Annotated in this window: 48 protein-coding genes, 1 other RNA gene and 1 riboswitch (1 of these 50 running past the window's edge); of the genes, 29 read left to right on the top strand and 20 right to left on the bottom strand. The window is 65.4% G+C overall.

What is annotated here, in order from left to right:
* Both OZ10_RS09120 and OZ10_RS09115 read left to right on the top strand, forming a co-directional pair.
* A protein-coding gene (locus tag OZ10_RS09120; RefSeq protein ID WP_039564602.1) for a flagella protein crosses the window boundary here: on the top strand, positions 1-275 show its 3' portion. It extends 58 nt beyond the left edge of the window; 275 of the gene's 333 nt are visible here — the last part of the coding sequence; its start codon lies off the left edge, out of view; its stop codon occupies positions 273-275.
* A gap of 369 nt (positions 276-644) precedes the next feature.
* Positions 645-1,871, top strand: coding sequence for an ATP-binding protein (locus tag OZ10_RS09115; protein WP_039403900.1), 1,227 nt, complete (start codon positions 645-647; stop codon positions 1,869-1,871).
* A 193-nt stretch (positions 1,872-2,064) separates the two neighbouring features.
* On the opposite strand, the gene OZ10_RS09110 is transcribed toward OZ10_RS09115, so the two are convergent.
* Together OZ10_RS09110 and OZ10_RS09105 are read right to left on the bottom strand one after the other, a co-directional pair.
* Complete coding sequence (locus OZ10_RS09110) at positions 2,065-3,786, bottom strand: EAL domain-containing protein (protein WP_039403898.1); 1,722 nt, start codon at positions 3,784-3,786, stop codon at positions 2,065-2,067.
* Between the two features lie 3 nt (positions 3,787-3,789).
* Positions 3,790-5,922, bottom strand: coding sequence for a sensor histidine kinase (locus OZ10_RS09105; RefSeq protein ID WP_039403896.1), 2,133 nt, complete (start codon positions 5,920-5,922; stop codon positions 3,790-3,792).
* Positions 5,923-6,041: 119 nt separating this feature from the next.
* Here OZ10_RS09105 and OZ10_RS09100 point away from each other — a divergent pair, with 119 nt between their 5' ends.
* On the top strand, positions 6,042-8,828 hold the full coding sequence (locus OZ10_RS09100; protein ID WP_068873836.1) for a bifunctional diguanylate cyclase/phosphodiesterase: 2,787 nt from the start codon (positions 6,042-6,044) through the stop codon (positions 8,826-8,828).
* Between the two features lie 859 nt (positions 8,829-9,687).
* Here OZ10_RS09100 and OZ10_RS09095 read toward each other — a convergent pair.
* From OZ10_RS09095 to OZ10_RS22500, 6 genes are all read right to left on the bottom strand, one after another.
* On the bottom strand, positions 9,688-9,975 hold the full coding sequence (locus tag OZ10_RS09095) for a hypothetical protein (protein WP_039564600.1): 288 nt from the start codon (positions 9,973-9,975) through the stop codon (positions 9,688-9,690).
* An 86-nt stretch (positions 9,976-10,061) separates the two neighbouring features.
* A complete protein-coding gene (locus OZ10_RS09090) occupies positions 10,062-11,252 on the bottom strand; it encodes a methyl-accepting chemotaxis protein (protein ID WP_039403891.1) in 1,191 nt (396 codons plus the stop codon).
* Between the two features lie 146 nt (positions 11,253-11,398).
* Positions 11,399-12,013: a high frequency lysogenization protein HflD gene (gene hflD, locus OZ10_RS09085; RefSeq protein WP_039564599.1), complete on the bottom strand. Its 615-nt coding sequence runs from the start codon at positions 12,011-12,013 to the stop codon at positions 11,399-11,401.
* The gene (mnmA, locus tag OZ10_RS09080; protein WP_039564598.1) at positions 12,013-13,149 is read right to left on the bottom strand and encodes a tRNA 2-thiouridine(34) synthase MnmA; all 1,137 of its coding nucleotides are present in this window, start codon (positions 13,147-13,149) and stop codon (positions 12,013-12,015) included. The genes hflD and mnmA overlap by 1 nt, the downstream gene beginning before the upstream one ends.
* Positions 13,146-13,604 (bottom strand): NUDIX hydrolase, encoded by a 459-nt coding sequence (locus OZ10_RS09075; protein ID WP_039564596.1) that lies wholly within the window; start codon positions 13,602-13,604, stop codon positions 13,146-13,148. Before OZ10_RS09075 ends, mnmA begins: the two co-directional genes overlap by 4 nt.
* On the bottom strand, positions 13,601-13,765 hold the full coding sequence (locus OZ10_RS22500; protein ID WP_158002166.1) for a hypothetical protein: 165 nt from the start codon (positions 13,763-13,765) through the stop codon (positions 13,601-13,603). Before OZ10_RS22500 ends, OZ10_RS09075 begins: the two co-directional genes overlap by 4 nt.
* Before the next feature lie 89 nt (positions 13,766-13,854).
* Here OZ10_RS22500 and clpS point away from each other — a divergent pair, with 89 nt between their 5' ends.
* Together clpS and clpA are read left to right on the top strand one after the other, a co-directional pair.
* The gene (gene clpS / locus OZ10_RS09070; RefSeq protein ID WP_016901748.1) at positions 13,855-14,175 is read left to right on the top strand and encodes an ATP-dependent Clp protease adapter ClpS; all 321 of its coding nucleotides are present in this window, start codon (positions 13,855-13,857) and stop codon (positions 14,173-14,175) included.
* A 142-nt stretch (positions 14,176-14,317) separates the two neighbouring features.
* Positions 14,318-16,600 carry an ATP-dependent Clp protease ATP-binding subunit ClpA gene (gene clpA, locus OZ10_RS09065; RefSeq protein WP_039403881.1) on the top strand — a complete coding sequence of 761 codons (2,283 nt, stop codon included), beginning with the start codon at positions 14,318-14,320 and terminating at the stop codon, positions 16,598-16,600.
* A 169-nt stretch (positions 16,601-16,769) separates the two neighbouring features.
* Here clpA and infA read toward each other — a convergent pair whose 3' ends face one another.
* From infA to trxB, 4 genes are all read right to left on the bottom strand, one after another.
* Positions 16,770-16,988 carry a translation initiation factor IF-1 gene (gene infA / locus OZ10_RS09060; protein WP_002813418.1) on the bottom strand — a complete coding sequence of 73 codons (219 nt, stop codon included), beginning with the start codon at positions 16,986-16,988 and terminating at the stop codon, positions 16,770-16,772.
* Positions 16,989-17,068: 80 nt separating this feature from the next.
* Positions 17,069-17,818 carry a leucyl/phenylalanyl-tRNA--protein transferase gene (gene aat, locus OZ10_RS09055; protein WP_039564595.1) on the bottom strand — a complete coding sequence of 250 codons (750 nt, stop codon included), beginning with the start codon at positions 17,816-17,818 and terminating at the stop codon, positions 17,069-17,071.
* 232 nt (positions 17,819-18,050) lie between these two features.
* A complete protein-coding gene (locus OZ10_RS09050; protein WP_039403876.1) occupies positions 18,051-19,169 on the bottom strand; it encodes a GNAT family N-acetyltransferase in 1,119 nt (372 codons plus the stop codon).
* Positions 19,170-19,226: 57 nt separating this feature from the next.
* Positions 19,227-20,195: a thioredoxin-disulfide reductase gene (trxB, locus tag OZ10_RS09045; RefSeq protein WP_039403874.1), complete on the bottom strand. Its 969-nt coding sequence runs from the start codon at positions 20,193-20,195 to the stop codon at positions 19,227-19,229.
* A gap of 284 nt (positions 20,196-20,479) precedes the next feature.
* Here trxB and OZ10_RS09040 point away from each other — a divergent pair, with 284 nt between their 5' ends.
* The 5 genes from OZ10_RS09040 (at position 20,480) to crcB (ending at position 27,860) form a co-directional block, all read left to right on the top strand.
* Positions 20,480-22,837, top strand: a complete 2,358-nt coding sequence (locus tag OZ10_RS09040; protein ID WP_039564594.1) for a DNA translocase FtsK — start codon at positions 20,480-20,482, stop codon at positions 22,835-22,837.
* A 258-nt stretch (positions 22,838-23,095) separates the two neighbouring features.
* Positions 23,096-25,012, top strand: coding sequence for a DUF3857 domain-containing transglutaminase family protein (locus OZ10_RS09035; RefSeq protein ID WP_039564593.1), 1,917 nt, complete (start codon positions 23,096-23,098; stop codon positions 25,010-25,012).
* Positions 25,013-25,110: 98 nt separating this feature from the next.
* Positions 25,111-25,740, top strand: a complete 630-nt coding sequence (lolA, locus tag OZ10_RS09030; RefSeq protein WP_039564591.1) for an outer membrane lipoprotein periplasmic chaperone LolA — start codon at positions 25,111-25,113, stop codon at positions 25,738-25,740.
* Positions 25,741-25,984: 244 nt separating this feature from the next.
* Positions 25,985-27,274 (top strand): replication-associated recombination protein A, encoded by a 1,290-nt coding sequence (locus tag OZ10_RS09025; RefSeq protein ID WP_425598939.1) that lies wholly within the window; start codon positions 25,985-25,987, stop codon positions 27,272-27,274.
* 1 nt (position 27,275) lies between these two features.
* Positions 27,276-27,344: riboswitch (Fluoride riboswitch) on the top strand.
* 114 nt (positions 27,345-27,458) lie between these two features.
* Positions 27,459-27,860, top strand: coding sequence for a fluoride efflux transporter CrcB (gene crcB / locus OZ10_RS09020; RefSeq protein WP_039564608.1), 402 nt, complete (start codon positions 27,459-27,461; stop codon positions 27,858-27,860).
* 158 nt (positions 27,861-28,018) lie between these two features.
* On the opposite strand, the gene OZ10_RS09015 is transcribed toward crcB, so the two are convergent.
* The 3 genes from OZ10_RS09015 to OZ10_RS09005 all read right to left on the bottom strand — a co-directional run bounded on the left by OZ10_RS09015 (position 28,019) and on the right by OZ10_RS09005 (position 32,416).
* The gene (locus tag OZ10_RS09015) at positions 28,019-29,224 is read right to left on the bottom strand and encodes an acetyl-CoA C-acyltransferase (protein WP_039564588.1); all 1,206 of its coding nucleotides are present in this window, start codon (positions 29,222-29,224) and stop codon (positions 28,019-28,021) included.
* Positions 29,225-29,386: 162 nt separating this feature from the next.
* Positions 29,387-31,759 (bottom strand): 3-hydroxyacyl-CoA dehydrogenase/enoyl-CoA hydratase family protein, encoded by a 2,373-nt coding sequence (locus OZ10_RS09010; RefSeq protein WP_039564587.1) that lies wholly within the window; start codon positions 31,757-31,759, stop codon positions 29,387-29,389.
* 24 nt (positions 31,760-31,783) lie between these two features.
* Positions 31,784-32,416 (bottom strand): TetR/AcrR family transcriptional regulator, encoded by a 633-nt coding sequence (locus tag OZ10_RS09005; protein WP_039403856.1) that lies wholly within the window; start codon positions 32,414-32,416, stop codon positions 31,784-31,786.
* Between the two features lie 218 nt (positions 32,417-32,634).
* Between OZ10_RS09005 and ndk the strand changes: the two genes are divergently transcribed.
* The 8 genes from ndk (at position 32,635) to OZ10_RS08965 (ending at position 40,800) form a co-directional block, all read left to right on the top strand.
* On the top strand, positions 32,635-33,060 hold the full coding sequence (gene ndk, locus OZ10_RS09000) for a nucleoside-diphosphate kinase (RefSeq protein WP_002812972.1): 426 nt from the start codon (positions 32,635-32,637) through the stop codon (positions 33,058-33,060).
* 18 nt (positions 33,061-33,078) lie between these two features.
* Entirely contained in the window at positions 33,079-34,284 is a 1,206-nt protein-coding gene (gene rlmN, locus OZ10_RS08995) for a dual-specificity RNA methyltransferase RlmN (protein WP_039403811.1), read from the top strand.
* Between the two features lie 10 nt (positions 34,285-34,294).
* A complete protein-coding gene (pilW, locus tag OZ10_RS08990) occupies positions 34,295-35,083 on the top strand; it encodes a type IV pilus biogenesis/stability protein PilW (protein WP_039564585.1) in 789 nt (262 codons plus the stop codon).
* On the top strand, positions 35,080-35,931 hold the full coding sequence (locus tag OZ10_RS08985; RefSeq protein WP_039564584.1) for a helix-turn-helix domain-containing protein: 852 nt from the start codon (positions 35,080-35,082) through the stop codon (positions 35,929-35,931). Before pilW ends, OZ10_RS08985 begins: the two co-directional genes overlap by 4 nt.
* A gap of 69 nt (positions 35,932-36,000) precedes the next feature.
* Positions 36,001-36,639, top strand: coding sequence for a YfgM family protein (locus OZ10_RS08980; RefSeq protein ID WP_039564583.1), 639 nt, complete (start codon positions 36,001-36,003; stop codon positions 36,637-36,639).
* Entirely contained in the window at positions 36,639-37,856 is a 1,218-nt protein-coding gene (gene bamB / locus OZ10_RS08975) for an outer membrane protein assembly factor BamB (protein ID WP_039564582.1), read from the top strand. The genes OZ10_RS08980 and bamB overlap by 1 nt, the downstream gene beginning before the upstream one ends.
* A gap of 10 nt (positions 37,857-37,866) precedes the next feature.
* Positions 37,867-39,264 carry a ribosome biogenesis GTPase Der gene (der, locus tag OZ10_RS08970; RefSeq protein WP_039564581.1) on the top strand — a complete coding sequence of 466 codons (1,398 nt, stop codon included), beginning with the start codon at positions 37,867-37,869 and terminating at the stop codon, positions 39,262-39,264.
* A 315-nt stretch (positions 39,265-39,579) separates the two neighbouring features.
* A complete protein-coding gene (locus tag OZ10_RS08965) occupies positions 39,580-40,800 on the top strand; it encodes a molybdopterin molybdotransferase MoeA (RefSeq protein ID WP_039403794.1) in 1,221 nt (406 codons plus the stop codon).
* A gap of 344 nt (positions 40,801-41,144) precedes the next feature.
* Here OZ10_RS08965 and moeB read toward each other — a convergent pair whose 3' ends face one another.
* Positions 41,145-42,287, bottom strand: coding sequence for a molybdopterin-synthase adenylyltransferase MoeB (gene moeB / locus OZ10_RS08960; protein ID WP_039403916.1), 1,143 nt, complete (start codon positions 42,285-42,287; stop codon positions 41,145-41,147).
* Positions 42,288-42,536: 249 nt separating this feature from the next.
* Between moeB and OZ10_RS08955 the strand changes: the two genes are divergently transcribed.
* From OZ10_RS08955 to OZ10_RS08940, 5 genes are all read left to right on the top strand, one after another.
* On the top strand, positions 42,537-45,191 hold the full coding sequence (locus tag OZ10_RS08955; protein WP_039564579.1) for a TonB-dependent receptor: 2,655 nt from the start codon (positions 42,537-42,539) through the stop codon (positions 45,189-45,191).
* Positions 45,192-45,365: 174 nt separating this feature from the next.
* Positions 45,366-45,581, top strand: a complete 216-nt coding sequence (locus OZ10_RS08950; RefSeq protein ID WP_039564606.1) for a hypothetical protein — start codon at positions 45,366-45,368, stop codon at positions 45,579-45,581.
* A gap of 367 nt (positions 45,582-45,948) precedes the next feature.
* Positions 45,949-46,671: a cytochrome P450 family protein gene (locus OZ10_RS22850; RefSeq protein ID WP_236726965.1), complete on the top strand. Its 723-nt coding sequence runs from the start codon at positions 45,949-45,951 to the stop codon at positions 46,669-46,671.
* Positions 46,672-46,687: 16 nt separating this feature from the next.
* Positions 46,688-47,287 carry a cytochrome P450 gene (locus OZ10_RS22845; RefSeq protein WP_236726964.1) on the top strand — a complete coding sequence of 200 codons (600 nt, stop codon included), beginning with the start codon at positions 46,688-46,690 and terminating at the stop codon, positions 47,285-47,287.
* 276 nt (positions 47,288-47,563) lie between these two features.
* Entirely contained in the window at positions 47,564-48,700 is a 1,137-nt protein-coding gene (locus OZ10_RS08940; protein ID WP_039564578.1) for a zinc-dependent alcohol dehydrogenase, read from the top strand.
* A gap of 67 nt (positions 48,701-48,767) precedes the next feature.
* Here OZ10_RS08940 and OZ10_RS08935 read toward each other — a convergent pair whose 3' ends face one another.
* Positions 48,768-49,523, bottom strand: a complete 756-nt coding sequence (locus tag OZ10_RS08935) for an OBAP family protein (protein ID WP_068873835.1) — start codon at positions 49,521-49,523, stop codon at positions 48,768-48,770.
* A 166-nt stretch (positions 49,524-49,689) separates the two neighbouring features.
* Here OZ10_RS08935 and xth point away from each other — a divergent pair, with 166 nt between their 5' ends.
* The gene (gene xth, locus OZ10_RS08930) at positions 49,690-50,745 is read left to right on the top strand and encodes an exodeoxyribonuclease III (RefSeq protein ID WP_039564576.1); all 1,056 of its coding nucleotides are present in this window, start codon (positions 49,690-49,692) and stop codon (positions 50,743-50,745) included.
* A gap of 273 nt (positions 50,746-51,018) precedes the next feature.
* Here the strand turns inward: xth and OZ10_RS08925 are convergent, their stop codons facing one another.
* Entirely contained in the window at positions 51,019-51,294 is a 276-nt protein-coding gene (locus OZ10_RS08925; RefSeq protein ID WP_039403771.1) for a membrane protein, read from the bottom strand.
* Between the two features lie 194 nt (positions 51,295-51,488).
* Here OZ10_RS08925 and OZ10_RS08920 point away from each other — a divergent pair, with 194 nt between their 5' ends.
* The 3 genes from OZ10_RS08920 to OZ10_RS08910 are packed head-to-tail and all read left to right on the top strand — an operon-like array spanning position 51,489 to position 53,695.
* Positions 51,489-52,742 (top strand): molybdopterin molybdotransferase MoeA, encoded by a 1,254-nt coding sequence (locus OZ10_RS08920; RefSeq protein WP_039564575.1) that lies wholly within the window; start codon positions 51,489-51,491, stop codon positions 52,740-52,742.
* A 37-nt stretch (positions 52,743-52,779) separates the two neighbouring features.
* Positions 52,780-53,349: a molybdenum cofactor guanylyltransferase gene (locus tag OZ10_RS08915; RefSeq protein WP_039564574.1), complete on the top strand. Its 570-nt coding sequence runs from the start codon at positions 52,780-52,782 to the stop codon at positions 53,347-53,349.
* The gene (locus OZ10_RS08910; RefSeq protein WP_039403761.1) at positions 53,333-53,695 is read left to right on the top strand and encodes a hypothetical protein; all 363 of its coding nucleotides are present in this window, start codon (positions 53,333-53,335) and stop codon (positions 53,693-53,695) included. The genes OZ10_RS08915 and OZ10_RS08910 overlap by 17 nt, the downstream gene beginning before the upstream one ends.
* Before the next feature lie 100 nt (positions 53,696-53,795).
* On the opposite strand, the gene OZ10_RS20605 is transcribed toward OZ10_RS08910, so the two are convergent.
* Both OZ10_RS20605 and OZ10_RS08905 read right to left on the bottom strand, forming a co-directional pair.
* A non-coding RNA gene (locus OZ10_RS20605) (sX9 sRNA) lies at positions 53,796-53,868 on the bottom strand.
* A 92-nt stretch (positions 53,869-53,960) separates the two neighbouring features.
* The gene (locus tag OZ10_RS08905; RefSeq protein WP_039564573.1) at positions 53,961-54,965 is read right to left on the bottom strand and encodes an NAD(P)-dependent oxidoreductase; all 1,005 of its coding nucleotides are present in this window, start codon (positions 54,963-54,965) and stop codon (positions 53,961-53,963) included.
* An 84-nt stretch (positions 54,966-55,049) separates the two neighbouring features.
* Between OZ10_RS08905 and OZ10_RS08900 the strand changes: the two genes are divergently transcribed.
* The gene (locus OZ10_RS08900) at positions 55,050-55,622 is read left to right on the top strand and encodes an ANTAR domain-containing response regulator (protein ID WP_039403910.1); all 573 of its coding nucleotides are present in this window, start codon (positions 55,050-55,052) and stop codon (positions 55,620-55,622) included.
* Positions 55,623-55,626: 4 nt separating this feature from the next.
* On the top strand, positions 55,627-56,706 hold the full coding sequence (locus tag OZ10_RS08895; protein ID WP_039564571.1) for a CmpA/NrtA family ABC transporter substrate-binding protein: 1,080 nt from the start codon (positions 55,627-55,629) through the stop codon (positions 56,704-56,706).
* Positions 56,707-57,671 lie beyond the last annotated feature (965 nt).

Below are 57,671 nucleotides of genomic sequence, written 5' to 3'. Positions count from 1 at the left end.
CATTACTCGAGAACGACATCGATGGCTTGATGCGACACACGCAGGACAAGCTGTCGGCACTGCGCTCGCTGGAAGCGGCAATGCCCGAAGGCGAAGAAGAGCGCCTGCGTGAGCTGGCCGAAGCCAACCGCGCCAATGGCGCGCTGCTGGCACGCCGGCGCCGTGAAGTGAACTGGGCACTGCGTCACCTGGGCCGCACTGAAAGTGCGCCGTCGTATGACGCAAAGGGCCAATCCAACGTGCTGCGCGGCGGACGTTCGCTGGCCGTTGCCTGAGTTGCCCGCGCTGCGCCAACCGCGCGCCGGCCGCTGCTGATGGTCCGCCGCAGGCCAGGGTGCGTGCACGCACTGCAGGCCTGCCGCCGGTAACACCGCACATCGGCCGTGCACGCTTGCCAACTTCGCAACCCGCGACGTGTGCTCACCGCCGCCCAAGTGCGTTGATCTTTATGGCACGCATCGCATGCCTGCCTGTCGCCAGGCAGCGCCATCCGGATCGCATCTCGAGCACGCCGGATGACGCCTCGCACCCATCCGCATGACCACCGCGCTCCCCTGTGTTGGTCGCCCCTCTAAGACCAAGCGACGATATGGCGTGCCAAGGGTTCGGCGTATATTGAGGTGTCCCTGCTGCCGCCTCGTCCCGTGACCGCCAAGTTCTTTCTCAATCAAGCATTGTTGCCGTCCCCGACCACGCTGCGCGCCTTCGGCGATCAGATGCTCGAGGGCGTGTTGCTGTTCCGCGCTGACGGGCAGCTGATCCTGGCCAACGCCATCGCGCGTCAGAGCCTGTGCAAGGAAGACCCGGCTGACGATCGCAATCTCGGCGAGCGGATTTCGCAGGTATTGCCGTCGGATGCGCTCAACCAGGCGCGCAGCAAGGGCAGCTGGACCGGCAGCCTGCCGGTGGCCGAGCGCGTGGTCATTGCGCATCTGTATTACAACGAAGAGCAGGGCGTCGGCCACTTTCTTGCGTTGTTCCATAACATCGAAGGCCAGCAGGACTACGAGCGCGAGCTGCAACAACGCCATGCCGAACTGCGCCAGGCCTATATGCGCTTGAACGGTGCGCAGGACAAACTGCTGCAGTCCGAAAAAATGGCCTCCATCGGTCAGCTGGCGGCCGGCGTGGCGCACGAGATCAACAATCCGATCGGCTACGTGCACTCCAATCTCGGCAGCCTGCAGGAATACCTGCGCAGCCTGTTCACCCTCATCGAAGCCTACGAGCGCGCGCTGCAGGCGCCGGACCCGAAAGCGCTGATCCCGGAAATCGACGAGATCCGCAACCGTGCCGACATCGACTTCATCAGCCGCGATCTGCCGCAGCTGATGGCCGAGTCGCGCGAAGGCATCGAGCGGGTGACCCGCATCGTGCGCGACCTCAAGGACTTCTCGTACTCGGACCGGTCCGAGTCGTGGAAGATGGTGGACCTGCACGCCGGCCTCGAATCCACGATCAACATCATCTGGAACGAGCTCAAGTACAAGGTCACCCTGGAGCGCAATTACGCCGAGCTGCCGCTGGTGGAATGCCTGCCGTCCGAGCTCAACCAGGTGTACATGAACATGCTGCTCAACGCCGGCCAGGCCATCGTCGAGCGCGGCACGATCACCGTCACCACCGGGCGCGACGAAGCGGAAAACGTCTGGATCCAGTTCCAGGACAGTGGCGCCGGTATTGCACCGGATCTGCTGCAGCGCATCTTCGACCCGTTCTTCACCACCAAACCGGTGGGCAGCGGCACCGGCCTGGGGTTGTCGATTTCCTACGGCATCATCAACAAGCACCACGGTCGCATCGACGTGGAAAGCACGCCGGGGCAGGGCGCCAGTTTCCGGATCGTGTTGCCGATCCGGCAGCCGAAGTAGCGGGGAATCGGGATTCGGGAATGGGGAATCGTTGGAGCCGGTTGCTGCGCTCCGGTTGATTCCTGCAACGAACGATGCCGATGCGTTTGCGTCGTCACTGGAAGGTAAGGAGCACGATGCGGCGGCTCAAAACTCGCCCAGGCTGCTTTCTGCTTTAACGATTCCCCGCTCCCGATTCCCCACTCCCGATTCCCTATTCCCGGCCGTTCCGCAGCTCGTCATGGGTGCGGAACGCCTGGCGGATGTGCTCGCGCAGTTCGTCGTCGTTCCAGGGTTTGGTCAGGAAGCGGTAGATCGCGCCGCGGTTGATCGCCTCGGTCACCGTGGCCAGGTCGGTGTAGCCGGACAGTACCAGGCGCACGGTGTCGGGGTAGAGCATCTTGACCCGGCCCAGGAACTCGGTGCCGCTCATGTCGCTCATGCGCTGGTCGGACAGGATCACCTGCACGTCGTTGGTGGCGAGCAGGTCGAAGGCGTCGCGTACGTTGCCGGCGGCCAGGATGCGGTAGCCGTCGCGGCGGAACAGCCGCACCAGCGAACGCAGGACGTTTTCTTCGTCGTCCAGCAGCAGCAAGGTGCGGTCCGGGCGGCTTTCGGCAAACGATTCCGGGCGGAGATAACGGCGCCGCAGCGCCATGCCTGCAGACTCGGCCGACATCGGCTCGCCGAACAGATAGCCCTGGAAGATGTCGCAGTCGTTGCGGCGCAAGAAGCCCAGCTGCGCCTGCGACTCCACGCCATTGGCGATCACCGTCATGCCCAGCTGGTGGCCCATCGCAATGATCGCGCGTGCAATCGCCGCCTCGCGGCTGCCGGCCGGCGCGCTCTTGATGAAGCTGCGGTCGATCTTCAGTCGGTCCACCGGGTAGCGCACCAGCGCGCTCAGGCTGGAATCGCCGGTGCCGAAGTTGTCCAGGCTCAGGCTGATGCCTTCGTTGCGCAGGTTGGCCATCGTCTCGTGGACGAAGTTGACGTTGTTGGTCAACGCGCTTTCGTTGATCTCCAGCGTCACGAACTGCGCCGGCACGCCGGCGGTCTGCAGCATGGCCATCACCTCGTTGAAGAAGCCCGGGCGCAGCAGCTGCAGCGTGGAGACGTTGACCGCGATGCTGAAATCGTCAAAGCCCTGGTCGCGCCACAGCCGCGCCTGGCGCACTGCGTTCTGCAGTACCCATTCGCCGATCTGCACGATCACGCCTAGGCGCTCTGCGGTGCGCATGAAGCGCTCCGGCACCAGCATGCCCAGGGTCGGGGATTGCCAACGCAGCAGCGCCTCCATGCCCACGATGCGGCCATCGCGTGCGCTGACCAGCGGCTGGTAGCGTAGCCGCAACTCGCCGTGCGGGATGGCATCGACGATCTGCCGCGCGATGATGCTTTCGCTATGCGCGTTGGTGGCCGAATTGCGCGTATACAGCCGCACCGTGTTGCCGCCTTCGCGCGCGGCCTGATAACTGGCTTCCTCGGCGTAGTCGAGCAGGGTGGACAGCGAGGTCGAATGTTCCGGACACAGGCTGATCCCGACCTTGCCGGTCATGAACAAGGTGTACGGCAATACCGACAACGGCAGCTCCAGCTGCTGACGGATCTCTTCGGCAAAATCTTCCGGCAACGGCGTGTCGTCGCGGCGTACCGCCACGATGACCATCTCGTCGCTACCGTGCCGCCACAGCTTGCCGCGGCTGCCGAGGAACTCCTGCAGCCGGCGCGCGGCCAGCGTCAGCGCCTGATCGCCGACCTCGCCACTCATGTTCTCGTTGATCGACGCGAAGTGATCGATATCGACGTGGAAGATCATCAACGGCTGGCCACCGGAAGCGGCAGCGTCGACCAGGTGCAGTAGTTCGGGATTGCCTGCGCCCAGGCGTGTCGGTTTGACGATTTCCAATCCGGGCGGGATTACAGGGCTCCACATGACTCAACGTCCACCATCTTCGTGGACGGACTCGCCGGCCGGGTGATAGGGCAGGCGCAACGTCACGCGCGTGCCTGCTCCGGGAGCCGATTCTATCGCGAGCACACCGCCAACGGTTTGCGCACGCTCACGCATCACGATCAGCCCCAGCCCGCGCGGACCTTCTGGCTCGAAGCCATCGCCGTCATCGACCACCTCCAGACGAAAACCCTCGCTGTCGATCGACTGCAGGCTCATGCGCACCTCGCCCGCGCAGGCATGCCGCAGCGCATTGGTCAGGCTTTCCTGCGCAATGCGGAAGCAGGCCTGTTCGATCTCGTTGCCCGGGCGCACGTCCAGCGCCTGGATGTCCAGCTCCAGCCGCACCTGCGAGGCGCGGAACAACATTGAGGCCTGCCAGCGCAAGGCCGCTTCCAGCCCCAGTGCATCGAGTTGTGGCGGACGCAACAACATCGACAGATTGCGCAGCTTGGTCACCGTGGTGTCGGCCAGCGACACCACCTCCAGCAGGTCCTCGCGGCGCGCCTGCGCATCGGGCTCGTCCAGCGCCGCGTGTGCAGACAGCTTCATCGCGGTGATCGCCTGGCCGATATCGTCGTGCAGATCGCGCGAGATGGCGCGGCGTTCGTCCTCCTGCAGCGAGAACAATCGCTTGGCCATCGCCTGCAATTCGGCATTGCTTTCGGCCAGCGCATCGCGCATGCGCTCGGGTTCGCTCAGGTCGCGTACCACCAGCAACTTGCAACTGCGCCCGCCATAGCGGATGTCGCCGGCCGACAGACCGGCATAGAACGTGCTGCCGTCGCGACGGCGCATGGCGCGCGCACTGGACACCGGCTCGTTGCGGTCGCTGCCAGCACGCAGGTACTCGCGCACCATCGGCAGGTCAGAGTCGCCGACCAGGGTCTGCAACGGCTCGCCCAGGATCGTTTCGCCCTGGAAGCCAAACTGCGCGGAGCCGGCGGCATTGGCGTACATCACATGCTCGTCGGCCAGGATCAGCACGCCGTCCGGCAGCACCCGCACCAGTTCCTTGAATTGTTCTTCGCGCTCGCGCAGCAGCCGCCGCGACTGCTCGCGTTCGCTCACGTCCTGCAAGGTGCCATGCACATGGCGGGCGCCGCTGGGCAGGGTCACGCTCTCTGCGCGCAGGTGCACGGTGCGTGGCTGCGAATCGCCGCCGGTCAGCGGCAGCAGCACATCGATCTGCACCTCGCCGCCGGTGCACATGTCTTCGATCATGCGTTCGATGCGGGTCTGGGTGGCGCTGTCGGAGGCGGTCAGCAGCTCTTCCAGCCGATGTTCGCGGCGGTGCATGGGTACGCTGCGCCCCAGGATGCGGTACACCGCCGACGAATAGCGGCCCAGACCGGTGGCCCGATCCAGCTGCCACGAGCCCAGCCGCGCGATACCTTGCGCTTCTTCCAGTCGCTCCAGCGCCTCGTCGCGCAGATGCTGCGCCTGGCGTTCTTCGCTGCGGTCCACCGTCACCACCAGGCGGGCAGGGCCGCTGGCAAGATGCAGCTGGTTGCTACGGACTTCGACATGGCGCAGCCCGCTGCGGGTCAGCAGGTCTTCGTTCAAGACGCAGGTGACCTCGCCCTTGCTGCGGATCTGCGTGATGATCTCTTCCAGCCGCTCGCCATCGGCATTGGGCCAGATCGCCTGCAGCGTCTGCTGCAGGAATTCGTCGCGCTCCCAGCCAAAGAATTCCAGCGCCGCCGGGTTGGCATCGAGAATCCGCATGGTCGCCAGGTCATAGATGAAGGCCGGGCTGGGCAGCGCCATGAACTTGGCCCGCAGCACGGCCTCCGACTGCGCCAGCTGCGCATGCTCGTCCACGATCAGTGCCACGAAGCGGCGCAGCACCAGGTGGATGACGATGCTGGACAGCAGCAGGAAGCTGGCGTCCGACCAGCGTTCCGGCGCCGCCGCACCGGCCAGGTTGAGCAACCGGTTGCCCAGCAGCAGCCACACCACACCGATCAGCAGGTACAGACCGGTCAGGGTCCACAAGCCCTGCTGCAGGCGCTCGGCGAGGCGAAGTCGGGACACGGGAGGGGACGAAAACGCGGGCACGGCGACAGGTTGGTGCATGGGTCCGCGGACGACCTTTGGAGCTGGCGATGGGGCCATCTTAGCCGTAACTCGGTCCGGTTCGGTCGCGCTGGAAACAGGTGCCTCAACTAATCCGCCGAACGGCCGTTATCCATTGCGACTCCGAGGCAGGGGTCGATCCTTCGGAGTGTTCCAGAGTGGACTCAGGCGTCATTGCAAGCGTGCTGCAGCACCCGCTGACCTCGGCGGTGGTGTTGTTGGATGCGCATGGCCAGCCCCTGGCGGCCAACCGCGTTGCGCAGTCCCTTGGGCTGCCGGCGACCCTTGGTGCGTATGCCGAAGTGCTGGAAAGCAGTCGCGCCCAGGTGGCCGACAGCGGTGGCATGGCGGCCTGCGTGCTGCCGGGAACCGGCGGCGGACGTCTGGAAGGCTGGCTGCGTGCGGTCTGCGACGAGCACGGCCAGGTCATGGCCTTCACCTTGAGCATTCCCGAGCCGATGGGGGCCGATGGCACCAGCCGCTGGGAAATGGGCCTGGACAGTGCCGACCACGGTTTGTGGGACTGGGACATCCCGGCCGACGTGGTGTACCGCTCCGAACGCTGGACGCGCATGCTCGGCTATTCCGAGCAGCCACTGCCGAACAATCTCACCGCGTTGTCGGGGTTGATCCATCCCGATGACCACGCGCACGTCAGCGCGGCGGTGCAGGCGCACCTGGACGGGCGCACCGAGACCTACGTGGCCGAGTTCCGCCTGCGCCAGCACGACGGGCAGTGGCGCTGGATCCTGGACCGTGGCCGCGTGGTCTCGCGCACCGCCGACGGCCGCCCCTTGCGCATGGTCGGCACGCACACCGACGTGCATCACCACAAATTACTCGAGCAGCAGCTGCGCGAGCAGCAGGCCCAGCTCGAAGACGCCCAGCGCATTGCCAGCATGGGCAGCTGGAGCTGGGATTCGACCAAGGACGCGTTGTGGGTCTCACAGGATTTCCTGCAGCAGCTCGGCATGGCCCAGCTGCGCCTGCACGGCGTCCGCGATCTGCTGCGCCTGCTCGCCCGGTCCTCGCTGGCGCAACTGCGCAGCGCCTGGCGCAAGATCAAGCACGAAGGCTTGCCGGTCCATTTCGAGCTGGAAATCAACGGCCTGCCCGGCGTCAATCCGCATCATCTGCGGGTATGGGCGCAGCCGGTATTCGATGGCGACGGCAGCATGGTGCGCGTGCTTGGCCAGCTGCAGAACGTCACCGAACAGCGGCAGACCGATGCGTTGATCCGCTGGCGCACCGAGCTGCTCAACCGCGTGTCCGCGCTGGGCAAGATCGGCGGCTGCGAAATCGAGGTCGATACCCGTCGCATGCAGTGGACCGAGGAGTGCTACCGCATCCACGGCCTGCGCAAGGAAAACATCACCCTGGAGCAGGCGCTTGCGCTGTACACCCAGGATTCGCGCGACGCATTCGAGGCGGCATTGCTGCGCATTTCCGATGGTGGCCTGCCCGAGCAGCTGGAGCTGTGTTTCTACCGCAACTCCGGTCAGCGCATCTGGGTGCAGGTCCTGATCGAACTGGACCGCCGCGAAGGTCTGCCGCCGCGCTATGTCGCCCTGTTTCGCGATGTCACCCGCGAGCGCGAGGCCAATGAGCGTATCGAGCTGCTGGCGCATTACGACCGCCTGACCGGCCTGCCGAACCGCTTCCTGCTGCGCGAGCAGGCCGAAAACGCGATCCGCGAAGCGCATGAGCGCGGCCAGGTGCTGGCCATGCTGTTGATCGATCTGGACGGGTTCAAGAGCATCAATGATTCGTTCGGTCATGCAGCCGGCGACAACCTGCTCAAGCTCGCCTCGGCGCGCCTGCATCAGCATCTGCGCAACAGCGACCTGTTCGGGCGCTTCAGCGACGACGAATTCATCGTGCTGCTGCGCGACTTGTCCGAGCCGGAAGATGCCGGCCACGTGGCGCGCAAGCTGATCAGCGCGCTGGGCGAACCGCTGCGCAAGGATCATGTCACCCTCAAGCTCGGCGCCAGCATCGGCATCGCGCTGCAGGGCGAGGGGCTGTCGGACTTCGACAGCCTGCTGCGTGCCGCCGATGCGGCGATGTACGCGGCCAAGGAATCGGGCCGCAACACCTTCCATTACTACAGCCAGGACGTGCTCATGCGAGCGCAGCGCCGGCTGGAGCTCGAACACGCCCTGCAAGGCGCGCTCGAGCGCGAAGAATTCACCCTAGTCTATCAACCGCTGGTCAACACCGTGGGCGATGCCTCGCCGGCGATCGAAGCACTGATGCGCTGGAACCGCCCGGGCCATGGCCCCTGCAGCCCCGCTGAATTCATCCCGATTGCCGAAGAATGCGGCGAGATCGTGCGGCTGGGCGAATGGGTCATCGGTGAAGCCTGCCGTCAGGCCGTGGTCTGGGACCGTGCCGGGCTCAATTTCAGCCGTATCGCGGTCAACGTCTCGGCCGTGCAGCTACGCGAGCGCGGCTTTGCCGAGCGCGTGCTGGAGATCTGCCGCGACAACAGCTGGTCACCGTCGCGTCTGGAGCTGGAGCTCACCGAATCGGCCCTGATTCGCGATTCGGATTCGCTGCGGCGCTGTTTCGAACTGTTCGAACAGAACGGCGTGCTGCTGGCGGTGGATGACTTCGGCACCGGCTTTTCCAACCTGCATTACCTCAACCGCTTCCCGGTGCAGCGTCTGAAGATCGACCGCAGCTTCGTGCAGGGCATGCTCGGCGACGCCAACACCGCCGAGGTGACCCAGGCCATCGTGCATCTGGGCCACGCGCTGGGCATGCAGGTCGTCGCCGAAGGCGTGGAGACCGTGCAGGAAGATGCCCTGCTGCGCCAGCAGGGCTGCGACGAAATCCAGGGCTATTTCTACTCACGCCCGCTGTCGCCGCGCGACATGGCGCAGTGGCTGCGCGAGGCCGAAGCCGGCATGCGGCTGGGCGCGCGGCTGGTGATTGCCAGCTGACGCCCAGGCCAGGCCAGCGCCGTCATCCTGATGCCGCGCAGCCCCCTGCAGACGTTTCATCCGCTTGCTGCCGCAGGATGGCGGCCTATCGTCGTGCGGTGGGGTGGGCCTCCCGCTCCGGCACCACGAACCAAAGCCGCGGACTTGAACGCCAGTTTCCGATCATGCTCGCGTTGACCGCCCCAACGGGTGCTGGAGCGGCAAGGTGCGCGTAACGCCTTGATGCCGCCCTTGTCAGCAACGTCGAACCAATCCGCTGACGCTGCATCCTGCACTCGAATCGTTGGAATATGTCTTCACGGGTGCGAGCGCGTCGTCAGGTTGTTTCCAGCTGCGAGGTGCCTGTTGCAGATGCAGTTCGTCGGCAACGCTGGTCGCGACGCGGGCTTGGTGATTGCGCTGGGCATCGCTCGGGAACTGGCGGATTGGCTGGCGAGCAGGCGAATGCGCGGGGCGGGCGTCCCATCGAAATTCGATAGATAGCTCATCGTCTGCCGCATCTGACGCGCGCGCGAGTGCTGCCGCGGCAGTGACCCAGACAAGCGTTCTTCATGGCATCTGTGACGCTCACCCTGAGAACCAAAGCGAGTTCGCCGCTTTGACTGACTGACACCCAGCCTCAGGATTCGGAACGAATCATCCCCAGATGATCCAGGTGATCGCCGGGGCCACCCGGCCATGCGCGACGATCCGGTCGGGCAGGGCAGGATGGTCGGCGCACGCGCGCGCCAGCGAGAGTGGCGGCGATTCGGCCAGGCCGACGACAGGGAACGCTTAGATGACGACAGGCAACCCTTGGAATCAGGCAGTTCCACAACACCGCGGGGCGCCTGCCGAGGCACGCCCCGCCGTCACTGCATCAGCGTCCCGATGCGCCCACTGCGGCCCCGTCCAGCCCGAGATCCCAGGCCACCGTGGCAAACAGCAGCTCCTCTTCGCTGCAATCGCGGCGCGGGTTGATCAGCGCCTTGACTTCGGCGAGGGCGGCCAGCTCCAGTCGTTCCAATGCGGCCGGCATCCGGACACGCCGCAGTCCCGGCTTGGCGGCTGCGCTTTGCGCGATGCGCTCGGCATGTGCGGCGGCCAGTGCCGCTGCCTGCAGCGCGGTGGTGGGAGCGTCATCGAGTGGCGGGGCGAGAAGCGTCATGAGCGAAACACCAGGTCGTTGCGGAACGACAAATCCCCGGAAGGCCGGGGAATGTCGGAATCAGAAGCTGCGCGGCGGCACTGGTCTCAGAACAGCTCGACCGTGCCGGCACCCATGCCCTGCTGTGCCACCGGCTTGTGCGGCGGGCGTTCCCACTCCACACGCATGTCGCGCAGACGGTTGGAGACCTTGGCGAGCGAGGCGACCAGATCGCTGTCGTACACGCCACCATTGCGATGCAGCAGTTCCTGCAGCGCCACCGCTTCGCGGTTGATCGCGGTGAGGCGATCCAGGTGGGTGTGGATGCCGCTGAGCGTCTGCGTGGCGATGTCCTCGAACTGCAGGGCACGCACCGCTTCGGCCACGCTGCCATCGATGGAGCGTGCACATTCGGAGATTTCGCGCATGCCATCGCCCAACGAGGCGTTGATCTGGGCGACGTTCTCCAGCATGGCGGCCGACTCATGGCGCGCCTCGCGGGAGCGGTCCATGTGGCGCGATGCCAGCTGCGAGACCGTTTCACGCACCTTGGCGATCGATTCCTTGGAGCTGTGTGCCAGCTTGCGGATCTGCTCGTTGAAGGTGGTGGAACGTTCGGACAGGTTGCGCACCTCGTCGGCGACCACCGCAAACCCGCGACCGGCTTCACCGGCACGTGCTGCTTCGATGGCGGCGTTCAAGGCCAGCAGGTTGGTCTGGTCGGCGATCGACTTGACGTCTTCCAATAGCGCGAAGATGCCATCCAGATGCTGCGCCATCTCATCGATGTGATGGACGGTGTTGGTGCTTTGGCCGCTCACCTGTTCCAGCGCTTCCACCAACTGCTCCATGCGGGAGCTGGCGTGCTGGGCGAAGCGGGCGACGTCGACGCCGGCACTGCCATCGTCACCGGCGCGGTCGACGATGCGGGCCAGTGCCTGGCTTTGCTGGCGCGACTTGCGGTTCATCGCTTCGAAGCTGCCACCCAGACCGGACACGGCCTGGCGGATCAGTTCGCGGGCACGCTCGACTTCCGAGCGCGAACCGTCGACTTCGTTGCTGACGAACGTGCGCAGTTCGTTGAGCAGTTGGTCCTGCTCGCGCAGGATGCGGGTCTGGTCCGGATTACGCCGGAACTGGGAATACGTCACCCAGGCAGCGAAACCCAACCAACTGAGGGTCATGGTCGCCAGGATCGCCCAGCGCACCGAAGCGGGCCAGTCGAATCCGACAGCGAAGGGAAACAGCAAGGTCAGGGCCAAAGGGGCGGCCAGACGGATGAGTGGACGTGAATACATGGGCGTTCTCGGCAGAGTCACGGTTGCTGTATCGGCACTGCCCCCATTGTCTTTAGCGACGATCGCCACATCGTCTCGCCCGCGTTGCCGTCAGCGGCTCACGCCAGCGCCCGTTGCGGGCGCTTGAAACCGTCTTCTGCGTCCTCTCACCGCAAGGCGCGATCGACTGCCTCGCTCATCGCGCGCTTGGCAAACAGGAAGTCCCACAGGCTGCCGCCCATCTGCCGCCACAGCACCGCAGAGCGCACTGCTGCCAGCAACAGCGCGCGGATTTCGGCGACCACCCCGGCCTGGCCCAGGTAGTGCGGGTTGCCCTGCACCATGACCTTGGGGCGCAGGTGGCTGATGGTCTGCGCGTACAGCCCGCCCAGCGAGCTGAGCACATCCGGGTGCGCGCTGTCGTTCAGCTGTTGCGCCTGGCGTGCAGCGGCGTCGATCCCGCTGGACACCGTGGCCACGGTTGCGGTGTCGCGGACGAACCGGCGCTCCAGCTGCAGCACGGCCAGCGCCAGGCGTGGCAGTACATCGTCCTGGCCCTGGTTGCGGAAATAGTTGTGCAGCAAGCGCAGACCCGGCGCCACCGCAGCGGCCGAGCCATATACGGCCTCCGGTGACGCTGCGTCCACCCGGAACACGCTGTCCATGGCGGTACGCACCGTCGCGGCCTCCGAATGCCCGGTCTCGGCGATCCGCCGCACCTGCTGCAGGGCCTGGGCGACGCCGGCAAGCGCCAGCACACGGTGATCCATGGAAACACTCATCAAGCCACACCCTCGGGGGAGAAAGAAGATCCTGCCAATTGACGTTCCAGCGGTGCGTCGGTGGCGGCAATGACCGCGCCGCCGAGGCATTCCTGCCCGTCGTACAGCACCAGCGATTGCCCGGGCGTCACCGCCCGCTGCGGCCGCTCGAAGCGCACCTGCACGCTGCCATCGTCCTGGACGTCCACCGTGCACGGCTCATCCGGCTGGCGGTAACGCGTCTGTGCGGTGCAGTCGAAGCGGCGTGCCGGCGGCGCGCCGGTTACCCAGTGGGCCTGCTCGGACTGCAGCCAGCGCGACTGCAGCAGCGGGCTGTCGCGGTCCTGATCCACATACAGCACGTTGCTGGCCACATCCTTGCCGACCACGTACCACGGCGCCGCGGCCCGGCCGCGCACGCCGCCGATGTTCAGGCCCTCGCGCTGGCCCAGGGTGAAATAGAACACCCCCGGATGCTCGGCAATGCGCTGTCCCTGCGGGTCACGGATCTCGCCGGTGCGGGCGGGCAGGTAGCGCCCCAGAAACTCGCGGAAATCGCGCTCGCCGATGAAGCAGATGCCGGTCGAATCCTTCTTGGCATGTGTCGGCAGGCCGGCATCCTGGGCGATGCGGCGCAGCGTGCTCTTTTCCAGGTCGCCGATCGGGAACAAGGTGGCTGCCAGTTGGGTCTGCCCCAGCTGATGCAGGAAATAGCTCTGGTCCTTGCCGCGATCGGCACCGCGCAGCAGTCGCCAGCGTCCGCCGCTGTGGGCCACCCGGGCGTAATGCCCGGTGGCGATACGCTCGGCGCCCAACGCCTGGGCGGCGTCCAGAAAGTGCTTGAACTTCACTTCGCGGTTGCACAGCACATCCGGGTTGGGCGTGCGCCCGGCCGCGTACTCGGCCAGAAAATGCTCGAACACGCCGCTCCAGTATTCGCCGGAGAAATCGCGGAAGTGAAACGGAATACCCAACACACCGCACACCGCCACCGCATCGCGACGATCGTCTTCGGCGCGGCAATCGCCGCTGCCGTCATCGGCCCAGTTCTGCATGAACAGCCCGGCAATCGGCTCGCCCTGGCTGGCCAGTTTCCACGCGGCCACTGACGAATCCACCCCGCCGGACACGCCCACTACGATGCCCGGCGTGCTCATGCGACGTGCTGCACCAATGCCAATGGATGGCGCTGCCCTGCCAGGTAATCCGCCACGACCTCCCACACCAGTGGGCTACGCAGCCGCTCGGTCGCATCGCGCAATTCCTCAGGTGTCATCCACAGCGCACGCACCACACCGGTGTCCAGGCTGCGCTCGGGATGATGGGTCACCGGCTCGGCTGCGAAGGCGAAGCGCAGAAAACATTGGCCGTTGGGCGCTTCCCACTGATAGGTGCCGATGAAGTGGGTGAGCCGCACGTCCCAGCCGGTTTCTTCCAGGGTCTCGCGCACCGCCGCGTCCTGCAGGCTTTCGTTTGGCTCCAGGTGGCCGGCAGGCTGGTTCAGCAACAGGCGGCCGCCGATGGTCTCTTCCACCTGCAGCAGGCGGCCATCGCGCACCAACACGGTGGCCACGGTGACGTCCGGGTGCCAACGCGGATCGGTGGTGCTCATCGGTGACGCTCCTGTGCGAACGTAAGGTCGGCCAGCACATCCGTCGCCGCCATGGCGTCGGCGCGCGGTGCGGGGCCTTGCACCGCATGCAGTGCCGGAGCCACGTGCCGGGGGGCAGTGAGCGACGGCGCCGGTCGCAGCGCGGTCAGGGTGTCAGTCATCGAGGGCCAGTCGGGGAGTCGGAGACAAATTGTGCGGGGCGCAGCGTAAATCGTCCAATGCGCACGGCGATGAACCGTATAATGGCCCGATGCCTCGGAAGACCTCCCACGAACACGATCACGGCCTCACCGTCGAAGCCAGCAAGCCTGAAGTGGCGCCACCGCCGCGCTATCAGGTGCTCCTGCTGAACGATGACTACACCCCGATGGACTTCGTAGTGACGGTGCTGCAGCAATTCTTCAACCTCGACCTGGAGCGGGCCACCCAGGTCATGCTGCATGTCCATACCCGCGGGCGCGGCGTCTGTGGGGTCTATAGCCGTGAGGTGGCCGAGTCCAAGGTCGCCCAGGTCAACGAGTTTTCGCGCATGAACCAGCACCCGCTGCTGTGCACGATGGAACAGACCTGAGGAACTCGCCAGATCATTCCAGTAGCGCAACAGTGTGGCTGCAATCACGTGCTAACGCCGTCTGAACATGCCTATCCGATAGGGTTGTGGAAAATCCCAACAAAAGCCGCATATTGTTGGCAACAGCCGTTCGGAGTGACCAATGTTCAGCAAAGACCTAGAGCAAACCATCGGCCAGTGCTACAAGCGAGCACGCGAGGCGCGTCATGAGTTCATGACCGTCGAGCACCTGCTGCTCTCGCTGCTGGACAACCCTTCCGCGCAAGCCGTGCTCAAGGCCTGCGGCGCGGACCAACTGCGCCTGCACAACGATCTGGAGCAGGCCATCGAGGCCTCGGTCTCGCGCCTGGCCGAGGACGATGGTCGCGACACGCAGCCCACACTGGGCTTCCAGCGTGTGCTGCAACGCGCCGTGTATCACGTGCAGTCCTCCGGCAAGAAGGAAGTCACCGGCGCCAATGTGCTGGTCGCGATCTTCGGCGAGAAGGACTCGCATGCGGTGTATTTCCTGAATCAGCAGGACATCACCCGCCTGGATATCGTCAACTACCTGTCCCACGGCATCGCCAAGCTGGGCGAGGACGGCGAACAGCCGTCGGCGGCCGATGGCGAGCCCAAGAGCGAGGGTGGGGAAGGGGAGGCCAAGAGCGATGCGCTGGCCGAGTACGCCACCAACCTCAACGAGTTGGCCCGCAACGGCAAGATCGACCCGCTTGTCGGGCGCGGTGACGAGATCGAGCGCACCATCCAGGTCCTGTGCCGCCGCCGTAAGAACAACCCGCTGTACGTTGGCGAGGCGGGCGTGGGCAAGACCGCAATTGCGGAGGGCCTGGCCAAGCGCATCGTCGACAACGACGTTCCCGAAGTGCTGGCCGACGCGGTGATCTTTTCGCTCGACCTGGGCGCACTGGTCGCCGGCACCAAGTACCGTGGCGATTTCGAGAAGCGCCTCAAGGGCGTGTTGAGCGCGCTCAAGAAGGTCCCCAACGCGGTCCTGTTCATCGACGAGATCCACACCATCATCGGTGCCGGTTCGGCGTCCGGCGGCACCATGGATGCGTCCAACCTGATCAAGCCGGCGCTGTCGTCGGGCGAATTGCGCTGCATCGGCTCGACCACGTTCCAGGAGTATCGCGGCATCTTCGAAAAGGACCGTGCCTTGGCACGTCGCTTCCAGAAGATCGACATCGTCGAGCCGACCGTGGGCGAAACATTCGAGATCCTGCAGGGCCTCAAGCCCAAGTATGAGGCGCACCACGGCGTGACCTATGCCGATGATGCGCTGCAGGCGGCGGTGGATCTGTCGGTCAAGCACATCGGCGACCGGCTGTTGCCGGACAAGGCCATCGACGTGATCGACGAGGCCGGTGCGCGTCAGCGCCTGCTGCCGGAAGGCAAGCGCAAGGAGCTGATCGATATCGAAGAAATCGAGACCATCGTCGCCAAGATGGCGCGCATCCCGGCCAAGCAGGTCAGCGCGACCGACAAGGACGTGTTGCAGCACCTGGAGCGCAATTTGAAGATGGTGATCTTCGGGCAGAACCCGGCGATCGAAACCCTGGCCGGCTCCATCAAGCTGGCACGCTCGGGTCTGGCCAATCCGGAAAAGCCGATCGGCAACTTCCTGTTCGCCGGCCCGACCGGCGTGGGCAAGACCGAGGTCACCAAGCAGCTGGCGCTGCAATTGGGTATCGAACTGGTGCGTTTCGACATGTCCGAGTACATGGAAGCGCATTCGATCAGTCGCCTGATCGGTGCACCTCCGGGCTATGTCGGCTTCGATCAGGGGGGGCTGCTGACCGAAAAGATCGTCAAGACCCCGCACTGCGTGTTGTTGCTGGACGAGGTGGAAAAGGCGCATCCGGACATCTTCAACATTCTGCTGCAGGTCATGGATCGCGGCATCCTCACCGACACCAATGGGCGCGAGGCGAACTTCAAGAACGTGATCCTGGTGATGACCACCAATGCCGGTGCCACCCAGGCGTCGCGTCGGTCGATCGGTTTCACCAAGCAGGATCATTCCACCGATGCGATGGAGTCGATCCGCCGCGGGTTCACGCCTGAGTTCCGCAACCGTCTGGATGCGATCGTGCAGTTCCAGCCGCTGGGCTTCGACCACATCCTGCGCGTGGTGGACAAGTTCATCATCGAGCTGGAAATGCTGCTGCAGGAAAAGCACGTCTCGCTGTCGGCCACACCCACCGCGCGCGATTGGCTGGCGCAACACGGCTTCGACCCGTTGATGGGTGCGCGCCCGATGTCGCGCGTCATCCAGGAGAAGATCAAGCGTCCGCTGGCCGACGAGTTGTTGTTCGGCAAGCTGGTGGAAGGCGGGCGGGTCAACATCGACGTCAAGGACGGCGAGCTGGTCGTGGAAGCGCATCCAGAGCCGGAGCGTTTGCTGCCTGCCACAGTCGACTGATCGCAGCGATTGCTGTCAAAAAAGCCGCTCGAACGAGCGGCTTTTTTTTTTGTGCGTATACCCTAGGCGTCAACGCCCCACCAGCGATAGCAGCTTCGATCCGAATCAAAAATCTCAGCCACGACAAAAAGCGGCCATGGGCCGCCTCGCGTCTCAGCACCCAAACCGCTTACTTCATGCGGTAGGTAATACGGCCTTTGGTCAGGTCGTACGGGGTCATCTCGACCTTGACCCGGTCACCGGTCAGGATGCGGATGTAGTTCTTGCGCATACGGCCGGAGATGTGGGCGATGATCTCATGCCCGTTTTCCAGCTTGACCCGGAACGTGGTGTTGGGAAGCGTCTCGCTGACGCTGCCTTCGAATTCAATGGAGTCGTCTTTCGACATGTAATCCTGTGCAATCACGGCTGGCCCGGCAGGGCCGTAAGGGACGGCATTTTACGCCCCATCTCCCCGGCGCGCAAATTTTATGTTAAGCGGACTTCACCCAAGGCGCTTGCGGGGCGCTCGCCGTAGCGCTCGGACCAGCTGGCTGCCGGCTCTGCCTGGGCCACCTGATGCTGCACCAACTGCAGGAACTGCGAGCGCGGCACGCGTTGCGCACCCAGGCTCAGCAGGTGCGGGTTTTCCACTTGCGCGTCCAGCAGCGGCCAGCCGCGCGACTGCAGATCGGCGGCCAACGCTGCCAGCGCTACCTTGGAGCCGCCGCTTTCTGCACTGAACATGCTCTCGCCGAAAAACATCCGGCCGATTGCCACGCCGTAGATGCCGCCGACCAGGCGTTGGCCATCGAATACCTCCACCGAGTGCGCATGGCCCAGCCGATGCAGGCCGATATAGGCGCGCTGCATCGGTGAGGTGATCCAGGTGCCATCCTGGCCGGCACGTGGAATCGCCGCGCAGGCAGCGATCACCTGCGCAAAGGCGGTATCGGCGCGCACGGTCCAGCTGCTGTTGCGCAGCTGGCGTTTGAAGCGCGAGGACAGGCGCACGCCATCGGTGCTGAACACCATGCGCGGGTCCGGGCTCCACCACAGGATCGGCTGCCCGTCGGAAAACCACGGGAATACGCCATGTGCGTAGGCGTTGAGCAGCCGCTGCGGCGACAGGTCGCCACCGATGGCCAGCAGGCCGTCCGGCTCGCGCAATGCCTGGTCGGCCGGCGGAAACGGTGCGGCCGGATCGGCGGGAAGCAGAAAGGGAAGGGGGCGCGACATCGCGGCAGTTTAGAGCGTGGCGTGTGGCGCGCGGTATGCCATGCAACTCGGCCACAAGCAGCAGGGCCCGGGCGAGCACGGGCCGAACGCCGGCCAATTGACGGCTGCGCGCCACATTGGTTGCCATGCGCTGACGACGAGCCCCATCCACCTTGCGCGGGCCACTTATGTGGCATGGGGCGAGTCCTCGCGCGGCAATGGCTGGCGCGATCCATGTCGCGATCACCGCGCGTCAGTCGCGAAACGGACTGTGCTCGGCCAGCTCAAGCGCGTGCCGGGCGACAGCCTGGCGCTCATCGGCGCACCACTGCGCCAGCGGCTCGCGGAAACCGGCGTCGGCAATCCAGTGCCGGCTGCGCACCAGGGTCGGCAGGAATCCGCGCGCAATCTTGTGCTCGCCCTGCGCGCCCGGCTCGAAGCGGCTCAGGCCTTCGCGCAGGCAGTATTCGATGCCCTGGTAGTAGCAGGTTTCAAAATGCAAGCCGGGCAGCGCCTCGCCGCCCCAGTAACGCCCGTACAGGGTGTCGCGTCCGCGCAGGCACAGCGCGCCGGCAATGGGCTGCCCATCCAGGTCGGCCAGGAACATCACCAGCTGGCGCGGCAGATACTGCGCAAGATGGCGCAGGAATTGCGGCGTCAACGCCGGCGAGTTGCCGTATTCGTTGAAGGTCTTGAGATAGAAGCCGTACATCGCGTCCAGATCGGCGTCGCTGGCTTCGTCGCCATGCACGGCGCGTAGCTGTACGTCGGCGCGCTGCACCTTGGCGCGCTCCTGGCGGATGTTCTTGCGTCGCTTGTGATCCATTGCTGCCAGGAACGACTCGAAGTCGCTCCAGCCGCTGGCGTTGTGCCAGTGGTACTGCAGATCGTTGCGTTCCAGCCAGTCGTCAGCGAATGCGGAATCCTCGTCGGCCGGATGGAAATTCACATGCGCCGAGGACAGCCCGCTGCGCTCGACCAATGCCTGCATCGCAGCAAGCAACTGTCCGCGCCACCGGGCTGCGCCCAACAGGCGCGGGCCGGTCACCGGCGAGTAGGGCACCCCGCACAACCACTTGGGGAAGTACTCCTGCCCATAGCGCGCATACGCATGCGCCCAGGCGTGGTCGAACACAAACTCGCCGTGCGAGTTGTTCTTCAGATACCCCGGTGCCGCCGCAACCAGGGTGTCGCCTTCCCACAGCGTCAGGTGCAGCGGATTCCAGCCCCAGTCCGGGCGCAGGCACCCTTCGCGCTCGAGACCCTGCAGGAACGCGTGGCTGATGAAGGGGTGCGTCCCATCGTGCAGCGCGTCCCAGGCACCGGCCGGCAGCTCATCCAGTCGACGCAACCAGCGGGCGGTCACGCGCATGTGCGCGGCCTGCCGTTGGCGCTGGCCGCACGGCGCGGCCGGCGGTCAGCGGGCACCTCAGGCGCTCTTGTCGAGATAGCGCTCGGCATCCAGCGCGGCCATGCAGCCGAAACCGGCCGAGGTGATCGCCTGACGGTAGTGCTGGTCGGCGACGTCGCCGGCGGCGAACACGCCGGCCACCGAGGTTTCCGTCGCCGCGCCGTTCAGGCCGGAGCGGATCTCCAGGTAGCCGTTGTTCATGGCCAGCTGGCCATCGAACAGCTGCGTGTTGGGATGGTGGCCGATGGCGACGAAGAAGCCATGCGCGTCGATGTCGCGCGTGCTGCCGTCGATGGTGGACTTGACCCGCACCCCGGTCACGCCCGCATCGTTGCCCAGCACCTCGTCGATAGCGTGGTGCCAGACGGTTTCGATCTTGCCGGCGGCAACCTTGGCAAACAGCTTGTCCTGCATGATCTTTTCCGCGCGCAAGGTATCGCGGCGGTGCACCAGGTAGACCTTGCGGGCGATGTTGGACAGGTACAGCGCTTCTTCGACCGCAGTGTTGCCGCCGCCGACCACCACCACGTCCTGATCCTTGTAGAAGAACCCGTCGCAGGTGGCGCACGCCGAAACGCCGCGGCCCTTGAAGGCCTCTTCGGTCGGAATGCCCAGGTATTTGGCGGTGGCGCCGGTGGCGATGATCAGCGCGTCGCAGGTGTACTCGGCGCTGTCGCCGACCAGGCGGAACGGCCGCTGCGACAGGTCCGCCGTGTGGATGTGGTCGAAGATCACCTCGGTGTCGAAGCGCTCGGCGTGCATCTGCATGCGGTTCATCAGGTCCGGGCCCATCAGGCCGTGGGGGTCGCCGGGCCAGTTGTCCACCTCGGTGGTGGTCATCAGCTGACCGCCTTGCTGCAGCCCGGTGATGACCACCGGCTTGAGATTGGCGCGCGCGGCATACACCGCGGCGGTCCAGCCGGCCGGGCCGGAGCCGAGGATCAGCAGGCGGGAATGCTTGGCAGGACTGGCAGAAGAGGCGCTCATGTATACTCGCGATCTAGGAATTGATGGGGATGGCGCAGGTCAATCGCGCCCCCGTGGCGGCATAGAGTGGCGGTCCCCACCCGGTGAATCAAGGCGGCGCGATGGAACTGCTTGAGCCGCAGATGGCATGGTCCGCCCGCCGTGCATGTCCGACGCCGCCTCGTGCGGCGTTTTTCGTTGACCCGCACGCGGCGAGGCAACCGGTGGTCATACAACAGCTGTCAGCGTGGCCTCGGTCGTTTATTATCAACCACTAACAGCATTTTTCTAAGGTCTGGCTACAGGTGGCAAAGCAGGTTCCCGAACGCAGCAAGCCCGCAGAGGGCAAGTCGTCGTCGCGCAAGCCGGCGGTGGCCGACAATCCGCGTCGGCAAAAGCTCTGGCGCGATCTGGCCTTGATTGCGGTAGCGCCATTGCTGCTGTATCTGCTGGCCAGCCTGTTCACCTATTCGGCCGCCGACCCGGGCTGGTCGCAGACCGGCAGCGTGGTCGCGCCGGTGCACAATATGGGCGGCCGGGTCGGTGCCTGGATTGCCGACGTGTTGCTGCAGCTGTTCGGTTACGTGGCCTTCCTGCTGCCGGTGGTGCTGGGCGCGGTGGCCTGGATCGCCTTGTTCGGCATGGACAAGGAAGGGCAGGCCGAGGCCGACCTGGGGCCAGCGTTGCGCCTGGTCGGCATGGTCGGCTTCCTGATCTCCTCGACCGGCTTTCTGCACCTGCGCCTGTTCAATGGCGACGTCGCGGGGGCGGGCGGCATCCTTGGGCGATTGGTGAGCAACTCGCTGAGCGCCGGTTTCGGCGCGCTGGGCGCGAACCTGTTCGTGTTGGTGCTGCTGCTGGTGTCGATCACCCTGGCCACCGGCCTGTCGTGGTTTGCGGTGATGGAGCGCATCGGCAGGTGGGTGCTGGCGCTGGGGCCGCTGATGCAGCGCAAGACCCACCAGGCCAGCGAGTGGCAGCAGACCCGGGTGATGCGCGAGGAGCGCGAGGAAGTGCGCAAGGTCGATGCGGTCAAGCAGGCCAAACGCGAGCCGGTGAAGATCGAGCCGCCGCCGGCACCGGTGGTGGAAAAAAGCGAACGCGCCAAGCGCGACACCCAGCTTCCGATGTTCCAGGGCGTCAGTACCGACGGCTCGGACCTGCCGCCGCTGGCGCTGCTGGACGACCCCAAGCCGCAGGCCAAGGGCTATTCGGAAGAAACGCTGGAAACGCTGTCGCGGCAGATCGAGTTCAAGCTCAAGGACTTCCGCATCGAGGCGCAGGTGGTCGGGGCCTATCCGGGCCCGGTGATCACCCGCTTCGAAATCGAGCCGGCGCCAGGCATCAAGGTCAGCCAGATCAGTTCGCTGGACAAGGACATCGCGCGCGGGCTGTCGGTGAAGTCGGTGCGTGTGGTGGACGTGATTCCGGGCAAGTCGGTGATCGGCCTGGAAATTCCCAATGTCACCCGCGAGATGATCTTCCTGTCGGAGCTTCTGCGCTCCAAGGAATACGACAAGTCGGCCAGCCCACTGACGCTTGCGCTGGGCAAGGACATCGCCGGACGCCCGACCGTGGCCGATCTGGCGCGCATGCCGCACTTGCTGGTGGCCGGTACCACCGGCTCGGGTAAGTCGGTGGCGGTCAATGCGATGGTGCTGAGCCTGTTGTTCAAGGCCTCGCACAAGGAACTGCGCATGCTGATGATCGACCCGAAGATGCTTGAACTGAGCGTCTACCAGGGCATCCCGCATCTGCTGGCGCCGGTGGTCACCGACATGAAGGAAGCCGCCAACGGCCTGCGCTGGTGCGTGGCCGAAATGGAGCGGCGCTACAAGCTGATGAGCGCCGTGGGCGTGCGCAACCTGGCCGGCTTCAACAAGAAGGTCAAGGACGCCGAGGATGCCGGCCAGCCGCTGATGGACCCCCTCTTCAAGCCGAATCCGGAACTGGGCGAAGCGCCGCGGCCACTGGAAACGCTGCCGTTCATCGTCATCTTCATCGACGAATTCGCCGACATGATGATGATCGTCGGTAAAAAGGTCGAAGAGCTCATCGCGCGTCTGGCACAGAAGGCACGTGCGGCCGGTATCCACTTGATCCTGGCCACGCAGCGGCCGTCGGTGGACGTGATCACCGGGTTGATCAAGGCCAATATCCCGACCCGCGTGGCATTCCAGGTCAGCTCCAAGATCGACTCGCGCACCATCCTGGACCAGTCCGGCGCCGAGGCGCTGCTGGGCAATGGCGACATGCTGTACCTGCCGCCGGGCACCGCGCTGCCGGACCGCGTGCACGGCGCCTTCGTCAGCGACGAAGAAGTGCATCGCGTGGTCGAGCACCTCAAGGCCAGCGGGCCGGTGTCGTATGTGGACGGCGTACTGGACGAAGTGCAGACCATGGGCGATGGCACGGTGGTCGGTGCCACCGGCCTGCCGGAAAGCAGTGGCGGTGGCGGCGACGAGTCCGACCCGTTGTACGACGAAGCCTTGCGCATCGTCACCGAAACCCGACGCGCCTCGATTTCCGGCGTGCAGCGTCGCCTGAAGATCGGCTACAACCGCGCTGCGCGGCTGATCGAGGCAATGGAAGCCGCTGGCGTGGTCAGCCCGCCCGAACACAACGGCGACCGCACGGTGCTGGCACCGCCGCCGCCCAAGTGAGTGCGGCGGCGATACGGGACGTGCAGATTGCGGCCCGCCGCCACGCCTGACGCCTGCGCCTTGGGTCATTCTGGTTTGGCGTTGGCAGCTCACTGAGGCGGCCTGCCCAGGCCGCCGCGGCCCACCGCGTGCAGCGCAGTGGCGAGCGCAACCGGACGCGGCAATACGGCAATGTTGGAAGTCGGTGCCTGTCATCGCGCGGCACACCGGCTACCCTGTCTGACGAAGGGCCGCTCCGGCCCGCCGCGATCGAGACCCATGCTGCGTCGTCCGTTGTTGTTGTTTGTGCTGATCGTCTCCGCTCCGCTGCTTGCCCAGGCGCAACAGCCGGCCGCGCCTGCACCGCGCACGCAGGCCGATACCAACTACAGTTTCGTGCGCTATCGCGCCGACTACGAAGTGCGCGCCGACGCCAGCAGCGTGGAGACCGACGAGTACGAGATCCTGCTGAAGACCAAGTCGGCGGTGGAGCAGTTCAGCCAGGTGCGGCTGAGCTATAGCGAGAAGATGGAAACCCTCGAGGTACTGGCGGCCTATACCGTTACCGCCGAAGGCCTGCGCCAGGATGTGGCGACCGACAAGATCTATACCCAGGAGAGCTACTCCAGCGCCTCGGCGGCGATGTACGCCGATCGCAAGGTCAAGGTAGTGGTGTTCCCGAATCTGGCGCCGGGCGCGCGCATCGTCTACCGCGTGCGTCGGGCGCAGAACACCCCGTATTTCCCCGGCTATTTCAGCCTGTGGGAGACCTTCAGCGTGTTTGCGCAGTACGACGATGCGGTGGTTACCCTGGTGGCGCCCAAGGCGCTGCCGATGCATTTGTCCGTGCGCGGCCTGCAGGGCGGCAGCAAGCCGGTGGTCCGCGGCGATCAGGCACGTTGGGAGTGGCGGTATCAACGCGCCGTGCCGATGAAGAACCAGAACTGGAGCGCGGCGACCTGGGAGTTCAGCCCCACCTTGATGGCCAGCACCTTCGACAGCTGGTCGCAGATGGGCCTGGCCTATCACGTCAAGGGTGGGCGCGCGGCGGCGGTCACGCCGGCGATCCAGGCAGTGGCCGACCAGGTCACCCAAGGCATCGACGACCCGCGCGCGCAGGCGGCGGCACTGTACGCCTGGGTGGCGCGCAACATCCGCTATGTCGCGGTGTATCTGGGCAACGGCGGGCTGGAACCCAATAGCGCCGACAGCATTCTGGCCAACCATTACGGCGACTGCAAGGACCACACCGTCATCCTCGAAGCGCTGCTGGCCGCCAAGGGCATCGCCAGCACGCCGGTGCTGATCGGCGCCGAGGGCGGGCCGACGCTGCCGCCGATCCCGGTGCTGGGGCGCTTCAATCACGCCATCACCTACATCCCGGCGTTCGATCTGTATGTCGATTCAACCAACCCGTACGCACGCTTCGGGCAGTTGCCGGCCGGCGATCTCGGTGCGCCGGTAGTGCACACGCGCGACGGCAAGGTCACGCACACGCCGCCGAACGACCGCAAGGTCAATCGCTATGTCGCGCGCACCGAGTACCGGTTCACGCCGCAGGGCGGCCTGCAGGGCCTGACCACACTGGATAGCGGGCAAACCGGCGAGGTGGGCCTGCGCGCGATGTTCGTGCAGCTCAATGCGCAAAACCGCAACCGCATCGAAGAGTCGATCATTGCCCAGTCCGGCTTCGACGGCACCGGCGATCTGTTGATCCAGGGCGACCCGCTGGATCTGGACGCGCCGTTCAACTATCGCTATCGCTTCCAGGCCGACGACGCGGTGGATTTCTCGGTGGTCGGCGGCATGACCTTGCCCGACATGCCGGGGGCCGAATCCACGCGCGGCATCTACACCACCACCTCGGCCGAAGACAATCTGACCCCGTTCTACTGCAATGACAGCGTGCGCGAGGAAACCTACGTGGTGACCTTCCCGGAGACGGTGCCGATCATCGCCATTCCGCGCAGCAGCAGGTTTCGCAATGCCGCGGGCGAGTACGCGGTGGACTGGACGCGGCAGGGGCAGACCGTCACGGCGGTGCATCGCCTGCAGCGTGCTGCCGTGCGTGGGCCGCAGGCGCTGTGCCAGCCGCAGGACTATCGCGCGTTTCGCGAGCTCTACCAGCAGGTGCGACGCGGTTTTCGCGGGCAGATCGTGTATGGCGATCTCGCCAAGGTGCAGACCGCGCCATGACGGCGGGCGAGTGCGCCGCATGAACAGGTCGATGCGATAGCGCTCGCCCATTCATCTACGAAGCTTCAGAATTGACGCACTCCTTCAGGAAGACCGCGATGCATCGCCAGCTCCGTTATGCCGTCCTCGCCACCGCCCTGTTCGCCGGTACCGCGTTTGCCGGTGCGCGCCAGGAGCTGGATACGTTCACGCACGGCCTGAAAGGCTTGGACGGGCAGTTTAACCAGCAGGTCACCGATGGCAATGGCCGGGTCAAGGAACGCTCGAGCGGGCGGGTGGCCTTATCGGCACCGCGCCTGTTCCGTTGGGAATACGCCAAGCCCTACAAGCAATTGATCGTGGCCGACGGCAGGAAGGTGTGGGTATTTGACCCCGACCTGGAGCAGGTGACGGTGCGTGCGCAGGGCAGCGAAGAGCAGAACAGCCCGCTGGTGGCCCTGATCGACCCGGCGCGCCTGGACAAGCAGTACGACGTCAGCGAAGAAGCCGCACCGCGCGACGGGCTGCAGTGGTTGTCGCTGACGCCCAAGGTCGACACCGAAGCCAGCTTCCAGATGGCCTCGCTCGGGTTCGGCAAGGACGGCCTGGCCAGGATGGAAGTCGTCGATGCGGTCGGCCAGCGCACCGCGATCAGCTTCAGCGGGTGGAAACGCAACCCTGCATTTGCCGCCGACACCTTCCGCTACACCCCGGCCAAGGGTGTGGATGTGGTAGGCGACGCGCAGTAACGGGGCGCTTGCACTGCACGTGCAGATGTCTTTCTTTGGGAAGGCGTCTGCCGCCACATCGTCGTTCGCATTCAAGACCCATGCGTGGCCGGCACGGTGCATGCCGCCAACGCGCACCGTCACCGCAATGCCCTAACGCGATGGCGCGATAGAATGGGGCGTGGCACGAACCAGATCCCCCATTGAAGGTACCGCCGATCTGCTCAGCGTGGACGCCGATCACCTGCGTCCGCTGGCCGAGCGCATGCGTCCGCGCACGCTGGATGAAATGGTCGGTCAAAAGCGTCTGCTGACAGCCGACAGCGCGCTGCGCCGCGCGGTGGAATCCGGCCGCGTGCATTCGATGATCCTGTGGGGCCCGCCGGGCTGCGGCAAGACCACGCTGGCGCTGCTGCTGGCGCATTACGCAGATGCCGAATTCAAGGCGATTTCTGCGGTGTTGTCGGGGTTGCCGGAGGTGCGGCAGGTGCTTGCCGAAGCCGCGCAGCGCTTTGCCGGTGGTCGGCGCACGGTGCTGTTCGTCGATGAGGTGCATCGCTTCAACAAGGCGCAGCAGGACGCGTTCCTGCCGCACATCGAGCGCGGTACGATTCTGTTCGTCGGCGCGACCACCGAGAACCCCTCGTTCGAATTGAACTCGGCATTGCTGTCGCGTTGCCGCGTGCACGTGTTGGAAGCGGTGTCGCCGCAGGACATCGTCGAAGCGCTGCAGCGGGCCTTGCACGATCCGGAGCGCGGGTTGGGCCAGGAGACGATCCAGGTCAGCGATGCATCGCTGCTGGAAATCGCCGGCGCCGCCGATGGCGATGTGCGGCGCGCCTTGACCCTGCTGGAAATCGCCGCCGAGCTGGCGACCGGCGAGGGCGGCGAGATCACGCCGCAGACGTTGCTGCAGGTGCTGGCCGACCGCACCCGTCGCTTCGACAAGAACGGCGAACAGTTCTACGACCAGATCTCGGCACTGCACAAGTCCGTGCGCAGTTCCAACCCGGATGCCGCGCTGTACTGGCTCACCCGCATGCTCGACGGCGGCTGTGACCCGGCCTATCTGGCGCGCCGGCTGACCCGCATGGCGATCGAGGACATCGGCCTGGCCGATCCGCGCGCGCAGAGCATGGCGCTGGAGGCATGGGATATTTACGAGCGCCTGGGTAGCCCGGAAGGCGAACTGGCCTTCGCGCAGCTGGTGCTGTATTTGGCCAGCACCGCCAAATCCAACGCCGGCTACGCCGCCTTCAATCAGGCCAAGGCCGAAGTGCGCGCCACCGGCACGCAGGAGGTGCCGCTGCATCTGCGCAATGCGCCGACCAAACTGATGAAGACGCTCGGTTACGGCCAGGATTACCAGTACGACCACGATGCCGAAGGCGGTATCGCGCTGGATCAGACCGGCTTTCCGGATGCGATGGGAGAGCGGGTCTATTACAACCCGGTACCGCGCGGGCTGGAGATCAAGCTCAAGGAAAAGCTTGATCGATTACGCGCCGCGCGCGCCCAGGCGCGGGCTGACAAGGCCGGCAATTCCACGGCATAATCGGGCCGCAGGAGATGGCATTCCTCCTTGAACCGCACGCGTTCTGCGCGCTGATGATGCCTGCCCACCCCGCCGGGGCGGCAGGTCCGTGCCCGGCATCGCTTCTTGACCGAGGATGGATGATGCCGTTTTTGCATGCTGGTTCTTCAAAGACACTGCCGGCCGCCGACTGCGGGGTTACCGCATGAGCGCGCCGGTGTGGTGGCAGCAACTGTTGCTGGCAATGACCGGCGGAGCGCTGGGGTCGGGACTGCGGTTTGCGATCGGTGCATCGTTGCTGCAGCGCTTTGGCAGCGGGTTCCCGTGGGGAACATTGACCGTCAACCTGGTGGGTTCGTTCGTCGCCGGCGTGCTGATGGTGTGGCTGGAGGCGCGTGGTCCTTCGAGCTGGCCGTTACGCGCCTTGTTGATTGTCGGCGTGATTGGCGGGCTGACCACCTTTTCGTCGCTGATGATGGAGTGCCTGATGTTCGCGCGCAGCGACCGCTCGACGCTGATCGGCGTGTATCTGGCGGTGACCCTGGTGGCTGGGCTGGCGTTGGTGTTTGCCGGTGCGCGTGCCGGGCAGTGGTTGATTGCACGCTAGGTCGCGGCTTGCCGCATCTTCGCGACAGGCAGACGCGTCTTGCGTGCTTGGTAAGCCGTGCTCTTCAAAAAATCCGAAGGCGTGATCTCGCACGCCTTCGGTGAGCATCTGACCTGTCTGACGAGAGCGGCATGGCGGCCGATCTCGCGATGCCTGACTTACAGCGCTTCGATGATGCCCGCTGCGCCCATGCCGGTGCCGATGCACATGGTGACCATGCCGTACTTCTGCTGGCGACGACGCAGGCCGTGCACCAGGGTGGCGGCGCGGATCGCGCCGGTGGCGCCCAGCGGATGGCCCAGCGCGATCGCGCCGCCCAGCGGGTTGACCTTGGACGGGTCCAGTTCGCTGTCGCGGATCACTGCCAGCGCCTGCGCGGCGAAGGCTTCGTTGAGCTCGATCCAGTCGAGCTGATCCTTGGTCAGACCGGCCTGCTTGAGCGCCTTGGGAATCGCGGCGATCGGGCCGATGCCCATGACTTCCGGGCGCACGCCGGCGACCGAGAAGCTGACGAAACGGGCCAGCGGGGTCAGGCCGTAATCCTTGATCGCCTGTTCGGACGCCAACAGCACCGCGCCGGCACCATCGCTCATCTGCGACGAATTGCCAGCCGTCACGCTGCCGCCGAACTGGCCGTTGCGGAACACCGGGCGCAGCTTGGCCAGGCCTTCGAGCGAACTGTCCGGACGCGGGCCTTCGTCGGTATCGACCAGGCGCTTGCGCAGCGCGATGACGTTGCCCGCCAGGTCGGGCTGGTGCGAATGGATTTCGTACGGGGTGATCTCGTCGCGGAATTCGCCGGCAGCAATCGCGGCAATCGCCTTCTGATGCGAAGCCAATGCGAACGCATCCTGATCTTCGCGCGAGACTTTCCACTCCTCGGCGACCTTTTCGGCGGTGATGCCCATGCCGTAGGCGATGGCCACGTGGTCGTCGGCAAACACGCTCGGCGACATGGCGACCTTGTTGCCCATCATCGGCACCATCGACATCGATTCGGTGCCGCCGGCCAGCATCAGGTCGGCATTGCCCAGGCGGATCTGGTCGGCCGCAATCGCCACGGCCTGGATGCCGGACGAACAGAAGCGATTGATGGTCTGACCGGCGACCGAATTCGGCAGGCCGGCCAACAGTACGCCAATGCGCGCCACGTTCATGCCTTGCTCGCCCTCGGGCATGGCGCAACCGATGATGGCATCGTCGATCCGCGACAGGTCGATGCCCGGCGCCTGCGCGACCACTGCGCGCAGCACGTGCGCCAGCATGTCGTCGGGACGGGTATTGCGGAACACGCCCTTGGGTGCCTTGCCGACCGGCGTACGCGTGGCGGCAACGATGTAGGCGTCTTGAATCTGCTTGCTCATGGCTATCTCCGATAGCCGGGATTCGGGATTCGGGAGTTGGGATTCGTCAAAGCGAATCCGCGTGCCCGAATGTTCCTGCCCGGCGGATGAATTTGGTGGAAGCGAGAAAGTTGGAGGGCAGGGGATCCGCTGTTACGAATCCCCAATCCCCAATCCCAAATCTCAGTTCCTCAACGGCTTGCCGGTCTTGAGCATGTGCCCAATCCGCGCCTGGGTCTTTTCCTGCTGGGCCAGTTCGACGAAGTGCTTGCGCTCGAGCTTGAGCAACCATTCTTCGTCCACCAACGCGCCGCGATCGACTTCGCCGCCGCAGACCACGGTGGCGATGCGGGTGGCGATCTCGTAGTCGTATTCGCTGATGAAACGGCCTTCCAGCATGTTGACCAGCAGCATCTTGAAAGTGGCGATACCCACATCGCCGGCGACCTGGATGCGACGGGCCGGCAGCGGAGCGCGGTAGCCACCCTCGGCCAGCGCACGGGCTTCGGCCTTGGCGATGTGCAGTGCCTCGTAGCTGTTGAAGACGATCTTGTCGGTGGCACGCAGCAGGCCCAGCTCCTTGGCGTTGACCGCCGAGTTGGACACCTTGGCCATCGCGACGGTTTCGAAGGTCTTCTTCAACTCGGCGAATACGTCGCCGCCCGGACCCGCCGCAATCGAAGCGCGGACCGCGATTTCCTTCAGGCCGCCACCGGCCGGCAGCAGGCCGACGCCGGCCTCCACCAAGCCGATATAGCTTTCCAGCGAGGCCACGGTCTTGGCGCTATGCATCTGGAACTCGCAACCGCCGCCCAGTGCCAGGCCGCGCACCGCGGAAATCACCGGCACCTGCGCATACTTGATGCGCTGGCTGGTGGCCTGGAAATTGGCGACCAAGGCTTCGAATGCATCCACCTTGCCGGCCTGCAGCAGGCCAAGCGCGCCGGCCAGGTCCGCACCGGCAGAGAAGGGCTCCTTCTGCTGCCAGATCACCAACCCGGCGAAGTCCTTCTCGGCGCGGCCGACGACTTCCTGCAGGCCGTTGAGCACGTGGTCGGACACGGTGTTCATCTTGGTCTTGAAGCTGACCACAGCGATGTCGTCGCCGTCATGCCACATGCGCACGCCGTCGTTTTCGAACACGGTCTCGCCCGGCGAGAACTGCTCGCCCAGCAACGGATCGGGGAAGCGCTGGCGCTTGTAGACCGGCAGGGCAGAGCGCGGCAGTTTGGCATCGCGCGCCGGGCTGTACGAGCCTTCCGCACCATGCACGCCATCGCGGCCGTCGAACACCCAGTTCGGCAGCGGCGCGCTGCTCATGCTCTTGCCGCTGGAAATATCTTCGGCAATCCACTGTGCCACCTGTTTCCAGCCGGCGGCCTGCCAGGTTTCGAACGGGCCGAGCGACCAGCCGTAGCCCCAGCGGATCGCCAGATCCACGTCGCGCGCGGTCTCGGCGATGTCGGCCAGGTGATAGGCGCTGTAATGGAACAGGTCGCGGAACGTGGCCCACAGGAACTGTGCCTGCGGGTGCTGGCTTTCACGCAGCTTGGCGAACTTTTCCGCCGGGTTCTTGATCTTCAGGATCTCGACCACTTCCGGCGCGGCAGTGCGATCAGCGGCGCGGTAATCCTGCTTCTGCAGGTCCAGCACCACGATGTCCTTGCCGACCTTGCGGAAGATGCCGGCGCCGACCTTCTGGCCCAGCGCGCCCTTGGCGATCAGCGCTTCCAGCCACTTCGGCGCGGTGAAGTACTGGTGCCACGGGTCGTCCGGCAGGGTGTCGCCCATGGTCTTGATGACGTGCGCCATGGTGTCCAGGCCGACCACGTCCGAGGTGCGGTAGGTGGCCGACTTGGGGCGGCCGACCAGCGGGCCGGTCAACGCATCGACTTCATCGAAGCCCAGGCCGAACTCCTGCGTGTGATGGATGGTGGACAGGATCGAGAACACGCCGATGCGGTTACCGATGAAGTTCGGGGTGTCCTTGGCATACACCACGCCCTTGCCGAGCGTGGTGACCAGGAAGGCTTCCAGACCTTCGAGCACGGCCTTGTCGGTGCCCTTGGCCGGAATCAGTTCGGCCAGGTGCATGTAGCGCGGCGGGTTGAAGAAATGCACGCCGCAGAATCGGTGGCGCAGCTGCTCGGGCAGCACGTCGGAAAGCTTATTGATGCCCAGGCCGGAGGTGTTGGAGGCCAGCACGGCATGATCGGCCACGAACGGAGCGATCTTCTTGTAGAGGTCCTGCTTCCAGTCCATCCGCTCGGCGATCGCCTCGATGATCAGGTCGCAGTCGCGCAGCTGCTCCAGGCCGCTTTCGTAGTTGGCCGGGGTGATCGCTTCGGCTAGCGCCTTGCTGGCGAGCGGGGCAGGGCTGAGCTTGCCGAGATTGGCGATGGCCTTGAGCACGATGCCGTCGGCCGGACCTTCCTTGGCAGGCAGGTCGAACAGCACGGTGTCGACACCGGCATTGGTGAGGTGCGCGGCGATCTGCGCGCCCATGACGCCGGCACCGAGCACGGCGGCGCGACGGACTAGCAACGGATTGGACATAGCAATGGCCTCTTGGTGGAGCGTTTACGGTGTGGAATGAGCACGGAACCCGGGTTCCGCGAAACGAATGAGTTCGCGCGCCGCGCGCGTGCGGTGGTCGGCCTCGCTGACGCCCGCCGGGCGCTTGATCAAGCCGAAGTCGGCCATGGCGTAGGTGAGTGCGCCGGCCAGGAAGTCCAGCCGCCAATACAGCTCTTCCTTGCTCAGGCCCGGCACGCAGACGGCGATGGCCTTGCCGAATTCGCGCAGCACATGACCGTAATGGTCGGACAGGAACTTGCGCAGGTTGTCGTTCTTTTCGGCGTAGGCGCGGGCAATCACGCGCACGAAGGCGCCGCCGTTCTGGCGGTCCTGCGCCATCGCCAGTGCCGGCTCGACGAAGGCTGCGAGCACGGCAGTGAGCTCGCCGGGCCGGGTTTTCCTTGCCGCCTCCAGCTGCTGCAGCCGTGCGGCAGTCATCTCGTCCATCCGGCGGCGGAACACCTCATTGACCAGGTTTTCCTTGGAGCCGAAGTGATAGTTGACCGCAGCGATATTCACGTCGGCCTGGGTGGTCAGCTGCCGCAGCGAGGTACCGGCAAACCCATGCTGGGCGAACAGCTCCTCGGCGGCACCGAGAATGCGGTCCTTGGTGGAGAAGTGGGCAGGCTTGGGCATGCGCTGGGGTAAGGCTCAATCAAACGATTGTTTGAGTCTACGGGCTTGGTTGCAGCCGCGTCATGCGGCAATGCAGCACGATTCAGGGGGCGGTGTGCAAATGGATGGGCGACACGATAGAATTGACCATCGCAAAGAAGCCTAAGCCCGCGTTTTGACGCGGGTTTTTTTCATGATAACCTCGGGCCTTCAGTGGCCCGCCCAACGGAGAATTTCCCATGGCGCTGGAGCGCACCCTGTCCATCATCAAGCCCGACGCCGTTGCCAAGAACGTCATCGGCGAAATCTACAGCCGCTTCGAGAAGGCTGGCCTGAAGGTCGTGGCCGCCAAGTACAAGCAGCTGTCGCGTCGCGAAGCCGAAGGCTTCTACGCCGTGCACCGTGAGCGTCCGTTCTTCAATGCGCTGGTCGAGTTCATGATCTCCGGCCCGGTGATGATCCAGGCGCTGGAAGGCGAAAACGCCGTTGCCGCACACCGTGACCTGCTGGGCGCGACCAATCCCAAGGACGCTGCGCCGGGCACCATCCGCGCCGACTTCGCTGATTCGATCGATGCCAACGCCGCTCATGGCTCGGATTCGGTCGAGAACGCTGCCAACGAAGTCGCGTATTTCTTTGCCGCCACCGAAGTGGTCTCGCGCTGAGGCCGAGAGAGTCGAATCGTGAATGAGGTCGTGATCCCCTCCGTGCTGCAGGACGTTCCCGTCCGTACCCCGGAACTGCGCAAGCAGAACCTGCTCGACCTCGACCGCGAGGGACTGGAGCGCTTCTTCGCCGACACGCTCGGCGAAGCGCGCTACCGTGCCCATCAGGTGATGAAGTGGATCCACCATCGCTACGTCACCGATTTCGACCAGATGACCGACCTCGGCAAGGCATTGCGTGCGAAGTTGCACCAGCATGCCGAGGTCCTCGTCCCCAACGTCGTGTTTGACAAGCCCTCTACCGACGGCACCCACAAATGGCTACTGGCCATGGGCACCGACGGCAAGAACGCCATCGAAACCGTGTACATCCCCGACAAGGGCCGCGGCACGCTGTGCGTGTCCTCCCAGGTCGGCTGCGGCTTGAACTGCACGTTCTGTTCAACCGCCACCCAGGGCTTCAACCGCAACCTCACCACCGCCGAGATCATCGGTCAGGTGTGGGTCGCTGCGCGTCACCTGGGCAACGTGCCGCATCAACAGCGCCGCCTCACCAATGTGGTGATGATGGGCATGGGTGAGCCGTTGATGAATTTCGACAACGTCGTGCGCGCGATGAGCGTGATGCGCGACGATCTGGGCTACGGCCTGGCCAGCAAGCGGGTGACGCTGTCGACCTCCGGCCTGGTGCCGATGATCGACCGGCTCTCGACCGAAAGCGACGTATCGCTGGCAGTCTCCCTGCATGCCGCCAACGACACGCTGCGCGAGAGCCTGGTGCCGTTGAACAGGAAGTACCCGATCGCCGAGCTGATGGAGTCCTGCGCGCGCTATCTGCGCGGCAGCAAGAAGCGCGATTCGGTGACCTTCGAATACACCTTGATGAAGGGCATCAACGACCAGCCGGAGCATGCGCGCCAGCTGGCCCGGTTGATGCGGCAGTTCGATAATGCGGTGCAGTCCAAGGACGCCGGCAAGGTCAACCTGATTCCGTTCAATCCGTTCCCTGGTACGCGTTACGAGCGCTCGGGCGAGACGGAGATTCGCGCATTCCAGAAGATCCTGCTCGATGCGCAGGTGCTGACGATGGTTCGCCGCACCCGTGGCGACGACATTGATGCGGCATGCGGGCAACTCAAGGGGCAGGTCATGGACCGTACCCGTCGCCAGGCGGAGTTCCGCCGCACATTAGAAGGGCAGGCCGATCGAGATGCGGCAGCGTGAACTCGCGTTAATGGCGGCCGTGGCGATCGCGTTGTGTGCGGTCGGTTGCGGTGGTCGTAATGCCAAGGCCGGCTCGGCCAAGAGCGTGGAGGAAGTCGCGCCGGTGTACTCGTTCCGCGACGACAAGGCCACCAAGAATCGCCTTGCCGTACAGGAAAAGCTGGGGCTTGCCAGTAACCGGCTACAAACCGGCGACTACGCAGGTGCCGAGGAGCAGGTTCGAGCCGCACTGAAGAAGGATCCGCAGTCGGTGGATGCCATCGGCATGCTGGCGCTGATCCAAGGGGGGCGGGGCGATGTGGCCGGCTCCGGCGCTTCTTATCGCCGTGCGGCCGAATTGGCGCCGCAGCGGGGCGATGTGCTGAACAACTACGGTGCCTGGCTGTGCGCCAACGGCTCGCCTGCCGAATCGCTGCTGTGGTTCGACCGGGCGCTGACCGACCGCAACTATGCATCTCCAGCGTCTGCGCTCGGTAATGCCGGTGGCTGTGCGATCAAGGCCGGCCAACCCGAACGCGCAACCGGCGATTTGCGCAAGGCGCTCGAACTGGACCCGAATAATCCCTATGCGCTGGAGTCGATGGCGCGCCTGGAAGCGGGGCGTCGTCATTTTTTTGAGGCGCGCGCCTTCATCGAACGGCGGCTTGCGGCTGCACGGGCAACGGCTTCCGTGTTACAACTCGCCATTCAGATTGAGCAAGGGCTAGGCGACAAGGTAGCTGCCAGCCGTTACCAACAGCGGTTGGTCAAGGAATTTCCTGACGCAGCGACCGCTAACCCCGGGGCCAATGCATTGTGATCAGTGATTCCAATCCGAACCCTTTCGAGCAGGAAAAGGGCTGCGGAACGCAGTTGCGCGAGGCGCGTGAAGCTGCAGGTCTGAGCGTGGACGAGGTCGCCGGCAAGCTGCGCATGCCTGCCCGGGTGGTGCATTCGCTGGAGCAGGAAGAGTGGCAGCGCCTGGGTGCGCCGGTGTTCGTACGCGGCCAGTTGCGCAGTTATGCGCGCCTGCTGCAGGTCGACCTGGAGCCGCTGCTGCAGCAGGCGACCATCGCACCCATCGAACCGGTCAAGTTGGTCAGCCATACGCATACCCCGCGTGCCCGGCGCATTCTCGAAAGCACTGCGCGCAAGGCGATGTATGTGGTCATCACCGGTGTGTTCGCCGTGCCGGTCTGGTACGCAACGCGTTCGCACCTGGATGGCAAGGCGCCAAGCACGGTATCGCTGGACAGCATGCCGGTTGCGGCCAAGGCCGGTGCTCCCGCTGCCGCGACGCAGCCCGCCGCCGCACCGCGCGAACAGCCGGCGCCCTATATCGCGTCGATGACGCCGGTGCCGCGTACCGCCACCACCGATGAAGCGCCGGCAGCCGCCGGAGCCGGCGACCTGTCGCTGAGTTTCAGCGGCGACAGCTGGGTGCAGATCCTGGCCCCGGACGGCAGCGCGGTCGAGAAGGCGCTGATTCGCGCTGGCGAACGCCGCAGTTATTCGCCAGGTCAGGTGGGCCGCATCGTGCTGGGCAATGCGTCGGCGGTACAGGTTCAGCAAGGCGGCAGTATCGTCGATGTGAAACCGTTCCAGCGCGCTAACGTGGCTCGTTTTGCGGTATCCTCCGACGGCTCCGTGGTACCTGCTTCCGAGTGAAGCGGACTGCGGTTTTTCATTTTTCCCTTTTGATGTCCGCGCCTCCGGGATGACGGAGCGAGAGTACGCATGGCGATCGACGATCTGCTGGACGAACACGAACAAGGCGAACGCGTTCGTTCCTGGTTGAGAAAGAATGGGGCGGGACTGGTGGGCGGTGTGGTGCTCGGCCTGGCCCTGATCCTGGGCTGGCAGTGGTGGCAGAAGCACACCACGACCGCACTGGTCGAAGCCAACACCCGCTACGAGGCGGTGGTGAAGTCGATCCAGGGCAAGGACCTGGAAAAAGCAGCCAAGGACATCGTGGCGCTGGACGACGGCAAGGGCGGTATCTACGCCGAATTGGCCGCATTGCGCCTGGCCAAGGCCCAGGTCGATGCCGGCAAGAATGCCGAAGCGATCAAGACCCTTCGTGACGTGCCCGCCGAAGGCGAACTCAAGCAGATCGTGCAGCAGCGCCTGGCGCGTGTGCTCACCGAGAGTGGCAAGCCGGACGAAGCGATCAAGCTGCTGGCCGATGCGCAGGACCACGCCAGCCTGGAGATCCGCGCCGATGCGCTGGTGGCCCAGGGCAAGCCGGACGAGGCGCGTGCGCTGTACACCAAGGCCCTGACCACGGTGGATGTGGCCTCGCCGCAGCGCCGCTTGCTGGAAACCAAGCTGATGGATGTGGGCGGTAAGGTGCCTGATCCGGCGGAGCAGATTTGATGAAGCAGGTTGATATGTATAAGCGCGTTGCGTTGATTGCTGTGATGGGTCTGTCGCTGGCCGGCTGCAGCACGGTCAAGGGCTGGTTTGCCGGGAAAGATGCTGCTGCCAAGAAGGCGCAGGAACCTGCCGAGCTGGTCAAGTTCGAGCCGTCGGTCAAGGTTGACAAGATCTGGTCTACCGGCGTCGGCAAGGGCGAGGGGCATATCGGCGTGCGTCAGCGCCCGGCCGTGGCCGATGGCAAGGTGTATGCAGCGGCCATCACCGGCGGCGTGCAGGCGCTGGACCTGCAGACCGGCAAGCGTGTATGGGAATACAAGCCCAAGAAGGAAGAGCGCAACGATCGCAAGTTCAAGCAGCGCCTGTCCGGTGGCCCGGGCGTGGGCGAAGGCCTGGTGGTGATCGGGACCTTGTCCGGCGATGTGATTGCGTTGAACCAGGCCGACGGCACCGAAAAGTGGCGCGCCAAGGTCCCCAACGAAGTGATCGCCGCGCCGGCCATTGCGCAGAGCCTGGTGCTGGTGCGCAGCAACGATGGACGCGTCAGCGCATTCGATGCAGCCACCGGCGAGCGTCGTTGGTTCCATGCCGAAGAAGGTCCGACGCTGTCGGTGCGCGGTAACGCGCCGATCGTGACCGGCCCGGGCGTGCTGTTCGTGGGCAACGACAGCGGCACCTTGAGCGCGCTGGCGCTGCAAGACGGCCGTCCGTTGTGGGAGCAGGCCATCGGCGTGCCGGAAGGCCGCACCGAGCTGGAGCGCATGTCCGACGTGGATGGTGCGCCGGTGCTGGATGGCACCACGCTGTACGCCACCAGCTTCAAGAACGAAACCCTGGCGCTGGAAGGCCCGAGCGGTCGCCCACTATGGACGCGCGATCACGGCGGCGCCGGTGGCGTCGGTGTGTCGTCGGCCGTGGTGGTGGTGTCCGATAACGCCGGTTCGGTGTGGGGCCTGGACAAGAGCAGCGGCGCGGCGATGTGGTCGCAGGCTGCCCTGGCACGTCGCTCGCTGACTGGTGTTGCCATCCAGGGCGACTACGCCGTGGTCGGTGACTACAAGGGCTACCTGCACTGGCTGAAACTCAGCGACGGTGCACTGGCCGCGCGCGCTCGCGCTGGACGCGACACGCTGCTGGCGCAGCCGCAGGTCGTCGATGGCATTCTGCTGGTACAAAACACCGACGGCGATCTCTCCGCCTTCCGGTTGGCACAATAAGGACCTTGCGATGCTGCCCCTGGTCGCCCTGGTTGGACGGCCCAATGTCGGCAAGTCCACCATCTTCAATGCGCTGACGCGCACCCGCGACGCGCTGGTCCACGACCAGCCCGGCGTCACCCGCGACCGTAACTACGGCGTCTGCCGGCTGGACGAGCAGCAACCCTTCATCGTTGTCGATACCGGCGGTATCGCCGGCGACGAGGAAGGCCTTGCCGGCGCCACGGCGCGTCAGGCGCGTGCCGCCGCCGGCGAAGCGGATCTGGTGCTGTTCGTGGTCGATGGCCGCGAAGGTGCTTCCTCGCTCGATGACGAGATCCTGGCCTGGCTGCGCAAGCTGGCGCGGCCGACCGTGCTGGTCATCAACAAGATCGATGGCACCGACGAAGAGACCGTGCGCTCGGAATTTGCGCGTTACGGCTTCTCCGACGTGGTGGCGTTGTCTGCGGCGCATCGTCAGGGTATCGACGAACTGCTAGAGGAAGTGGGCGCACGCCTGCCCGAGGAAGGGTCCGGCGAGTTGCTGGACAACGACCCGGCGCGCGTGCGGATCGCCTTCGTGGGCCGCCCGAATGTAGGCAAGTCGACGCTGGTCAATCGCCTGTTGGGCGAAGAGCGCATGATCGCGTCCGAAGTGCCCGGCACCACCCGTGATTCGATCGCGGTGGATCTGGAGCGCGACAATCGCCAGTACCGCCTGATCGATACCGCCGGCTTGCGCCGTCGCGGCAAGGTGGAAGAGGCGGTCGAGAAATTCAGTGCGTTCAAGACGCTGCAGGCGATCGAGCAATGCCAGGTCGCGGTGTTGATGCTGGACGCCACCGAAGGTGTGACCGATCAGGATGCGACGATTCTCGGTGCGATCCTGGATGCCGGCCGTGCCTTGGTCGTTGCAATCAATAAGTGGGACGGGCAAAGCGATTACCAACGCGCGCAGGCCGAAGATCTACTTTCGCGCAAGCTCGGTTTCGTCAGCTGGGCCGAGGCGGTGCGGATCTCTGCGTTGCATGGCTCGGGCATGCGCGAGCTGTTCCAGGCGATCCACCGCGCGCACGCCTCGGCGACACACGAATTCAGCACCAGCGAAGTGAACCAGGCACTGGAAATCGCCTACGAGACCAATCCGCCGCCTAGCATCCGTGGGCATGTCTCCAAGCTGCGGTATGTGCATCCGGGCGGAGCGAATCCGCCGACCTTCATCGTGCATGGCACGCGCCTGAAGGTATTGCCTGAGTCGTACAAGCGCTACCTGGAAAACTTCTTCCGCAAGCGCTTCAAGCTGGTCGGCACGCCGGTGCGTTTTATCTTCCGCGAGGGTGCTAACCCCTACGAGGGTAAGAAGAACGTGTTGACCGAACGTCAGGTCGCACGCAAGCGGCGCCTGATCCGGCACGTTAAGGGTAAGTAAGTGCATCGAGGCCGCCTGATACGCAATGTTTCAGGCGGTGTTGGAAGCTCGATGGTCTGTCGAGCGGTGAGTTGCAGATCGCTCCTGTAGATCGGGACCACGAAGCTCTGAACGACGTTCGTAAGTGTGCGAGCAACGGCTAAAACCGTCTCCACCACGTGCATGTGCCTGTTTCCAGCATTGGCGACCGTGGTGCTTGGCCGAAATCTTGAGGTCACGCGCAATGGCGTGCGTTGTTCGAAGGCACATGCTGCTTCAACAACCGAGCGATGCCGCCGTCTTTCGCGGTAGCGGGGCACTGGTATCCTGCGCGACATGACCGACTATCCTTCCCGCATCCCTTACGCGCAGGCGCTGCAGATTCTGCGTGCTGTCGCGGCCAGCAACCGTTCGCCCGATGAAAACATCGCTACCTCGCGTGCCGATGGGCGAATTTCCGCTGCCGATCTGATTGCACCGCTGCCACTACCGCCATTCGCCAACAGTGCAATGGATGGCTTTGCGCTGCGGCATGCTGATGTTGCTGCAGGCGATGCGTCGTTGCAGCTGGTTGGCGAACAGTTCGCCGGCGAGCGTTGGGCTGGAACACTGGGCGCAGGGCAATGCCTGCGCATCACCACCGGCGCGCCGCTGCCCGATGGCGCCGACACCGTGATTCCCAAGGAAGAGGCCGACGAGCACGACGGCACCGTGCGGTTTCGCACCATGCCTGCACCGGGCGCAGCCGTGCGATTGGCCGGCAGCGACGTACGCGCGGGCGATCTGGTGATACAGGCCGGGCAGGTGCTGACGCCGGCGCGGATTGGCCTGGCGGCGGCACTTGGCGTGTCGCGCCTTGCGGTGGCGCCGCGCCCGACCATCGCGGTGCTTGCCACCGGTGACGAGTTGATCGAGCCGGGCATGCCGCTCGGGCCGGGCCAAATCTACAACAGCAACCGCGACATGCTGATGGCGCAGCTACGGGCGCTGGGCTACGCGCCAACTGCGTGGCCGACCTTGCCGGACGACCCGCAGCGCATTCGCACGATGCTGGAAGATGCGGCGGCGGCGTTCGATGTGGTGATCACCTGCGGCGGCGTCTCCGCCGGCGAAAAGGATTATCTGCCGCGGCTGATCGGTGAGCTGGGCCGCATTCACTTCTGGCGCGTGCGCATGCGCCCGGGCATGCCGGCGGTGCTGGGGCAGATTGGCCGCTGCCTGGTGCTGGGCCTGCCGGGCAACCCGGTGTCGGTGCTGGCAACGCTGATCGCCTACGGGGTGCCGTTGCTGGATGGATTGCAGGGGCGCAGCGAGCCGCGGCCGGTCTGGCATGCGGCGTTGGCAGCCCCCTGGGAAAAGCGCCACGAACGCCTGGAGTTCCTGCGCGGACGGCTGGAATGCGGCGAAGACGGACGTCTGACCGCGCTGCCGCACCGCGGCGACGCTTCGCACTTATTGCGTGGCGCGGCCGACAGCAACGCATTGATCGTCTTGCCCGAGCAGGCGCGGCGTTTCGAGGCCGGCGAGATCGTGCGGGTGATTCCTTACGCGTTGTGAGCGCGCCGTGGATCGACTGTGCTCGGCCATGTAGTGCGTTGTTCGAAGGATGATGGGAGGGCGCAAAGCATGCGACGTGCTTGGCGCCGAGCGTGAATGCGCAGGGTGCGCATTCCCTGGCGTGCATATTGTTACGTGGCTTTGCAGCTGAAGCCTTGAACAGTCAAAGCGAGTCGCTCTATAGCCCCTCTCCCTGCGGGAGAGGGTTCGGGGGTGAGGGTATGCCGGAAGACAGCCATTTGTGCTGCCCAAGCTACCGTAATCCTCACACCAATGAACCCGGATCGCACCGCTAATCAGTCAGTCGGCCAACCGACATCACACGTTCAATTCCCCGCCCACCTTCAACCAACCGCACTACCGCAGAACGCGGCGTAATCGGCATAACCGGCAAATACCGCGCCTGGCGCGCACACCGGACACTGCGGATCAGGTGGCAGGCGGATCTCGCGGAAGCGCATCGACAGCGCGTCGAAACTGAGCAGGCGGCCGGCCAGACTGTCGCCGATGCCAAGCAGCAACTTGATCGCCTCGGTGGCCTGCAAGAGCCCGATGACGCCGGGCAGCACGCCGAGCACGCCGGCCTCGGCGCAACTGGGCGCAAATTCCGGCGGTGGCGGTTCGGGAAACAGGCAGCGGTAGCAGGGTGCGTGGCCACGATGGCGCCCCGCATCGAAGACACTCACCTGGCCTTCGAACTGTTGCACCGCGCCGTACACCAGAGGCTTGCCAAGTTTGACGCAGGCGTCGTTGAGCAGATAACGCGCTGGAAAGTTGTCCGCGCCATCGATCACCAGATCGACATCGTGCAGCAGTGCTTCGACATTGCCCGCGGTGACGCGTGTCTGCACCGCATCGACCTGTACGCGCGGATTGAGCGCAGCGATGCGTTGCGCTGCGGAGTTCACCTTGGCGAGGCCGACGCTGTCTTCGGTGTGCAAAATCTGGCGCTGCAGATTGCTGCGGTCCACCACATCGTCATCGGCGATGCGCACGTGGCCGACACCGGCGGCGGCGAGATAGAACGCGGCTGGCGAGCCAAGCCCACCCGCGCCGATCAGCAGTACGCGCGCGCGCGACAGCCGCCGCTGCCCTTCCATGCCCACCTGGGTCAGGCGCAGATGCCGCGAATACCGCTCGAGAAAATCCTGCTCGTCCGCTGGCAGCGTCGGGCGCACGACCGGCAGCCCGTCGCGTAGCCAGGCAGTGGTGCCGCCCAGCACGGAGGTGACGTTGCCGTACCCGTGCGCCCGCAGCACGTCTGCCGTGTGTGCGGAGCGTTTGCCGCTTTGGCAGATCAGCACGATCTCGCGCGCAGGGGTGGAGAGATGCTGTTCGGGTGCGGTTTCCAGATCGGTCTGCGCGATCGCCAGCGCACCTTCGGCCTGGCCGCCGGCGCGTTCGTGCAGCTGCCGGATGTCGATCAGCAGGGCACCGTGCAGGGCGCGCGCGCGCGCGTCGGCGGGAGAGATGTCGTGGCTGCTCATGGCGCCATTGTCGCGCAAACGCAGGCGCCGTACCTGCAGTGTGGTGTCGCTTTGCTCGAAGCTGGCGCAAGCCGATGAACGCCGCGTCACGGTGCAGGCGTGCGCGTGGCCGGGATCACGCTGCATTGTGTGCGGCGCGGCTGTAATTCGCACCCGTCAGGGCAGTGCGGCTTGCCCGGCCCGGTTCGCCCCGTCTTGCGTAACGCGCTCCCTCGCGGGCCATCGCAACGACCGCCTCAGGAGAGACACATGTTCATCGCATCCCCGCGCAACGCTGTTGCGCGCCACCTCGTTGCCCGCCGTCGGCTGGCGCTCTGGATTGGGCTGGCGTTGGGCGGCAGCGCACAGGCGCAGCAGACCACGCCCGACGCCGCGCAGCCCACCGCCACCCTGGACGCGGTACAGGTCAAGGGCGTGCGCAGCAGCGTGGAAAGTGCGATTGCAACCAAGCAGTCCAACCCGGAGATCAGCGATTCGATCGTGGCCGAAGACATCGGCAAGCTGCCCGACAACAGCGTGGCTGCAGCGCTGCAGCGTGTCACCGGCGTGCAGGTGGCGCGCGCCGGTGGCGAGGTGGGGCAGGTGCTGGTGCGCGGCTTGCCCAACGTGGTCACCACCCTGGACGGGCGTAACGTGTTCACCACGGTGGGGCGCGACATGGAGCTGGCCGATGTGCCGGCCGAGTTGCTGCGCAGCGTGGATGTGTACAAGACCACCGGCGCGCAGTTTCAGGAAGGCGGCATTGCCGGCGTGGTCGACGTGCACTTGCGACGGCCGTTCGATTTCGATCAGGACAGCACCATTGCCGGCAGCGTCAGCGCATTGCGCGGCGACCAGTCCGGCAAGACCGTTCCCAACGGCAGCCTCACGCTGAGCCAGCGCCGCGATACCGAGGTGGGGCGGATGGGCTGGATGGGCAGCGTGTCGTACCAGCGTCGGCCGTATCAGGAATCCAACACGCTTTACGGCACCTACGATCTCAAACCGAATCCGGTCGATCCCAGCCAGCAACTCTACGTGCCCTACAGCACGGGAGGGTTGATGGCGCGCGGCGACCGCAAGCGCAAATCGGCCAATTTTTCCTTTCAGTGGGCACCGGGCGACAACAGCGAGGTGTATGTCGACACGCTGTACATCGGCTACGACAATCGGCCGCAGGTGAACTACTGGCTGCCATTCCCCGGGTTGGCGACACCGGAAAACACCGCGTCGGTGAGCGTGCGGCCCGGCACCAACGTGCTGGATGGGCTGGTCGCGCGCGACATGCGTACCCTGTCGAGCACGCAGGCGCACAAGAACGCCTCCGATACCTATCAGGCCGCCCTGGGCGGGCGTTGGAGCGGCGAGCGCATGCGCCTGAGCAGCGAGGTTGCCTATACCTACAGCACCGCCAAGAACCGCTCTTTCACGCTGGACATGACCACCCAGGCGCCGCTTCTGCACATGCGCTCCGGCGGCGGCGCAGCCGACACCTGGATCACCCAGGCCGACGGCAGCAGGTACGACATCGCCGCGCCGGGCAATTGGGAATTGACGCAGTACTACGACAGCTGGAACGCGCAGGAAGGCGAGGAGTGGGCGTGGCGCGGCGATGCCGACATCACGCTCGAGCTTGGGCCACTGCGGTCGCTGGAGGTCGGTGCGCGCGCCAGCAGGCGCACGGCGACCAACCATTCCGGCGACACCGGTGCGCGCAACAACATCAGCGGTGCGCCGCTGCTGTTGAGCGGTGTGCCTGGGCTGGCATCGGTAACGCCGGGCAACATGCTCGACGGTGCGCGTGCGTTTACCAGCGACCGCTGGGCCGCAGCCAATCAGGACGTGCTGCTGCAGCAGAGCGCACACTTGCGCTCGGCCATGGGGCATGGCGCGGATGCGCCGGACGAGAATCCGGCACTGTTCTTTGACGACCGCGAAGACAATTACGCGCTTTATGCGCAGGTGAATTACGGCTTTTCCATGGGCTCTATCCCGGTGGATGGACGTATCGGTGCGCGCGCGACGCGGCTGGATTCCATGCTGCAGGGGAGCCAGTCGCTGGATGGTGTGTTGAGCCCGGTCAGCATCGATCGGCGCATCCACAAGGTGTTGCCCAACTACAGCGCCAACCTGACCCTGCACGACAACCTGATGCTGCGTCTGGCCGGCAGCACCACCATCACGCGGCCGGAGTTTGCCGACCTCAACCCGCAGCTGGCCTTGTACCAGTCCACCGAATCGCTGCCGGCACGTGGCAACGGCGGCAATCCACAGCTGCGCCCGGTGGAATCACGCAATGCCGATGTGTCGCTGGAATGGTATTTCCGCCCGGGCTCGTTACTGTCGGTGGCCGGCTTCCATCGCAGGATCGATGGCTATATCCAGAACTACGCGGCCGACGAGCCAATCGGCGGCGTCGTGTATTCGATCAGCCAGCCGCGCAATGCGGGCGAGGGCACGTTGAAGGGCGTGGAAGTGGGGTACACGCAGTTCTACGACTTCCTGCCGGGCTGGTTGTCGGGCTTTGGCAGCCAGCTCAACTACACCTATATTTCTGCAGAAGCCGACTCGCCAGAGGGCATTCGTCAGCCGCTGACCAACGTGTCCAAGAATGCCTACAACGCGATCCTGATGTATGAGTACGCGCACTTTTCTGCGCGCGTGGCCTACAACTGGCGCGGCGATTACGCGGTGAGTTTCAACAGCTCCGGCGACCAGCCCGAGCAGATCAATCAGGGGCGGGAGAAGTGGCTGGACGTGGCATTCAACTACGAGCTCAATGAGCACCTGACCCTGTTTGCCGAGGCGACCAATCTGTTGGGAACCACGACCACGAATTACTTTGGCCGTCGTGGCGGCGATTTCCCGCGCGAGATCGCATCGCCGGAGCGCACCTATACGCTGGGCTTTCGGTTCCGGCTATGACCGGCCTTGGCATCAGGCTCACCGCCGCAGCGGTACCGTAAGCACGACACGGACGGTGCGGCGTCAGCTTCGCGCTCGCGGCAGGGCGCAGGCGCTGGCATGCCCAGCGCAGCAGCATTCCGTCTGATGATCGCCAGGCCTTCCGTCTTCGGCTTTATGTACAAGGAATCCTTCATGACCCCCGACATCGATGCGCAACTGAAACAGCTGGAAGAGCAATTACCCGAGATGCGCAGCCAGCATCCGGACGATTTCTGGGATGTGTTCCATGCGCGTGCCGAAAAGATCACCGGCGCGGCCGAATCCCAGGAACAGGCCGCGCAGATCGTCAAGCGCATCGAGGAGATTCTGGCGGCCAACCAGCTTGGGCCTGCCGACCCCGGCGCGTGACCGGAGCGCCGTTCGCGCATCCAATGCGATCTGGCGAATGCTTCCGCTGGCGTGACTGCCTAGTAGAGGCCCCCCATGCCGGCCGGTTCTCACCCGCGCGGCACCGGCTACTTCCGTCGCCGCATCAGCCGGCCGTGTGCTCGGGGTGCACGCGGCCACCTTCGCCCGGATGGGCCAATGTTCCCTGGGGATCGCGAGCCGCAGTGAAGCCAACTGGCTGCCTGGCCAGCGACGCGATGCGCCGCTAACACGCTGTTTCGGCGAGACGTGAAGCCGGCGCATGCGCCGCGTTCCGCAGCGTGCGGCGGTTCACGCACTGCTAGCCAGGCAAACCGCAGCGTGGCCAGGTCATGCACGAGGACTCACGATGCCGTCGCCGACCACGCCGCACCAGTGCCCACAGGCACGGTTGTCATATGTCGCTCCACTCGATGCAGCCATCGCACAGGCGCCCCACTGGGATGTATTGCCGCAGTTGCTGCGCGATGGCTATCTGTTTGTCGGCAAACAATGCGACGTACTGGGCAGCGACGCGTTTGCTGCGCGGCTGGCATTGCGGCCGGTCGTGTTTGCACGCGGCCCGGATGCGGTTGCCACGTTCTATCATCCGGGGCGCTTCACGCGCGTTGCGGCGCTCCCACCCACGACCTTGCGCCTGCTTCAGGGCAAGCGCAGCGTGCAGCAGCTCGATGGCAATGCGCACCTGCACCGCAAGCAGTTATTCATGGCCGTACTATCGCCGGCGCAGACCTCGCGCCTGGTCGACTGTTTTGTGGACGAGTGGCAGCAGCAGGCCGGCAGTTGGGCACGCAGCGCCTACGCCGTACTGCAGCACGAAGCCGAGCATGTGCTGTATCGCGCAGCGTGTCGCTGGGCGGGGTTGGCGCTACACGGGCAGGACAGCCGCGCGATGGCACGCGATGTGGCGGCCATGATCGACGGCGCCGGTGCAGTCGGCCTGCGCTGGTTACGCGGCTGGCACGGTCGTCGGCGGGTCGAACAGTGGGTAGGGCATAGCGTACGTCATCTGCGCCGAGCAAAAACCCCCTGCGCAGTCGAGCACTGCAGCGGCCGTGGTGACGCACCGTGAGCTCGATGAACAGCCAGTGAGCTCGGCCGTCGCCACGACCGAGCTGATCAATCTGCTGCGGCCGATTGTGGCGATTGCACGCTGGATCAGCTTTGCCGCGCTCGCGCTGCATGAAGACCCGACGTTGCGCCCGCGGTTACGCGCCGGCGAGCCGGGATTGCTGCAGAACCTGGTGCAGGAGGTGCGTCGCCACTATCCGTTCTTTCCGATGGTGGCGGGGCGGGTGCGGGTACCGTTCGAATGGCGCGGCCGGCCATTCCGGCAAGGCGACCGCATGATGCTGGACCTGTACGGAAGCAACCACCACCCGAGCGTGTGGCGACAGCCGCATGTGCTGGACCCTTCGCGTTTTCGGCAGTGGCAGGGCAGCGCGTTTGATTTTGTTGCGCAGGGTGGTGGTGTGTTCGACCGCGACCATCGGTGTCCCGGAGAGAACCCGACCATCTCGCTGCTGATGGCGGCGATGGATGCATTGGCCGCCAGCGACTACGTGCTACCGGTGCAGGACCTGCGTTATCTCCTGAACCGCTTCCCGAGCCGGCCGCGCAGCGGCATGGTGCTCAGCCATTTCCAGCCGGACGACAGACGCACACCGCGCGACCTTCATGCCGTGTGAGGACGCGGTGCGGCGCAGCAACATTCCTTCGCCACGTTGCGACGCGGGCGCGACGACCGAGTCACGTCATGCGGCCCAGCATGACAGGCACCTCATCCAGCTGGAGTTTTGCCGCCGTACGTCCTGGCTGGAAAGGGCCTACGCCGCCTGCGTGCATGGCTGGAAGCCGGCGAGATGCCCAGCCTGTTGCATAGCCCGTCGGCGCGCGGCAGCGCGCACCCCACTTCCTGAGGAGGCTACTCCGTGCGAGTGCTTTGCTGAAACGGCGTCAACGATTTGCGCGTGGAAACCGTGCCCGATCCGGTGCTGGTCAACCCACGCGATGTCATTCTGAAAGTGGGGCTCAGCACCACGTGCGGATCGGATCTGCATTTCATCGATGGCTATCTGCCCACCATGCGCGAAGGCGATGTCATCGGCCACGAGTTCATGGGTACGGTGGTCGAGGTCGGGCGTGCGGTGAAGCATGTGCGCGTCGGGCAACGGGTGGTGGTGCCGTCGTTTATTTCCTGCGGCGGCTGCTGGCATTGCGAGCGCAAGGAATTCTCGTTGTGCGACAACACCAACCCCAACTGGGACCTGCAGGAGCCGCTGTTGGGCCATCCCGCTGCCGGGATATACGGCTACACGCACGCGTTCGGGGGATATGCCGGCTCGCACGCGACCTATATCCGCGTTCCGCATGCGGATGTGGGTTGTTTCGAGGTGCCTGACGGCATCTCCGATGAAGACGCCTTGTTTCTGTCCGATGCCGGTCCCACCGGTTTCATGGGCGCGGATTTCTGCGATATCCAGCCCGGCGATACGGTTGCGGTCTGGGGCTGCGGTGCGGTGGGGCTGATGGCGATGCAGAGCGCGCGCATCCTGGGTGCCGAGCGCGTGATCGGCATCGACCGGCTACCGGAGCGCCTGGCGATGGCGCGCGACGTGCTGGGCCTGGAAGTGATCGACTACACGGCGGTCGACAGCGTGGTGGACGTGCTGCGCGAAATGACCGCTGGCCGCGGGCCGGATGCATGCATCGATGCGGTCGGCATGGAAGCCCATGGCACCGGTTTCGGCCATGCGTATGACCGCGTCAAGCAGGCCCTACATCTGCATACCGACCGCGGGCAGGCGCTGCGCGAGGCGATCCTGGCCTGCCGCAAGGGCGGCATTCTCTCGGTATTGGGCGTGTACGGGGTCATGGACAAATTTCCGCTGGGCGCCGTGATGAACAAGGGGCTCACCGTGCGTACCGCGCAGCAGCACGGGCAGCGGTATGTGCCCAGGTTGCTGGAGCTGGCACAGGCCGGGCGGCTGAAGTCCGGCTTCTTGCTGACCCACAAGATGCCGCTGGAAGATGCCGTGCGCGGCTATGACATGTTCAAGCACAAACACGACGGCTGCGTGCGTGCCGGATTTGTTCCCTAGCTCACGCGCACCGCGCGTGCAGCGATCAGTCGCCCTGCTGCAGATGCAGCAGGGTTTTCTACTGGCGTCAGTCGCCGGCTGCGTCTGCGTCGACAACGCCCGGGATGGCTGTTGCGTCGTTGAAGTGGCCGCGTAATGCGTCCACCCCGTGCTGCGGCTTTGCCAGCGGGGTAAGGTCCTTGCGATTGGCGCGACGCTCGGCGGTGGAGACCGACGTGGCCCGATCACGCTGATCCATCAACGGCTGCTGCAACTCGCCATCGCGGTTGAACGACCAGGCCAGCATCGGCTCGCCAAGCGGAAGCGTATCGCCAGGCCCGCCGTCCTTGCGCGAATGCCAGGTGTGCCAGGTCTTGCCGTAGCTGTTGATCTTGCTGCGCATCAGCTCCTTCTCTGCCACCAACGGTAGGTTGGGAGCGGACAACTGGCCGGACAGGATTTCGCCATTGTGCGGATGCCAGAACGCCCGCTCCGGTTCGGGCAGCTGCGCAAACAACGCTTCGGAGATGATGTACTCCACCCCGGTGAGATTGGCGCGGGCGGTATTGCCGTCGTAGAGCGCACATTGCGCCAGGTCTTCGTTGACCTGCTGGCAGTAGTGATGCGCTTCCATCTGCTGGTCCGGCGCGTCCTTCATCGGATGGAAGCCCACCAGATAGATGTCGAGCTTGCCGACCGGTCCATTGGGCTGCAGTACCTGGGCGCCGGCCTCCAGGACATTGGTCTTGGCGCTTTCCGGTGCGCCCGGCGGGGTGACCGATGGTGGACTGCGCGAACAGCTGGCGCACAGGGCAAGACCGATCAACAAGGCTGAATGTCGCATGGCAATCCAATAGGGGTGAGTATGCCCAGGCTAAGAGCGGCGGCGGTGGGCACGACGTGAGCGCCGACGGGTTGATGCGGCGCAGCTTCACCTCGCTTGAGCATCGGCTTCATGCGCTGGCCGCCATGCTGCGTGCATTACGACTGCGAGCATCGGCCTGCACGCCATGGCAACCACCATCCGCAAGATCGCCACGTTCAACGTCAACGGAATCGCCAGCCGCCTGCCGCATCTGCTGGAATGGCTCACGCGCGAGCAGCCTGACATCGTGGGCCTGCAGGAGCTGAAGGCGGTGCAGGAGGCCTTTCCGGAGCAGGCCATTCGCGATGCGGGTTACGGCGTGATCTGGCAAGGCCAGCGCGCCTGGAATGGAGTGGCGTTGCTGGCGCGCGGCGCCGACCCGGTGGAGATCCGCCGCGGCCTGCCATGGGACCCGAGCGACACGCAGAGCCGCTATCTGGAGGCGGCGATTCATGGCGTGGTGGTGGCCTGCCTGTATTTGCCTAATGGCAACCCGCAGCCCGGGCCCAAGTTCGATTACAAGCTTGCCTGGTTTGAGCGCCTGATCCGGCATGCGAAGACGCTGGTGGACCTGCCGCATCCGGTGGCCCTGATCGGCGACTTCAATGTGGTGCCCACTGATGCCGATATCTATGACCCCAAGGGCTGGCGCAAGGACGCCTTGCTGCAACCGGAAAGCCGCCAGGCCTACCAGACATTGGTGGAGCAGGGCTGGACGGACAGCCTGCTGGCCGTGCATGGCGACGCGCCGATCTATACCTTCTGGGATTATTTCCGGCAGCACTTCGCGCGTGATCGCGGTCTGCGTATCGACCATCTATTGCTCAACCGCGCACTGGCGCCGGGCCTGCAGAATGCCGGCGTGGACAAGTGGGTACGGGCGCTGGAGAAGGCCAGCGATCATGCGCCGACCTGGATCAGCGTGCGCATGCCCGATGCGATGCCTGAAGCGACTGTCGGCACGCAAGTAGCGCCGGCCGCACGCAAACGTGTGGCGGCGAAGAAAACGCCAGCGCGCAAGGCGGTAACGAAGAAGGCAACCAAGGCCGTTGCCAAGGCCGTTGCCAAGCGCGTGGCGAAGACTGCCGGTGCAGGCGCGGTGGCGAACCAGGACAAGGCCAGCAGCGTGCCTTCTGCCAAGGCTGCGCCCGCCCGCAAGGCGGCAGCGAAGAAGCGTACGCGTCGAGTCGGCACGTCGTAGCGAGATTGCGCAGGAAAGCGGTCGTCACTCGCTGTGGCGCACATCCGGAGCCAGCCACAGTCACTTCGTTATGAATGGTCCCCCACGCGTGCCAATAAACGGTGACGCTGGCATGTCCATGCAGCGACGCAGCCGGGCCGGTGCCGCTGTTCGCCTACGGTTTCTGCTGTCGCCTTTGAGCAATGTTCAACCGTTTGTTTTGCATGCGCGTGTTTCGATGCCCCGATCGGAGTACGCACACGCAGGCGCAGTGACTGACACAGCCAACACCTTTCAATCAGCAAGGCCCAGTCGCCGCCGCTTGATCCGGTGCAACACAAAGCCGGTAATACCGGTCAGCAGGATCAGCGCATTGCTGACGATGAACACGGCATTGCCCACCAGATAGCTGTACAGAATGAACAGCACCGAGGCGCTGATCTGGCCAATGAACAACCAGCGCGACACCCCTTGCGCCTCATCGGACGTCCATTGCTTGTAGATCTGGCGAATCAGGGTGGCGATGAGGATGGCGCTGGCCAGCCATCCGACGAGGTCGACGAAGTGCATGCGCTGTAATGGTGAGGGAGATGCCGGCGACTGTGCGACGCATGATGTGGGCAGCGTGTACGAGCAAGTTCAAGCGCGGCGCCTGCGTGCGCTACCCACGCAGTTCCGCGTGCACCCGGCCAGCCCGGCTGTACCGTCCACGCTGCAGCCCGGTATCCTAGCCGCCACGTCTCTCGGTCGGCAGTGCCTCGCTCATGATCAGCTACGCCGAAGCACTTGCCCTCGTGCAGCAGCAGGTCACCACGCTCGCCGGCGAGTGGGTGGACAGCGCCGCGGCCGAGGGCCGGGTGCTTGCGCAGACGCTGTCCAGCCCGGCCGAGCTGCCGCCTTTCGACAACAGTGCGATGGACGGTTTTGCCATCGCCACGGGTGGCCGTGGTGCAGCGGCCGGCAGCGCGCACGACGTGGCCGGCACCGTTGCCGCCGGCGCCGATGCGGTCGATGCCGAGGCGGGCGCTGCGTGGGAGATCATGACCGGCGCTGGCATCCCGGCCGGCGCCGATGCGGTGGTGCCGATCGAGCAGGTGGACGTGTTGAGCCAGGTGAGCTCGGGCCGTGGGCGCATCCGTCTGCGCGCCGATGTGCGTGCGGGGCAGCATATCCGTCGCCGCGGCGAGGATGTGCGCCTGCAGGACGCGGTGATCAGTGCCGGTACCGTGTTGCGTGGTGCGCACCTGATGCTGCTGGCCGGCCTGGGGTGCGCGCAGGTCAAGGTGGTACGCCGGCCACGCGTCGCCCTGATCGCAACCGGGCGCGAGTTGATCAGCGACCCCGCGCAGCCCTTGCAGCCTGGTCAGATCCGCGATGGCACCAGCAGCTACCTGCGCAGCCAGTTGCGCGCGGCGGGGGCGCAGCTGGTATGGCAGGGGCAGGTAGGCGATGACGATGCCGCGTTCGACGCCGCACTTGCGCAGGCGCGTGGTGCCGGCGCAGATGTGATTCTGAGTACCGGCGCGGTGTCGCGCGGGCGCTACGACTTTGTTCCCGATGCGCTGGCCCGGCATGCGGCCAGTCTGCTGTTCCACAAGGTTGCGGTGCGCCCTGGCAAGCCGGTGCTGCTGGCGCGCTTTGGCGATGGCGTGTTGTATGTCGGGTTGCCGGGCAACCCGATGGCCAGCGCGGCGGGGCTGCGGTTTTTTGTCGAGCCGGCGCTGCGTGGATTACTGGGCATGCCTGTCGAGGGGGGACTGCACGTGGCGTTGGACACCCCGATGCAGGCGCGGCCGATCTGGCGCCAGCACTTGCGTGCCCGGCTGCAGTGCAACGCGGCGGGCGTGCTGGGCGTGCACATCCTGCCGCAGCAGGAGTCGTTTCGGGTCGCGCCGTTGTTGCAGGCCAATGTCTGGGCGGTGCTGGAGCCGCAGGCGGATGCGGCCGCACCCGTCACCCATGTGGACGTCTTCGGGCTGGGGCATCTGCAGCCGGCGGCCCCGGTGCCGTTGTTGTGAAGCGGCCAGTGTCCATTCGTCCGCTTGTGCGCACTGCATGAGCGCGCTCCCTGCATGGACCGGCGTGGTGCTGGCCGGGGGGCGCTCCTCGCGCATGGGCCGCGACAAGGCCTTGCTGCCCTGGCACGGGCGTCCGCTGATTGCGCAGATGCAGGCCCTGCTGCACGACGCTGGGGCGCAGGCGGTGCTTGTCAGCGGCCTGCGCCCGGAGTACGACGGCATCGCCGACACGCAACCGGACCTGGGTCCGCTCGGCGGCCTGGCGAGCGTGATCGAGCGTGTACCCGATGCGACCACGCTGGTGGTGGTGCCGGTGGACATGCCGCTGTTGTCCACGGCCTTGCTGGCGCGGCTGCTGGCCCCCTCAGCGCAGCGCTGCGTCACCTTCGAAGAGCAGATGCTGCCGATGCGACTGGCTGTGGATGCCCGTGTGCGCACGACGTTAGCCGGGCTGATGGCAGGCGAGGCATCGTCACGTTCGCTGCGCGCCCTGCAGCGTTCACTGCAGTGCCATCGCCTTGCAGTCACCGCCAGCGAACGCGCCGCGTTCGTCAATTGCAATACGCCCGAGCAGTGGAGTCAGCTCATCCATGAAAATCCAGATTGACGGCCAGCACCTGCGGTTCCGTATCGACGAGGCCGAGCTGGCCAACTTGCTCGCCGGACGCAGCGTGGAGAATCTGAGCCGCCTGCCGAGCGGGCAGGGTGCACGGCTGGTGCGGCATAGCGTGAGCCTCACCGGCGGCCATGCAGCGTGCAACTGCGCCACCGACCACTGGCAATTGCAGGTGCCGCGCGGTGCACTCGAAGAGCATGCGCGCCAACTGCCCAGGCGCGATGGGCTGAGCTTCCGTTTCGATGCGGGCGCCGGGCACGCCGAGCCGATGACGCTGCAGGTGACCTTCGACGTGGATGTGCGCGACAGTGCGCGCACGCGGTTTCCGAAGGCGTAGCGGGCAGCTCAGCGGATGCGCTTGTTGCCAGCCAGATAAGTCGACCAGCGGACCGGGGCAGTGCACAGGCATCCGACGCCTGCAGCGCTGCGGCGTGAGCGGCCAACAAAACGGCGTGAGCACTCGTAGGTGGGTGCGGGCGGCGCGGGTGAACCGGAATGCGGCTGGTCCCTGCGGCGTCCGCGTACCGGCTGCTCAAGCCTGGCCGCTACGGGTGGGTTTTATTGCGTGTTCTTGGGCGACACGCCTGCATGACGCGCGACGTTCACCCTGCCAGGCGCACACATGGCGTGCGGCAGAGGCCAGGCACGCGCTCGCAGGCAAGCCCGCCGGCTTTCAGCGCCGCCTCGATGGGCGCCGCCGCTGCGTCGTCGTAGCCCATGCCGCCGCGCAGCGCCACCACGTGCAAGCCATCGTTGGCCAGTTCCAGTAGCAAGGCCTGCTGTGCCCGCGCATCTGCCGGCAACGCACGCCGTGTTGCATCGCGGCGCGCCAGCTCGAGCACGGCATCGGGGACATCGGCGGCAACCAGCAGCACGTCGGCCAGGTTCATCGCACGCAGCGCCTTCAAGGTCAGCAGCCCCGGGTCGCCGGGGCCGGTGCCGACCAGTTGCACGCTGCCGCGCGCAGGCACGGCGCCGGCATCGTCCAGGGCCGTGTTGAAGGCCACCTCGGCGGCGGCATCGTCGCCGGCCTGCAACAGCAGCGGCACCTGCCCGTCGATGACGCGATCGAACCAGCGCCTGCGGCGGTTCATCTCGGGGAACTGGCTGCGGATACGCTCGCGATGACGCGCGAACAGAGCGGCAAACCGGCCAACCGATGCATCCAGCTCGCGCTCGAGCCGCTCGCGCAGGCGACGTGCCAGCATCGGCGCGGCGCCGGCTGACGAAATGGCGATCACCAGCGGGTCGCGGTCCACGATCGCCGGCACCTGGTAGGTGGACAGCTCGGCATCGTCCACCACATTGACCAGGCGCTGACGTGCGCCGGCCGCTGCGGCCACGCGCTGATTCAGCTCGGTATCGTCGGTGGCGGCGACCACCAGCCACACCGTGTCGATCCACGCCGGGTCGAACGTGCCGCCCAATTGCTCGAAGCGCCCGGCCTGCATCAATTCTGCAAGCTCTGGCGACAATGCATGTGCATACAGGCGGATGTGCGCGCCGGCCTTGAGCAGCGCCAACACCTTGCGCGTGGCAACCTCGCCACCGCCGATCACCAGCACGGCGCGCCCCTGCAGATTTGCGAACAGCGGAAACAACGGCATCAGACTTGCTCCGAAAGGATGACTCGCACCGACGGCATGTTGCATGGCACCATCGGCGCACGTCCACACGCCTCGCTGCCGCCAATGCGTGTTTTGCTCGTCAACGATACCGAAAAGCCCATCGGCGAACTGCGCCAGGCATTGACGCGCGCCGGCTATACGGTGCTCGACGATGTGGCCTCGGTCGGTGCGCTGTTGCACGCGGTGCAAAGCCAGCAGCCGGATGTGGTGGTGATCGACGTGGATTCGCCCTCGCGCGACACCCTGGAGCAATTGTCGATGCTGCATGCCCATGCGCCGCGCCCGGTGGTGATGTTCTCCGGCGATGGGGACGATGCGCTGATCCATGCCGCCGTCGGTGCGGGCGTGACGGCGTATGTGGTGGATGGCCTGGCGCCGGCGCGGCTGGCGCCGATCGTGCAGGTGGCATTGGCGCGGTTTGCGCACGAAAGCAGCATGCGCAAACGCCTGGACGATGTGCAGCAGGCCTTGCAGGACCGCAAGCAGATCGACCGCGCCAAGGGCTTGTTGATGGAAAAACGCGGCCTCAGCGAGGCCGATGCATACGCTGCGCTGCGCCAGCAGGCGATGAAGCAGGGCGTCAAGCTGGCCGAGGTGGCGCGACGCATCGTGGCCATGGCCGAATTGCTGGGATGATGACATGAGCCAACCTGACGTTCCTGTGTTGCGCGTGGCCTACATGCCGCTGATCGACTGCGCCCCGTTGGTTGCCGCGCAGCGGCTGGGCCTGGACCGCGCGCATGGCCTGCACCTGGAGCTGCAGCGGCAAGCCTCGTGGGCCGGCGTGCGCGACCGCCTGCTGGCCGGCGAGGTGGATGCGGCGCATGCCTTGGCCAGCCTGGTGTACGCCATCGACCTGGGCATTGCCGGGCCGCAATGTCCGCTGGCCTTGCTGATGACGCTCAACCACAACGGCCAGGCGATCACCATGGCGCCGGGTCTGGCGCAGGCGCTGGCCAACGGCCAGACACTGCCGCACGCACTGTCCGGGCTGGGTCGGCGCGCAGTGTTCGCGCAGACGTTTCCCACCGGCACGCACGCGTTGTGGCTGTACTACTGGCTGGCTGCAGGCGGGGTAGACCCGATGCACGATGTCGATGTGCTCACCATCCCGCCACCACGGATGCCCGAGGCACTGGCCAGTGGGCTGGTCGATGGGTATTGCTCCGGGGAGCCGTGGGCAGCGGTGGCGCAGGCGCAGGGCAGTGGTGCGCGGGTGATCCGCAGTGGCGAGCTCTGGCCTGGCCATCCAGAGAAGGTGCTGGCGTGCCGGCGCGAGTTCGCCGCCCTGCAGCCGGAGCTGACGCAGCAGCTGACCGCCTGCGTGCTGGACGCCTGCCGCTGGCTGGATGCGGGGCCCGACAACCGGGCCCAGTGTGCGCAGTGGCTGGCCGAGCCGCAGCATATCGGGGTGTCGGCAGCGCATCTTGCCGCGTGCCTGGATGCCAATGCCGACGCCGATGCGGCCAACGTCGATGCGACGGCGCTGGCCTTCCATCGCGATGGCGCGGTCAACATGCCGTGGCTATCGGATGGCCAGTGGTTCCTGAGCCAGTTCCAGCGCTGGGGGTGGCACGACATCAAGGACGACGACCTCGCGCGGCTTCGGGACATCCATCGCCTGGATAACTACCGCAGTGCCGCCGCGCGCATTGGCGTGGCCGTGCCGGAAGGCGATGACCGCCGCAATCGCTTGTTCGATACACCCAGCGACGACTGACAACTCGCGCGGTGGTGACGCGCTGGAGTGGGGATCAGGGCGGAGCGGATGCACTGCGACTTTGCTGCAGGGCCTTGCCCGCCCACCGTCGCGGGAGACGCTGCAAGTACGTCGCTATAGCTCCGTGGCGGCATCCATGCCGCCACGGGTCCCGCGAAGGTGAGGCGCCGCGCCCTCGACCAGACTTTAAGATAGCCAAGTGATCGCGAGACACACGATACAGTTGTCGCTACCTCATTGCTCAGTAACGGCGGATCAGGCGGAGAGCGGACCATCTGCGCCTTTGCCGCAGGGCCCTTGCCCGCCCACCATCGCGGGACACGCCGCAAGTACATCCCTGTAGGCTCCGTGGCGGCATCCATGCCGCCAAGGGTCCCGCGACGGTGGGCGGACAAGGACCAGTGGAGTTGGTCGGTGCGCATGGCTCTCAACCAGTCGCTTGGCAAACTGGCGACGCGGTGCCTTTTCTCTTGAACAAAACCGCCAGCCAACTGTCTGGCGTGGTGTCCTCGCCGATTGCGGGACCGTGTGGCGGCATGGATGCCGCCACCGAGCCTACAGGGACGTACTTGCGGCGTGTCCCGCGAGCGGTGAGGGCGCCGCGCGCTCGACCAGGCTTGAAGATAGCCAAGCGATCGCGAGACGCACGATGCAGTCGTCGCTGCTGGTGGATCAGGCAGAGAGCGGATCATCTGCGCCTTTGCTGCAGGGCCCTTGCCCGCCCACCATCGCAGGACACGCCGCAAGTACGTCCATGTAGCTCCTTGGCGGCATCCATGCCGCCAAGGGTCCTGCGACGGTGGGCGGGCAAGGACCAGTGGAGATGGTCGGTGCGCATGGCTCTCAACCAGTCGCTTGGCAAACTGGCGACGCGGTGCCTTTTCTCTTCAACAAAACCACCAACCAACTGTCTGGCGTGGTGTCCTCGCCGATTGCGGGACCGTGTGGCGGCATGGATGCCGCCA

It is taken from the genome of Xanthomonas cannabis pv. cannabis (assembly GCF_000802365.1).
Lineage (GTDB): Bacteria > Pseudomonadota > Gammaproteobacteria > Xanthomonadales > Xanthomonadaceae > Xanthomonas > Xanthomonas cannabis.
Note: the sequence above shows the minus strand (reverse complement) of the source record. Positions and strands in the feature narration are given on the sequence as shown.

Bases quoted from the DNA above. Each gene is read 5' to 3' on its own strand.
- crcB (WP_039564608.1), top strand. From the start codon at position 27,459: ATGAGCGCGCCGGTGTGGTGGCAGCAACTGTTGCTGGCAATGACCGGC.
- OZ10_RS08915 (WP_039564574.1), top strand. From the start codon at position 52,780: ATGAGCGCGCTCCCTGCATGGACCGGCGTGGTGCTGGCCGGGGGGCGC.
- OZ10_RS08900 (WP_039403910.1), top strand. From the start codon at position 55,050: ATGCGTGTTTTGCTCGTCAACGATACCGAAAAGCCCATCGGCGAACTG.
- clpS (WP_016901748.1), top strand. From the start codon at position 13,855: ATGCCTCGGAAGACCTCCCACGAACACGATCACGGCCTCACCGTCGAA.
- OZ10_RS22850 (WP_236726965.1), top strand. From the start codon at position 45,949: ATGCCGTCGCCGACCACGCCGCACCAGTGCCCACAGGCACGGTTGTCA.
- OZ10_RS09005 (WP_039403856.1), bottom strand. From the start codon at position 32,416: ATGCCCAAGCCTGCCCACTTCTCCACCAAGGACCGCATTCTCGGTGCC.
- OZ10_RS08910 (WP_039403761.1), top strand. From the start codon at position 53,333: ATGAAAATCCAGATTGACGGCCAGCACCTGCGGTTCCGTATCGACGAG.
- der (WP_039564581.1), top strand. From the start codon at position 37,867: ATGCTGCCCCTGGTCGCCCTGGTTGGACGGCCCAATGTCGGCAAGTCC.
- OZ10_RS09015 (WP_039564588.1), bottom strand. From the start codon at position 29,224: ATGAGCAAGCAGATTCAAGACGCCTACATCGTTGCCGCCACGCGTACG.
- OZ10_RS09050 (WP_039403876.1), bottom strand. From the start codon at position 19,169: ATGCGCGTGACCGCCCGCTGGTTGCGTCGACTGGATGAGCTGCCGGCC.
- OZ10_RS08955 (WP_039564579.1), top strand. From the start codon at position 42,537: ATGTTCATCGCATCCCCGCGCAACGCTGTTGCGCGCCACCTCGTTGCC.
- mnmA (WP_039564598.1), bottom strand. From the start codon at position 13,149: ATGAGCACGCCGGGCATCGTAGTGGGCGTGTCCGGCGGGGTGGATTCG.
- OZ10_RS09105 (WP_039403896.1), bottom strand. From the start codon at position 5,922: ATGGCCCCATCGCCAGCTCCAAAGGTCGTCCGCGGACCCATGCACCAA.
- OZ10_RS08895 (WP_039564571.1), top strand. From the start codon at position 55,627: ATGAGCCAACCTGACGTTCCTGTGTTGCGCGTGGCCTACATGCCGCTG.
- OZ10_RS09110 (WP_039403898.1), bottom strand. From the start codon at position 3,786: ATGTGGAGCCCTGTAATCCCGCCCGGATTGGAAATCGTCAAACCGACA.
- OZ10_RS09090 (WP_039403891.1), bottom strand. From the start codon at position 11,252: ATGTATTCACGTCCACTCATCCGTCTGGCCGCCCCTTTGGCCCTGACC.
- OZ10_RS08950 (WP_039564606.1), top strand. From the start codon at position 45,366: ATGACCCCCGACATCGATGCGCAACTGAAACAGCTGGAAGAGCAATTA.
- OZ10_RS22500 (WP_158002166.1), bottom strand. From the start codon at position 13,765: ATGACTGACACCCTGACCGCGCTGCGACCGGCGCCGTCGCTCACTGCC.
- ndk (WP_002812972.1), top strand. From the start codon at position 32,635: ATGGCGCTGGAGCGCACCCTGTCCATCATCAAGCCCGACGCCGTTGCC.
- hflD (WP_039564599.1), bottom strand. From the start codon at position 12,013: ATGAGTGTTTCCATGGATCACCGTGTGCTGGCGCTTGCCGGCGTCGCC.
- OZ10_RS08965 (WP_039403794.1), top strand. From the start codon at position 39,580: ATGACCGACTATCCTTCCCGCATCCCTTACGCGCAGGCGCTGCAGATT.
- xth (WP_039564576.1), top strand. From the start codon at position 49,690: ATGGCAACCACCATCCGCAAGATCGCCACGTTCAACGTCAACGGAATC.
- aat (WP_039564595.1), bottom strand. From the start codon at position 17,818: ATGTCGCGCCCCCTTCCCTTTCTGCTTCCCGCCGATCCGGCCGCACCG.
- OZ10_RS09010 (WP_039564587.1), bottom strand. From the start codon at position 31,759: ATGTCCAATCCGTTGCTAGTCCGTCGCGCCGCCGTGCTCGGTGCCGGC.
- OZ10_RS09035 (WP_039564593.1), top strand. From the start codon at position 23,096: ATGCTGCGTCGTCCGTTGTTGTTGTTTGTGCTGATCGTCTCCGCTCCG.
- pilW (WP_039564585.1), top strand. From the start codon at position 34,295: ATGGCGGCCGTGGCGATCGCGTTGTGTGCGGTCGGTTGCGGTGGTCGT.
- OZ10_RS09025 (WP_425598939.1), top strand. From the start codon at position 25,985: ATGCGTCCGCGCACGCTGGATGAAATGGTCGGTCAAAAGCGTCTGCTG.
- trxB (WP_039403874.1), bottom strand. From the start codon at position 20,195: ATGAGCGCCTCTTCTGCCAGTCCTGCCAAGCATTCCCGCCTGCTGATC.
- OZ10_RS09075 (WP_039564596.1), bottom strand. From the start codon at position 13,604: ATGAGCACCACCGATCCGCGTTGGCACCCGGACGTCACCGTGGCCACC.
- clpA (WP_039403881.1), top strand. From the start codon at position 14,318: ATGTTCAGCAAAGACCTAGAGCAAACCATCGGCCAGTGCTACAAGCGA.
- bamB (WP_039564582.1), top strand. From the start codon at position 36,639: ATGAAGCAGGTTGATATGTATAAGCGCGTTGCGTTGATTGCTGTGATG.
- OZ10_RS08935 (WP_068873835.1), bottom strand. From the start codon at position 49,523: ATGCGACATTCAGCCTTGTTGATCGGTCTTGCCCTGTGCGCCAGCTGT.
- infA (WP_002813418.1), bottom strand. From the start codon at position 16,988: ATGTCGAAAGACGACTCCATTGAATTCGAAGGCAGCGTCAGCGAGACG.
- OZ10_RS08905 (WP_039564573.1), bottom strand. From the start codon at position 54,965: ATGCCGTTGTTTCCGCTGTTCGCAAATCTGCAGGGGCGCGCCGTGCTG.
- OZ10_RS09095 (WP_039564600.1), bottom strand. From the start codon at position 9,975: ATGACGCTTCTCGCCCCGCCACTCGATGACGCTCCCACCACCGCGCTG.
- OZ10_RS08920 (WP_039564575.1), top strand. From the start codon at position 51,489: ATGATCAGCTACGCCGAAGCACTTGCCCTCGTGCAGCAGCAGGTCACC.
- OZ10_RS08980 (WP_039564583.1), top strand. From the start codon at position 36,001: ATGGCGATCGACGATCTGCTGGACGAACACGAACAAGGCGAACGCGTT.
- OZ10_RS08925 (WP_039403771.1), bottom strand. From the start codon at position 51,294: ATGCACTTCGTCGACCTCGTCGGATGGCTGGCCAGCGCCATCCTCATC.
- moeB (WP_039403916.1), bottom strand. From the start codon at position 42,287: ATGAGCAGCCACGACATCTCTCCCGCCGACGCGCGCGCGCGCGCCCTG.
- lolA (WP_039564591.1), top strand. From the start codon at position 25,111: ATGCATCGCCAGCTCCGTTATGCCGTCCTCGCCACCGCCCTGTTCGCC.